This is a genomic window from Nocardia yamanashiensis (genome assembly GCF_021183565.1).
In the GTDB taxonomy this organism is placed as follows: domain Bacteria; phylum Actinomycetota; class Actinomycetes; order Mycobacteriales; family Mycobacteriaceae; genus Nocardia; species Nocardia yamanashiensis.
Window position 1 is genome coordinate 1255703 of record NZ_CP089226.1, and the last position, 55294, is coordinate 1310996.

Genomic DNA, 55294 nt, shown 5'->3' on the forward strand with positions numbered 1-55294 from the left:
TACGACCAGGATCCGACCGGGCAGCTCGACCTGATCTTCGGGCTGGCCGAGAAGTACGGGGCGCGGATCGACATCCATCTGCACGATCGGGGTGCGCTCGGGGCCTGGCAGTACGGGCTCATCATCGAGCGCACGCGGGCCACCGGATTGGCGGGGCGGGTGACCATCAGTCACGCGTACGCCATGGGGGAGCTGGCGCCGGACGAGCAGCGGCGGATCGCGGAAAGCCTTGCCGAAGCCGGGGTTTCGATGGTCACCTGCGCGGTCGGGGACGCGCCCGTGGTGCCGGTGCGCACCATGCACGAGGCGGGCGCGACGCTGGCGCTGGGCAATGACGGGATCCGCGATCTGTGGACGCCGTACGGGGACGGGGACATGCTGCGGCGGATCATGACCGTGGCGTTCCGGGATCGCCTGGTAGCCGATCCGGAGATCGAACTCGCGCTGACCGCCGGAACCTACGGCGGGGCACAGGTTCTCGGGCTCGCGGATTACGGGCTCGAGGTCGGGTCGGCGGCCGATCTGTTCACAGTCGACGCCGAAGCGCCGGCCGCGGCGGTGGTGTCCGTGCCGCCGCGTGGCCTGGTGATCAAGCGCGGGCGGATCGTGGCGCGCGGCGGAATCCTCACTGCCGCTTGATCGTATACGAAACAGGGGTGTAATCGTGTGGACCGCGATCGGCAATGATCCGCCGATAGAACTGTGAGGTATGAGCACCAGCGCTTCAGAACACCGCACCGGCCGGGGCCGGGCCGGAGATACGGATGCCGCCGACGGCAATGTATACACCGGCCCGGCCCTGGCGTTTCAGCAGTTGTCGCTGACCTTCGACAACGGCACGCAGGCCCTGGACGGGATCGATATCGCCATCGGGGCAGGGGAATTCGTTTCGCTGGTCGGGCCGTCGGGGTGCGGGAAGTCGACGCTGCTGCGTCTGGCGGCCGGATTCGAGCAGCCGACGGCGGGGAGCGTGTTGGTCGCGAGCGGGAAGCTCGGGTACGTGTTCCAGGAGGCGACCTTGCTGCCGTGGCGGACGCTGCTGCGCAATGTCGAACTGCCAGCGGAACTCGCGGGGGTGGACAAGAGTGCCCGGCGGGCCGCAGCGCGGGAGGCTCTCGAACGGGTGGGGCTGGCCGGGTTCGAAAACCACAAGCCCGCACAGCTTTCCGGGGGGATGCGGATGCGGGCCTCGATCGCGCGGGCGCTCACCGGCGCGCCGGAGCTGTTCCTGTTCGATGAGCCGTTCGGTGCGCTGGACGAGATCACGCGGCAGCGGCTCAACGAGGAAGTGAGCGGGTTGTATCGGCGCTCCGGGTTCACCGGGGTGTTCGTCACCCATTCGGTGGCCGAAGCGGTGTTCATGTCCACGCGGGTGGTGGTGCTGACCGGGCGGCCGGGGCGGGTGGCGGCGGATATCGCTGTGCCGCTGGACTTTCCGCGCACGCCCGAAGTGCGGTACACGCCGGAGTTCGGGGCGATCGCGGCCGAGGTGTCGGCGGCTCTGCACGAGGCCGAACGCGGTGCCGTCGCGGTGGAAGGACGGGCGGCATGACCTTCGTGGCGATCGGGGCGGCTCGGCGTGGACGCGACCGGAAAGCGGCGAGCGACTCGGCGGGCGGGGGAGCGCCGCGCACCGCCGCGGCGGCCGATGCCCCCGGCGGCGCGGCGACCGGGGGACTGGCCGAGGGGAGCGCGGTGTCCGGGGGCGCGGCCTCGGGAAGCGGCCGGCGAATTCCGTCGTGGCCCTTCGCCATCAGCCCGGTTCGGATCCTCGCGCCGATCGCGGTGTTCGTGCTCGTACTGGCGGCGTGGAGCATCGCCAGCCACTACGTCATCCCGGCCGAATCCCGGTTCCTGCTGCCGCCACCGGAATCGGTGATCTCCAAGGGCCTCCTGGACGCCGCCACCCGCGCCGAGATCTTCACCGCGCTCGGGTCCACCGTGCAGATCGCGCTCACCGGCCTGGCCATCGCCATCGTGCTGGGCGTCGGGTTCGCGGTGATCATGAGTCAGGCGCGCTGGGCGGAGTATTCGCTCTACCCGTACGCCGTTGTGCTGCAGACGATCCCGGTGCTGGCGGTGGTGCCGCTGTTCGGTTTCTGGTTCGGCTACGAATTCGGCAGCCGGGTCATCGTCTGCGTCATGGTGTCGCTGTTTCCCGTCATCACCAACACTTTGTTCGGCCTGAAATCGGTGCAGGCGGCCGAACACGACCTGTTCACCCTGCACAAGGCCAGCCGGTGGCAGCGCCTGCTGAAACTGCAACTGCCCGCGGCGCTTCCGGCCATGATCTCCGGTTTCAAGATCTCCGGAGGGATGGCCATCATCGGCTCGATCGTGGCCGACTTCTTCTTCCGCCAGGGCGAACCCGGTATCGGCCGCATGATCGACGTCTACCGGCAGCGGCTGGCCACCGAGGAACTGCTCACCGCCCTGCTGCTGTCCTCGCTGGTCGGCCTGATCCTGTTCTGGCTCTTCGACTTCCTCGCCGCCCGCGTCGACCGTGCCCACGGCAAACGCGCCTGACCACCCCGGTTTCACCCTCGCAAGAACCCAAGGAATGCCCGTGAAGAAACGCGTCCTCGCCGCCGTCGCCCTGGCCGGCAGCACCCTGCTCACCGCCTGCGGAGGCGGCGCCACCGCCCCGAAACCCACCGGCCAAGGCGTGCTCGCCGGTGTCTGCCCCGCCACCGTGGTCATCCAAACCGACTGGTACGCCACCCCGGAGCGCGCCGCGGCCTACCAGCTCGTCGGCCCCAACGGCACCGTGGACGTGAAGAAGGGCGCCTACACCGGCCCGCTCGGTGACACCGGCGTGAATGTCGAAGTGCGCCTGGGCGGCCCGTTCCTCGGCGGCCAGCCCGTCCCCGCCCAGATGTACCAGGACACCTCCATCACCCTCGGCATGGTCCCCACCGACGAACAGGTCCGCGCCAAGGCCAAATTCCCCCTCACCGGCGTCTTCGCCTCCCTGGACATCAACCCGCAGATCGTCATGTGGGACCCCGCCACCTACCCCAATATCAAGACCTGGCAAGACGTCGCCGCCTCCGGAGCCCCTATCCTCTACTCCGAAGGCAAGGTCTACATGGACTACCTCATCGCCTCCGGCGCGGTGAAGAAGGAACAGGCCGACGCCTCCTACGACGGCACCCCCTCCCGCTTCGTAGCCGAAAAAGGCCGAGTAATGCAGCAGGGCTACGTCTCCAACGAGCCCTACCGCTGGGAACACGACGTCAAGGGCTGGCAGAAACCCACCGCCCACCTCCTGGTCCACCAAGCGGGTTACGAGATCTACCCCCACGCCTGGTCCGTCCGCACCGCCGACCTCCCCACCCTCCGCCCCTGCCTGCAGAAACTCGTCCCCCTCCTCCAGCAAGCCGAAATCGACTACGCCACCAACCCCGACCCCACCAACCAGGCCCTCCTGAAAATCTCCCAGACCATCCCCGACGGCCCGCCCATCACCGCCGCCGGCAACACCGACTCCGTCCGAGTCCAACTCGCCGAAAAAATCATCGGCAACGGCCCCGACTCCACCCTCGGCAACTTCGACCCCGCCCGCGTAGACCGCGTAATCGCCGCCGTAACCCCCATCCTCCGAGCCAAAGGCCAACAGGTCCCCGACAACCTCACCGCGGCCGACATCATCACCAACGAATTCATCGACCCCGCCAAGGGCCTGAAACCCCAGGGCTGACTCTCAGCGCACCCAATCCTTCAGCGGTTCGGTATCCAACTCGACGCCCACCGGGTCGGGCAGGTGTATCCGAACCCCGAAGGGCACAGTGAGAACGCGCTCGTAACGGCCGTCCTTCGGCTCGCTGTGCACGGTCACCTCGCAGGAGTCCCGATCGATCAACAGGTAGATCGGGATTCCTGTGTCTGCGTAGGCACGCGGCTTCTCCTTGCGATCTCGCCGCTCGGTGTCCTGATCGTCCGAAGTCACCTCGACGGCGAGCAACACCGGGTCAGGATCTGCCCATTCGCCCTGCCCGACAAAGGCGTCGGCGAGAGCGAGGGAACCATCCGGTCTGGCGCGTCCTTTCCGATAGCGATCGATCTTCAGGCCACGTTCGGGCGTGAGGAACAGCTCGGGCCGCGCCAGTAGGAAGATCCGGATAAGCCATTGGATTTATCCGGTCGTGATCCCCGTCTGGCATAGCCTTGGCCCCCAGCTGTCCGTCGATGAACTCGAGTCGTACACCTTCCGTGATCCGATCGGCCGCGCGCGCGAGTGCCTCGAACTCGTCGGTTGTCATGAGTGACTCGTGCACAGCGGTCATGTCCTAACGGTAGGGCTCTTCCCTTGTGATGGAGCAAGATAAGGCCAGGATATCGTGGGTGCGGCGCGTCGATTCGGTGCGTCGGCTTGTGTCTCCACCTGGGGGAGACAGCAGGGTAGGGGTATGGACGACGACGCGCTCTACACGATCGGGGCATTGGCCGAGCGGACCGGGTTGACGGTCAAGGCTATTCGGTTTTATGCGGATCGGGGGATCGTGCCGCCGACCAGTTACAGCCCTGGTGGGTATCGGCTTTATGACACGGAGGCGCTGGCTCGGCTGGAGTTGGTGCGGACGTTGCGGGAGCTGGACTTGGATTTGGGAACGGTGCGGCAGGTTTTGGGGCGGGAGCGGGCTTTGGGGGAAGTCGCTGCCGCGCATGCCGATGCGCTGGATGTGCAGATTCGGGTTTTGCGATTGCGGCGGGCGGTGTTGCGGGCGGTTGCGCGCCGGGGTTCCGACCCTGAGGAGATGGATTACATGCACAAGCTGGTTCGGATGACGGATGCGGAGCGGGCTCGGCTCGTTCAGGATTTCGTGGATGAGACGTTCGGGGCGGTGGAGGGAAATCCCGCTGTGCTGGAACTGATTCGGAGCACCATGCCGGAATTGCCGGAGGATCCGGGACCGGAACAGGTGGAGGCCTGGCTGGAATTGTCGGAACTGGTGGGGGACACCGGCTTCCGGGCCGCGGTGCGGCGGATGGCGGAGTATCAGGCCAAGGAGCGGGCAGCCGGAGACCACACGGGGCTGCATCACGAACTGACCGATGTGGTGCGGGAGATGACCGGTCGTGCGCTGGCCGAGGGTGTTTCGCCGGATTCGGCGCTGGCGGCCGGGATCGTCGATACGTTGACCGCGCGGTACGCCGAGACGTTCGGCAAGGAGGACGGTCCCGAGCTGCGGGCCTGGATTCTGGAGCGGCTCGAAGTGGCCGATGATCCGCGGGTGGAACGGTATTGGCGGCTGGTGGGCGCCATCAACGGGTGGCCGCCGATGCCGGAGCTGGGGCCGGCGTTCGGGTGGTTCGCGGCGGCGCTGCGCACTCGCTAGGCGAAATGGCCGTTCCGGGCCGATTCCAATTGCTTCGCGACGAGGTCGAGGAAGGCGTCGACCTCGTCGCGATGGTAGGCGGGCAGGCCGGGCGAGGCGAGATGGAAAGTGGTGTGGCGGACGTCTTCCGCGGTGAGACCGTTCGGGCCGTGGTGCGCGAGCGTGGCGGCCAGGCGGTCGAGGAAAGCGCCCACTTCCTCGGTCAGGTACCCGCGTAGGCCGAAAGGGGGCGCGGAGAACTGGATACGCAGGACGTCGTCGGGGGTGAGCGGATCGGATTCGCGGCCCAGCGGCAGCCGGGACCGGCCGCGGCGCAGGAACTCGAGATCCACGCAGATCTGATCGAGGAAATCGTCGACCTGCTCGCTGTCGTAACCCATCTGACCGCGCGGCGGAGCGTCGAACTCCACCAGGCGGATATCGGCCGCGGTCAGGTGATCATGCCCGGTGAGCGTATCGGCGATCCGCGCGCAGAACGCGTTGACCTGCACCGAGTTATAGGAGTGGCGCCCGATCGGCGCGGTGCCGAATCGCTTGCGGCGAACGTCTTCGGGGGTCACGCCGGTCAGTGTGCCACTGCGCGCATGTCCGAATCGCTACCGGCCCTTGCGGATACGAACGTTTCGGATCAATCTTTGCGAACACCGTCGATGAGCAGGCGGCGAATGGCCTGCGTGAGGGCCGCGACCGCGTCCTGACTGGAATCTCGCAACCCATGCAAGATGGCGGCCAGCAGCATCCCCGTCACCGCCTTGGCGGTGGAAACGGTATCCAGATCCTCGCGCAGATACCCGTGCTCCACGCCGTGCTCGAGATAACCGGCGGTCAGCGCGTCGGCGGTATCGAGCAGTCCGTACAACCGCATGGTCAATTCCGTGTCGATGCCGGTGGCCTGGAACAACAGCAGCTGCGCCACCCGGCGATCCTCGAGGAAGATCCGGTTCAGCGCATCGCCGATGCGATCGAGCTGCGCGCGATACTCCGGCAGGCTCGCCGCCGCGTCCGGCGCGTTCTCTGTGCCCAGCGCCTCGATGATCCGGGCCGCCAGATCGTCGATCACATGGTCGATGATGTCGCGCTTATTGGTGAAGTACCGGTAGAACGTCCCGTGCCCGATACCCAGCTCGGTGGCGATATCGGCGATGCCGGTGGCGTGATAGCCCTTCTCGGCGAAACAGGCGAACGCGGTATCGATGATCTCCTGGCGGAGCTCGGCCTTACGGCGTTCGATTCTCGAGGATGGCTTCGTCACAGGTGCGATGATACGGTGTTCACAAACGGAATGAGATGTCATTCCGTGACAGATGAATCACTCGCAGGGAGGTTCGGCGTGGCACCTCAGTTCGACGCCATCGTGGTCGGGGCCGGTTTCGGCGGTATGGGAGCGGGCATCGAGTTGGATCGGCTCGGCCTGAGCAATTTCGTGATCCTGGAGCGCGAGAACGATCTCGGCGGCACCTGGCACGTCAACCACTACCCGGGCCTGGCCGTGGACATCGCCTCGGTCACCTACTCCTACTCCTTCGAGCCCAACCCGCACTGGACGCGGCTGTTCGCGCCGGGCGCGGAGCTGAAGAAGTACGCCGAGCACGTGGCCGACAAATACGATCTGCGCCGGCGCATGCGCTTCGACACCACGGTCGGCGGCGCCCGCTGGGATGAGGAACAGCAGCTGTGGGTGGTGGCGATCGAGGGCGGTGAATCGCTCACGGCGCGTTATCTGATGGCGGCCACGGGCTTCCTGTCCCAGCCCTACACCCCGCCGTTCCCGGGTATCGACACGTTCGAAGGCAAGATCATCCACACCACCGCGTGGGAGGACGACTTCGATCTCACCGGGCGCAAGGCCGCCATCATCGGCACCGGCGCGACCGCCGTGCAGTTGATTCCGGAGGTGGCGAAGCAGGCGCAGGCGCTCACCGTCTTCCAGCGCACCCCGATCTGGGTGGTGCCTAAGGTCGATATGCCGATCGCGCCGTCGGTGCAGAAGCTGTTCGAGCGGGTTCCGGTGACGCAGAAGGCGGCCCGGCTGGCGAACACCGCCATGCTGGAGGCGCTCATGGTGGTCGGCGTGCTGCACTTCAAGCAGGCCAAGCCGTTGAACAAGGCGGCCGGCATCCTGGCCAAGGCGCACCTGCGGAATCAGGTGAAGGACAAGCAGACCCGCAAGCAGCTGACCCCGGATTACGACTTCGGGTGCAAGCGGCCCACTTTCTCCAACACCTATTTCAAGACGTTCAACGAGCCGCACGTGCGGCTGGAGACCAACTCGATCGATCACATCGAAGCGGACGGCATCGTCACCGCCGACGGGCACAAGACCGAGATCGACACGCTGATCCTGGCGACCGGGTTCAACCTGTGGGATGTGAACTTCCCGGCCATCGAGATCATCGGGCGCGAGGGGCGCAATCTCGGAAAGTTCTGGCGGGACAATCGCTTCCAGGCGTACGAGGGCGTGACGGTGCCGAAGTTCCCGAACTTCGTGTGCCTCAACAGCCCGTACTCCTACAGCGGCCTGTCGTACTTCACCACCATCGAAGCCCAGATGAAGCATATGGGCCGGCTGTTCGGTGAGATGTTCCGCCGCGGCGAGCAGGTCTTCGAGGTCACCGAAAAGGCGAACACCGAATTCCTCGACCGCGTCACCGAGAAGCTCGACTCCTCGGTCTTCTACGGCGGCCAGTGCTCGACGGCCCGCAGCTACTACTTCAACCAGCACGGTGAAGCGGCGCTGCTGCGGCCGACGAGCACCCTCAACGCCCACCGCGAAGCATCCAACTTCCCGCTGGACGACTACAGCTACGGTGCGAAGTCGGCTTGAGAACGAAGCGGACCGGGGCCGGTGCGCCCGGCCCCGGTAGCGCGTGCGGGAGGAGAGATCAGCCGCGCACGATCGCGTAACGGGCGCAGGCCAATTCACCGTTCATGGCGAGCTCGAGCGGTTTCAGCTCGAGCCGCCGCGGCAGCACCGGTGCACCGCCACCCAGGGTGACGGGCGCGTAGCAGACCACGATCTCGTCGAGCAGTCCGTGGTCGGCGAACTGCCCGGCGAGATCCCCGCCGCCGACCACCCACAGGTCCTTGCCCCCGGCCGCCGCCGCCATCTCCGCGTGCAGTTCGGGAACGGGCATGCTGGTGAACCGGATGTCCTTGCCGTCCCAGGCCGGGAACTCCCGATGCGTGACCACCCACGCGGGCATGTCGTACGGCCAGTTCCCAGGGTCGTGGTCCAGCAGCCACTGATAGGTGTTGGACCCCATCACGATCGCGCCCACGCCTGCGATGAAGGTGTCGTAACCCATGGGCCCGGCGCCGTCGTTGTCCCGGGTCAGCAGCCAGTCCAGCGAATGCTTCTCATCGGCGATGTAGCCGTCGATGCTGCTCGCGGCGTAGTAGACGGTGTGTGTCATCTCATCCTCTCTTCCGAAGCCAGGCGATCGGATCGCCGTGGCCGAGTTCTGCTGCACTGCCCGGTGATTCGGCGGCGAGCCACTGCAACGCGAGCAGCCGCCGATGTGCGGCATAGGTCAGGACGTGCGCGATCACGCTGCCGAGCACGAAGCTCTCCGGCGGTTCGCACAGCGCGTCGATGAGGGTGTCGTTCCAGCCGCCGCGCCGATCGATCTCACGCACCACCGCCAGCCAGCGCGCCGCGACCAGCTCGAGTCGCTCGAGCAGTTCGTGCGCGTCGTCCCCGCCGCGCGCCGGCGTATCGGTGCCCTCGATGGCGGCCAGCCAGATCTCCTTGGACCGGACCGAGTTCGACAGCACCCCGGCGATCGACTCCTCGACTCCGTCCCACTCGAGCACCGTCAACCCCGGTGACCGCACCCGCCGATACGCCTCCGGGCTCAGCCCGGCCGCGCGTTCCAGCAGCTCCCGCGTCTCCTCGAGATCGTGATGCAGCATGATCGCCGTCGGATCCATCTCCGCTCGTCCTTTCGGTTCGCTCTCCACCCACAGCGACATCGGCGGATGAAAGTGGATGCCATTGGCCGAACTCAGCCACCGCGATCCCGCTTCGCTTCCGGTGCCGCTGGGCGGATGCCCGTAGGCCCGCGAATACGCCCGGCTGAACCCTTCGACCGATTCGTAGCCCGCCGCGAACGCCACCTCGGTGACGCTCTCCCCGCGACTCAGCTCCCACGCCGCGCGTTCCAGCAGCACCCGGCGCTTCAACGCGACCGGAGATTCCCCGGTCCCGCGGCGCAATTGCCGGGAGAAGTGAAACGGCGATACGTAGGCGTCCGACGCCATCTCGCCGAGCGTCGAATTGTCCTCCGCCAGTACCGCGTCCAGCAGCTCTCGCAGTCGATCCCGTCCCATCCGCACTCGACAAGTCTGGCCTGCGCCGACTCCGAATTGCTTGACCGAACTTGCTCAGTCCCCCTCGACGCGCCGGATCTCAGGTCGAGCTGGCAGACTGTCAGGGACACGACCTGACCGACCACTGATTAGGGGTTGACTTCGACGATGGACCTTCTGCTGCCGCTGCTGCTGGTTGCTCTGCTCATCCCGATGTTCCTCGGCGTTCGCCGACAGAAGCGGGAGATGGCGAAGGTGACCGAGATGCGCGACAACCTGAAGGTCGGCGACCGGGTCGTCACCACCTCGGGCATGCTCGGCACGGTCACCGAACTCGACGATTCGACCGTCGATCTGGAGATCGCCGAGGACGTCATCACCACGTGGGAGCGTCGCGCGATCCTCGAGGTCCGCAACGAGGAGACCGCGGAGACCGAGGACGCGGCGGACGACACCGCCGACGCGGCTCCGGCCGACACGGTCACCGAGACCGTCGAGGACGCCCCGAAGCTGACCAAGGACTGACACCTCCCCGCGCCGTCGGGCCACCGCGATCCGGTGACCGGCGGCGCGTTGGTGTGTGCCCGCTGCAACCACATTCCGCCTAGGAGATACGAAACAGTGCCACCTTCCCAGGGATCGGCGCATCCATTGCGCCTGCTCGGTGTTTTCGCCGTGCTGGTGGCCGCGATCTACGCGCTGGTGTTCTTCACCGGTGATCGATCGGCGACCCCGAAACTCGGCATCGACCTGCAGGGCGGCACCCGCGTCACCCTGACGCCGCGCACGCCCGACGGCGGCAAGCCCAGCCAGGACAGCCTGCGCAAGGCCCAGGACATCATCGAGCAGCGCGTCAACGGGCTCGGCGTCTCCGGCTCCGAGGTCGCCATCGACGGCGACAATCTGGTGATCACCGTGCCGGGCGACGACGGCGGACAGGCCCGCACGCTGGCCACCACCGCCAAGCTCTACGTGCGCCCGGTGCTGCAGACCATCCCGGCGCAGAAGCAGGGCGCCCAGCAGCAGCCGCAGCAGCAGCCGAGCGCCGCGCCGAGCACCGCCCCGGCCGTGCCGACCGACGGCGCCGAGCCGAGCACCTCGGCCGCGCCGACCACCACGGCCGCGCCCACCGGCGAGGCTCCGGCCGCGCAGAACCGCGTGTTCCCGGCGCAGAACCCGACGCCCACCCCGGGCGCGGACACCCCGGAACAGCAGGCGCAGAAGGAGATCGCGGCCGCCAAGGCGCTGCGGCAGAGCACCGATCAGACCGTGCAGCAGACCGCCATGCTCACCATGGACTGCTCCAAGGTCGATCCGCTCGCGGGCAACGACGACCCGAACCTGCCGCTGGTCACCTGCTCGCAGGACCACACCACCGTCTACCTGCTCGACAAGAGCCGGCTCGACGGCCAGGAGATCAAGGACGCCTCGGCCAGCTTCGACTCCAAGGGTTCGCGCTGGGTGGTCAATGTGTCCTTCAAGTCCGGCGGCGCCGACACCTGGGGCAAGCTGACCACCGAATACCTGCAGAAGCAGCTGGCCTTCGTGCTCGACTCGCAGGTCTTCAGCGCCCCGCAGGTGCAGTCCGGCGGCCAGTACGGCGGCAGCACCGAGATCTCGGGCTCGTTCAACAAGAACACCGCCACCGAGCTGGCCAACACCCTGAAGTACGGCGCGCTGCCGCTGTCGTTCACCACCTCCGAGGCCGAGACGGTCTCGGCGACCCTGGGTCTGTCCTCGCTGAAAGCGGGCCTGATCGCGGGCGCGGTGGCGCTGGTCATCGTGTTGCTGTACTGCCTGCTGTACTACCGCATGCTCGGTCTCATCACCGGTTTCTCCCTGGTCGCATCGGGTATTGCGGTCTATGGATTGATGGTGCTGCTCGGGCGCTGGGTGAACTTCACCCTCGACCTGGCGGGTATCGCCGGTTTGATCATCGGTATCGGCACCACCGCGGACTCGTTCGTGGTGTTCTTCGAACGCATCAAGGACGAGATGCGCGAAGGCCGCAGCTTCCGCTCGGCGGTGCCGCGCGGCTGGACACGCGCGCGTAAGACGATCCTGTCCGGCAACGCGGTCAGCTTCATCGCCGCCGCCATCCTGTACGGCCTCGCGGTCGGCCAGGTGAAGGGCTTCGCCTTCACCCTCGGCCTGACCACCGTGCTCGATGTGGTAGTGGTGTTCCTGGTGACCTATCCGCTGGTGCTGCTGGCATCGCGGACGAACTTCTGGCAGAAGCCGTCCGTCAACGGCCTGGGCGCGATCCAGCAGGCGGCGCGCGAACGCAAGGCGGCGGCCGGGGTCCTGGCGGGGAAGGCGTGAACGACATGACCGAACGTATCGACGAAGAGCCACAGGAGCTTTCGCTCGAAGCCGAGCGGAACCTGCCGAAGCACAGCTTCTTCTACCGGCTCTACACCGGCACCGGCGCGCTGGACGTGGTCGGCAATCGCAAGCGCTGGTACGCCATCACCGGCGTGATCGTGGCCATCGCCATCGTCAGCATGGTGGTGCGCGGCTTCACCTTCGGCATCGACTTCGAGGGCGGCTCGCGCATCCAGTTCCCGGCGGACGGGGCCACCACCAGCAAGACCGAAGAGGTCTACCGCTCGGCCATCGGCGTCGACCCGGTCTCGGTGCAAACCGTTGGCGTGGGCGGCAATTCGACCATTCTGATCCGCTCCGAAGCGCTCGACCAGTCGCAGGTCGGCAAGCTGCAGTCGGCGCTGTTCGAGGCCTTCCACCCGAAGGACAAGAACGGCAATCCGTCCGCGGCGGCGATCAGCTTCTCCGATGTGAGCGAGACCTGGGGCAGCCAGATCACCGAGAAGGCGCTGTGGGCGCTGCTGGCGTTCCTGGTCGTGGTCGCGCTCTACATCACCATTCGCTACGAACGCGATATGGCCATCGCCGCGCTGGCGGCGCTCGGCTTCGACCTCGCGGTCACCGCCGGCGTCTATTCGCTGGTCGGCTTCGAGGTCACCCCCGCGACCGTGATCGGCATGCTGACCATTCTGGGCTTCTCGCTCTACGACTCGGTCATCGTGTTCGACAAGGTCGAGGAGAACACCCACGGCATCCTGCACGTCACCCGGCGCACCTACGCCGAGCAGGCCAACCTGGCGTTGAACCAGACCTTCATGCGATCCATCAACACCTCGCTGATCGGCATGCTGCCGGTGATCGGGCTGCTGGTCATCGCGGTCTGGATGCTGGGCGTGGGCACGCTCAAGGACCTGGCGCTGGTGCAGCTGGTGGGTCTGGCGGTCGGCACCTACTCCTCGATCTTCTTCGCGACGCCGCTGCTGGTGTCGATCAAGGAACGCTGGGGACCGGTGGCCGCGCACACCCGCAAGGTGCTGGCCAAGCGCGCCAATGCCGGCACCGCCCGGGTCGGGGTGGCGGCGGCGCAGCGCGCGGGCGCGGCCGGCCGTCCGATGGCCGCCGCGGCGCCGGGCCGGGCTCGCGGTGGCGAAGCGCCGCGCGCCGGTGCACGACCGACCGGAAAACGAACCAAGAGACGGCACTGAGAAAGTAAGCAGGGGGCTCGTCAATGAACCGAACAGTGGATGCGCCGGAGAGCAGGGACACCGAAGTGCGCCGAGAAACGGAAGAGACTGCCGCGGAAACCACCGCGCCGCAGGAGGATTCGGCCGCCCGCCCGGAATCGGCGCGCGAACGGCTGGACTCGATGATCGACCGGATGGACGCGGTCATCGACGAGTACGACGCGGAACGGAGCGAGAACGCCGAGGCGCGTGCCGATTCCGGGCACGGCCGCGGCGGGCGCGGTCCCGGCCGTGAGGTCGGCACCCGCGAAGCGGCCACCCGGCCGGGCAGACGACGATCGTGGGACGGCGGATTCACCTTGCGGCGCGGCGGTGTGGTCACCGCCGGCCGCGGGGCGATGGGATGGTGACGGCGCGGCGCGGGGCCGCCGCGCTGCTGGCCGGTGTGCTCACGGTGGGTGCGCTCACCTCCTGCGCCGGCAAGAACCAGGTGCCGTCCATCGGCTACGGCGTGGACGCGGTGATCGCCAGCTACAACGGGGGCAGCGCGCTCGGCGCGAACGGCGGTGCGGCCGCGGTGTTCTCGCGGGTGCTGACCGGGTTCTTCTACACCGGACCCGACGGGCAGCCGGTCGCCGACACCGATACCGGCACCGCCAAGGAGGTGCCGGGCGAGGCGCAGACCATCCAGTACCGGTTGAATCCGGACGGGGTGTACTCCGACGGCGCGCCCACCGCGTGCGACGACCTGGTGCTGACCTGGGCCGCGCGCAGCGGCCGGTTCACCAAGGCCGGTCCGGGCGGGCCGGTGCCCATGTTCGAGGCCGCCAGTACCTCCGGGTACAGCGATATCGAGCGGGTGGACTGCCAGCCCGGGTCCAAGGACGCCACCGTGGTGTTCCGGCCGGGCCGCAAGTACGTGAACTGGAAGACGCTGTTCACCGCCGCCGAACTGATGCCCGCGCACGTGATCGCGACCGCGGTGAAGGCGCCGAACGTGGTGGCGCCCTTGCAATCCGGTGATCAGGCCACGGTGGAGAAGATCGCCGATTTCTGGAACAACGGCTGGAAGCTCACCCCGGGCAAGATCGATCCGTCGGTGCTGCCGTCCTCGGGTCCGTACCGCGTCGAATCGTTCTCCGACAAGGACGGCCTGGTGCTGGTGAAGAACGAGCGCTGGTGGGGCAACGCCGCCAAGACGCCGCGCATCGTGGTGTGGCCCAAGAACTTCGATCTGAAGTCCAAGATCGAGTCCAAGTCGGTGGGCGTGGTCGACATCGGCGCGGGCTCCTTCGGCGATATCGGGCTGGGCGGGTTCTCGAAGGAGAATCAGCCCGGGCGGGGCGCGGAACAGCTGGTGCTCGCCACCGGCGGGGTGTTCGGATCCGTCGATGCCCGCCGCGCGTTCGCGCTGTGCGTGCCGCGGCAGGCGCTGTTCGACAAGCTCGGGCATCCGGGATACACGGTCAAATCCGGGCTCGGCTCGGGACCGCTGAACTCGCGCGTCCAGCAGCAGGATTCGATCTACTACCCGGCCACCACCGGCGCGGCCGACCGCTACAAGGGCGGCGACGCGGGGGCGGCGAGCCAGGCGGCGCAGTCCTCCGGGCTCAAGGGGCAGACCGTGCGCATCGGCTATGTGAAGCCCGATGAGCGCCGGGCCGCGACCGTGGCGATGATCACCGAATCGTGCCAGGCCGCGGGCATCACCGTGGTCGACGCGGGCGCGCCCGATTTCACCGCGGCGCAGCTCACCGAGGGCAAGGTGGACGCGGTACTGGCCGGAACGGCGTCCATGCCGGGTCCGTCGGGTTCGCTGACCGGTAGCGAGGCCACCGCCGCGCTGCGCACCGGACAGGGACTGAATTTCGGTCGTTTCGGTAACGGCCGCTACGATGCCATCGCGGATCAGCTTGCGGCCGAGCAGGACTCGGGCACGACGCTGAACCTTTTGACCGAGCAGGAGAACCTGCTGTGGAGCGAGATGCCGTCCGTCCCGCTGTTCGCCGAACCGCGCACCGTCGCGTTCGGTGACGGCTTGAAGAACGGTGTCACGAGCCCCACCCGGGCGGGTGCGGGCTGGAATATGGATCGCTGGGTACTCGAGCGGTGATCGGCCGCGGCGGCGTGGTGACGAGGAGTGGGTGGAGATGAGCAAGCACGAATTGGTGGACTCGGCCGAGGCCGCCGGTGAGCGGACCGCGAAGGCGGCACAGGCGGTCGAACGCCTGACCCGCTGGCACGACGACTTCCCGACCCCGGGAGTGCGTTTCGCCGATCTCACGCCCGTGTTCGCCGACGCGGAGGGCTTCCGCGCGGTGCTGGACTGCTTCGCGGCCTGCGCCCCCGACGCCGACCTGGTAGCGGGCGTGGACGCGCGCGGCTTCCTGCTCGGCGCGGGCGTCGCCGCCATCCTCGGCACCGGCGTCATCGCCGTCCGCAAGGCCGGCAAGCTGCCGCCGCCGGTCATCTCCCGCGAGTACACCCTCGAATACGGTTCCGCCGCACTCGAAATCCCGGCCGACGGCATCGACCTGAAGGGCCGCCGCGTGCTGCTCCTCGACGATGTCCTGGCCACCGGCGGCACCCTCGCCGCCGCGGCTGAGCTCTTCAAGGCCGCCGGCGCGGAGGTCGTAGCCGCCGCCGTCGTCCTCGAACTCGGCTTCCTGGGCGGCCGTGACCGCCAGGGCGACTACCCCCTCACCTCGGTCGTCAAGCTCTGACGCTCGCGCACCCGCGCATCTCGTTCTGCGTCGTCGTCATCCAGGCAGGCGTTGCCGGGATCCCGCCTGGCATGGTGAGATTCCGGCCGGCGGCACGCCGGAATGACACGGCACGGGTGCGGCCGGAGCGGCGGGGGAGCAGCGCCCGCTGACCGTCCGATTTGGCCGGATGACAGGTCGCGGCCAGGATCACACCGAACGGTCCTGCTGTGAAGGCTTGCCGTGCGGGCTGATTCGTTCGCGGCCACAATATGTGGGGTGAGTACCGCAGCAGGAGGTCCGGCCGCACCGTTCGTCGCGTTCCTCGGTGCGCACGTGAACGAGGTGGCGCGCGAGATGGTCGCCGCCATCCTCCAGGTCGCCCCGGAGTATCAGCAATTGCCGTACGGCGGCGTCGAACAGGACGTGGTGCGGCGGGCCGAGGACAACCTGCGCCTGTTCCTGCGGCTGCTGGCCGAGGGGCGCGAACCCCGGCCCGCGGATCTCGAAGCCATGATCGAGGTCGCGGTTCGCCGTGCGCGCGAAGGCATTTCGCTCGAAACCGTGCTGGCGGTGTATCACCGCGGCGCGCTGGCCGCCTGGAACTATCTCGTCGCGGCCGCCCGCACCGACACCGACCGGGAAGAACTGCTGGCGGCGGTGCCGCAGCTGCTGGGTTATCTCGGCGCGGTGGTGCCGGGCGTGGCCGCCTCGTACCTGCGCGAGCGCCAGGACCTGCACTGGGAACAGCGCGAGGTGAAACGCGCGCTGGCACTGGCCCTGCTACAGGGCAAACCCGCCGAACTACTGGCCGAGCGATTCGGCCTCGCACTGCACGGATTTCACGTCCTCGCACTGCGCGCCGGCCCGGAAGGACCCGAAGGCGTCCGCCCCGCGCTGCGCGTCATCCACGGCGAGCTCGAAGCGCTGTCCCCGCAGGCGCTGTCGGTGCTCGACCGCAATGGCGGCTGGGTGCTGCTGCCGCACAGCGAACCGGTCGCTCGCCTTGATACCGCGGTCGCCCGCATCGCCGCCGCCACGAGCCTGCGCCTGGTCGCCGGAAGCGCCACCGCGGCAACCGTTGCGGAGATCCCGGCCCGCGCCGAGGAAGCCATCGAGATCGCCCGGCTGGCCTGGAACCTGAACCGCCCCACCGGCGTCTACCGGATGGCCGATCTCGCCCTGCAATACCAGTTCGCCCGCCCCGGCCCCGCCCGCGCCTGGCTGCTGGGCCTGCTGGAACCGCTGTCCGGCCAACCGCATCTGATGGACGCGCTGCGGGCCTACCTGGCGCACGACCACAATCGCGTGGCCGCCGCGGAGTCCCTGGTGGTGCACCGCAATACGCTGAATTACCGCCTGGGCCGCATCGCCACGCTGACCGGCTACGACCCGGGCCGTTCCGAGCACACTCCTCTGTTCGCCGCGGCGCTCACCGCGCTGGACCTGTCGGCCGGTGACCTCTAGCGGGTTACCACCCGGGCGATGAATCCGGTGACCAGTAACCAGAAAATCGCCGCCAGACCATAATTGACGACTATGTCCAAATCGCCGTTGCCGGTGTGAAACATGTTCGGGAAGAACACCGCCAGCGGCTCGGCGAACGATTTGATGAACGTGAACGCGCGATTGGTCTGATCGACGTCGAGCACGAGCATCACGATGTACAGGCCCTCGGTCAGGGCGAACACTGCACCGACCGCGCCGATGATGCGCGCGGCGTGTGTCTCGTTCTGGGTGTGCGGAGACATAGGGGATATATGCCCCCTGGGTGCCCCCGGGAAACTGCGTCAGTAGCGCCCCACGATCCGTGCGATGAATCCGGTGACCACCAGCCAGAAAACGGCTGCCAGGCCGTAATTGATGACGATGTCCAAGTCGCCGTTGCCGGTGTGGAACAGACCTGGGAAGAAGAGGGCCAGGGGTTCGGCGAGGCCCTTGATGAAGGTGAAGAACCGGTTGGTCTGGTCGGCGTCGAACACCAGCATCAGGATGTAGATGCCCTCGATGAGGGCGAACAGGCCACCCACGGCGGTGATGATGCGCGCCGCGGTGCCCTCGTGGGTGCGGTAGAGATAAGGCATACCGTCCGGATGCCCGCTGTGCGCTGGTTGAAACGGTCCGCGCGGTCCGTGAAAGTGGATGTCGGACATGGCATGATGTCCCGGTGATCACCGCGGCGGCCGTGAGCGTCCGGGCGTGAAGCCCAAGGTCCTGATCGGGGCCGCCCTCGGCATCCCCTTGGCGCTGGTCGCCCTGCTGCTGGTGATCATTCTGCCCGCCACCGAGACCAGCTGCGGGCCGGGTACGCCGGCGGTGCCGAGCGCCACCACGGCCCGGACCGAACCCAATTGTGCCGCTACCGGACTCGCCGCCGAGAACGGGTTGCAGGACGGTGCGCTGCGGGCGCTGCGATGCGTGGTGGCGCGGTTCGGGACCATGGACGTGCGCGGGGTCGTCGCCGACGACGCCTACCCCGATCACCGGGAAGGGCGCGCGGTCGAGTTCATCGTGGGCGACGATGCGGCCAAGGGCGATTCCATCGTGGCGTTCCTGCAGGAGAACGCGGCCGCCTTCCGGGTCGACTACGTGATCTGGAAGCAGCGCAGCTGGACGCCCGGCGCGGCCAGCGGGGCGCAGTGGAAGCCCCTGGCCGATCGCGGCGACGCGGCGCGCAATCACCTGGACCGGGTGCAGGTCACCATCCAGACCGCGGCCGCGGCCACCTCGGTGCCCGCGCAGATCGACGTGTCGCTGGCCGCCATGCCGGGCACGGTGAACGAGGCCGGATCGCTCAGCGGTGCGGGCCGTCGCCAGTATCCTTTGGCCGCAGGCACTTTCACCATCTCCGATGTGTTCGGCGCGCGCGGCGGCACCCACCTGGGCGTGGATATGGCCGCCCCGAACGGCACCCCCATCTACGCCGCCTCCGACGGCCTGGTGGTGGCGGCCGGTTCCGCGTCCGGATTCGGCGACTGGATCGTCATCGACTCCCTGGACCAGACCGGCAAACGGTATTCGACGGTGTACGGGCACATGTACGACAACGGGCTGTTCGTGAAGACCGGCGATATCGTCACCATGGGCCAGCACATCGCCGACGTCGGCTCCAACGGCGAATCCTCCGGCCCGCACCTGCATTTCGAACTGGTGCCCGGCGGGCGGCTCACCGGCGGCCATCAGGTCGATCCCATTGCCTGGCTGGCGGGTGCGAGCCTGCCCACCGCCACCACCCCCAACTGCGAGAACGGATTCGGCACCGCGGGCGGCAATCTGGCCTCCGGGAAGGTGCCCGCCGAACTCGAGATCTGGTACCGGCGCGCCGGGTCGCTGTGCCCGCAGATCAGCGCGTCGCTGCTGGCCGCGCAGGGACAGGCCGAATCCGGTTTCCAGCGCGGGCTCACCTCGGCGGCGGGCGCGCAGGGCCTGGCGCAGTTCCTGCCCGGTACAGCGGCCGCGCTGGCCCCCGACGGGCAGCCCTATGTCATCGACGCCGACGGCAACGGCAATGCCAGCGTGTGGGACGACGGGGACGCCATCATCGGCCAGGGCCGGTACATGTGCGCCATCGCCCAGACCGTGCAGGGCTGGATGCAGCAGGGCAAGGTTTCCGGCGATCTGACCGAGCTCACCATCGCCGCCTACAACGCGGGCGAGGGCGCGGTGCTGGCCTCGGGCGGTATGCCCAGTCAGTACTCGGCGCACTACACCGAGACCCGGCCCTACGTCGCCAAGATCATGGCGGCCGAGGCGAACTTCCGCAGCATGGGCAGCACCGGCCGCTTCACCGCCGACCCGAATGCCGCGCTCGGCCCGCAGATCGCCGAGGCCGGACGCGAATGGGTCGGCACCGCATACGTTTTCGGCGGCGGCGGCACCGCCGGGCCCAGCAACGGCGGTTTCGACCAGCCCGGCCTGACCGCCGCCGCGGTCTTCGCGGGCAGCGGCGGCACGATCAGCCTGCCGCCGACGGCCGAACAGCAGTGGGAACAGGGCGTCGAGGTGGCCCTGCTCAAGGCGCAGGCCGGTGACCTGGTCTTCGGCGATTTCGGCACCCGCGGCCCGGCGACCGTCGGCATCTATCTGGGCAGCGGCCGCATGCTGTACGCCGAGCCCGGCGGCAAGGTGAAGGAATCGCCGTTGCAGAACGGCATGAAGGCGCGCCGTCTCACCCGGTGAGCCGGGTTACCGAAATTTTCCCTTGCCCCGCCGCGTTGACTCCGGATAACTTGGGACCGTTCCCATTCCCGTCCGATCGGAGTCCAGACGTTGATTTTCTGAGGTAGTCGCAGCCGTGGCCCGCATCTCGCGCGCCGCATTCTTGCCACTCACCTTCAGGAGGACTTATGTCTACGTCTGCTGTTTCCCTTTCCGACCTCACCTTCGCGTGGGCGGACGGCACCCCCGTTTTCGACGGTCTCGACGCCATGCTCGGACCCGGCCACATCGGCCTGGTCGGCAGCAACGGCGCGGGCAAATCCACCCTGTTGCGGCTGGTCACCGGCGAATTGATGCCGCAGCGCGGCTCGGTGACGGCGACCGGGCGATTGGGCTATCTGCGCCAGGACCTCGGCTTGGCCGCCGGGCAGCGGGTGGACCAGGTGCTCGGCATCGACGGGGTGCGGAAAGCGCTGCACCGCATCGAATCCGGTACCGGCGAGGAGACCGACTTCGAGATGATCGGCACCCGCTGGGATGTCGAAGAACACGCCGTCGCTCTGCTCGGCCGCCTCGGATTGCACTATGTCGCAAGCGATGTGGGGCAACTCGATCGCCGCCTGGACACCCTGTCCGGTGGTGAGACGGTGCTGCTGGGCCTGGTGGCGCAGCTGCTCACCGAACCCGATGTGCTGCTGCTGGACGAACCGACCAATAATCTCGACGTCGTGGCGCGCGAGCGTCTCTACGAGGTGATCGGTCAGTTCACCGGCACCGTGCTGACGGTCAGTCACGATCGCGAACTCCTCGATCGCGTCACCACCGTCGCCGAATTGCGCGGCGGTGAGATCCGCTTGTTCGGCGGCAATTTCTCCGAGTACGAACGGATCGTCGACGCCGAGCAGGAGGCCGCGCGGGCCGCCGTCCGCGATGCTCGCGCCGATGTGCGCAAGCAGGCCCGGGAGCTGGTCGAGACCCGTATCAAACTCGATCGGCGGCTGCGGTACGGGCAGAAGATGTGGGATCAGAAGCGCGAGCCGAAGATCATCATGTCCGAGCGCAAGCGGCAGGCCCAGGTGTCGGCGGGCAAGCTGCGCAACAATCACATCGGCAAACTGGAGGACGCCAAGGAACACCTGACCGACGCCCAGGACCGGCTGCGCGACGACCGGGAGATCCGCGTCGACCTGCCGGACACCCGGGTGTATCCGGGTCAGGACGTGATCGACCTGGAGGCGGTGCGGCTGGCCTGCGGGCCGACGGTGACGCTGAAAGTCACCGGGCCCGAACGCATCGCGCTCACCGGGCGCAACGGGATCGGGAAAACGACCCTGCTGCACCGGATCCGGGAAGAGCATCCCAAGGTGCCGTGGCGAATGCTGCCGCAGCGCCTGGACATCTTCGACGAAACCAGCACGGTATTCGAGAATGTCGCGGCCATCGCGCCGCACGCCTCGCCCGAACGGATTCGATCGCAGCTGGCCAGGTTCTTGTTCCGGGGGAGCGACGCCGATGTGCTCGCCGGCGCGCTGTCGGGCGGCGAACGCCTGCGGGCGGCGCTGGCCATGCTGCTGCTGGCCGAACCGTCGCCGCGGCTGCTGCTGCTGGACGAACCCACCAACAATCTCGATCTGCCCAGCCTGCGGCACCTCACCGAGGCGCTGGCCGCCTTCCAAGGGGCATTGATCGTGGTCAGCCACGATCCGCGCTTCCTGGACGAGATCGGGGTGACCCGCCGCCTGGAACTCACCGCGAACGGGCTCACGGGATGACGGGATTGCGGGGACCGCGGGTGCGCGGTTCCCGCAAACCATTCTGAAGATCCGGAACGGTCGCCCGGCGGCCCGGGAACGATCCGGCCGCGATGCGGCCTCGAAAACGGTGCGGGACCGGGTATTGTTCATCGCTCCGGACCAGTTCGGACGGGCGACGATCACCGTCACGGTAGTTGTCCGATTCCAGGACTAAAGTGGGTGATCTGGGTGGTTGAACGGTCCGATAAGGTAGCTCCGATCGAGGCCGGGAGAGGTGGTGGCATGACACAGAATCTGGAGAAGGCGAACCCCGGGCAATCCGGGTCCGACGCGCCTTCGACGCCGCCTGCCCAGAATCAGGCGAACGGGGCGGGCCGCAACGCCCCCGCCGCCGTCCCGACTTCCGCCTCCCGTCGCGTGCGCGCCCGCCTCGCGCGCCGCATGACCGGACAGCGCGGCATCGCCGCCGTCAAGCCGGTGCTCGAACCCCTGGCCACCGTGCACCGCGAGCTGTACCCGAAGGCGAATCTCGCTCTGCTGCAACGGGCTTTCGACGTCGCCGACGAGAAGCACCAGCACCAGTTCCGCAAGTCCGGCGACCCGTACATCACCCACCCGCTCGCGGTGGCGAACATTCTCGCCGAACTCGGTATGGACACCACGACTTTGGTGGCGGCGCTGCTGCACGACACCGTCGAGGACACCGGGTACGCGCTCGAGGATCTGACCAACGAATTCGGTACCGAGGTCGCGCATCTCGTCGACGGCGTGACCAAGCTGGACAAGGTCAATCTGGGTGCGGCCGCCGAGGCCGAGACCATTCGCAAGATGATCATCGCCATGGCCCGCGACCCGCGCGTGCTGGTGATCAAGGTCGCCGACCGGCTGCACAATATGCGCACCATGCGCTTCCTGCCGCCGGAGAAGCAGGCCAAGAAGGCGCGCGAAACCCTCGAGGTCATCGCCCCGCTGGCGCATCGCCTGGGTATGGCGACCGTGAAATGGGAGCTCGAGGACCTCGCGTTCGCGATCCTGCATCCCAAGAAATACGACGAGATCGTGCGCCTGGTCGCCGACCGCGCGCCGTCCCGCGACACCTACCTGGCCAAGGTGCGGGCCGAGATCGTCAATACGCTCGCCGCCAGCCGCATCAACGCGGTGGTGGAAGGCCGCCCCAAGCACTACTGGTCGATCTACCAGAAGATGATCGTCAAGGGTAAGGACTTCGACGACATCCACGACCTGGTCGGCATCCGCATCCTGTGCGACGAGGTGCGGGACTGCTACGCGGCGGTCGGCGTGGTGCACTCGCTGTGGCAGCCGATGGCCGGGCGGTTCAAGGACTACATCGCCCAGCCCCGCTACGGCGTGTACCAGTCGCTGCACACCACGGTCGTGGGCCCGGACGGCAAGCCCCTGGAAGTGCAGATCCGCACCCAGGACATGCACCGCACCGCCGAATTCGGCATCGCCGCGCACTGGCGATACAAGGAGACCAAGGGCAAGCACTCCCAGGACTCCACCGAAGTCGACGATATGGCGTGGATGCGGCAGCTGCTGGACTGGCAGCGGGAAGCCGCGGACCCGGCCGAGTTCCTGGAGTCGCTGCGCTTCGACCTGAAGTCGCCGGAGATCTTCGTGTTCACGCCCAAGGGCGATGTGATCACGCTGCCGCAGAAGTCGACCCCGGTCGATTTCGCGTACGCCGTGCACACCGAGGTCGGGCATCGCTGCATCGGCGCGCGCGTCAACGGGCGGCTGGTGGCGCTGGAACGGCAGCTGGAGAACGGTGAGGTCGTCGAGATCTTCACCTCCAAGGCGCAGAACGCGGGACCGTCGCGGGACTGGTCCAACTTCGTGGTGTCGCCGCGCGCCAAGGCCAAGATCCGGCAGTGGTTCGCCAAGGAGCGCCGCGAGGAAGCCCTGGAAGCGGGCAAGGACGCCATCTCCAAGGAAGTGCGGCGTTCGGGTCTGCCGTTGCAGCGGCTGATGAGCGTGGACGCCATGAGCGCCCTCGCCCACGAACTGCACTACACCGACATCTCCGCGCTGTACGCGGCCGTCGGCGAGAACCAGGTCTCGGCGCACCATGTCGTGCAGCGTCTGATGGCGCAGCTCGGCGGCGTCGGCGATGTGGAAAACGAACTGGCCGAACGCAGTACGCCGTCCACCGTGCCCTCGCGTCAGCGCGGCACCGGGGACGCCGGCGTCGAGATCCCCGGTGCGCCGGGCACGGTCGCCAAGCTCGCCAAATGCTGCACCCCGGTGCCGGGCGACGAGATCATGGGTTTCGTCACCCGCGGCGGCGCGGTCAGCGTGCACCGCACCGACTGCACCAATGCCGATTCGCTGCGCAGCGAACCGGAGCGCATCATCGAGGTGAAATGGGCGCCGTCGCCGTCGTCGGTGTTCCTGGTCGCCATCCAGATCGAGGCGCTGGACCGCACCTGCCTGCTGTCGGACGTGACCAAGGTGCTCGCGGACGAGAAGGTGAACATCCTGTCCGCCTCGGTCATGACTTCCGGTGACCGCGTGGCGATTTCGAAGTTCACCTTCGAGATGGGCGACCCCAAGCACCTGGGCCACCTGCTCAATGTGGTCCGCAATGTGGAAGGGGTCTACGACGTCTACCGGGTGACCTCGGCGGCCTGACCCCTACCCGGTCAGGACACGAGGCAGGCGGGACCGACCTTGGTGGCGGTCCCGGCCGTCACCGTGGTGGTGAACACGACGTCGGAGCCGAATTCCTGAGCTTTGAAGGTGTGCAGGCCCTTCCAGCTCGGGTACCAGGTGGTGGTGCCCTTGCCGGTGGCGTCGGTGACGACGCCGATGGGGTTGAACGACAGCCAGTAGCCGGTGCGCTCGTTGTTGTCGGTGTTCTCGTCCATGAGCGAGACCGAGGTGTTCGGCTTGGCGGTGACCGTCACTTTGTATTCGCAGCCGACGCCGTAGGAGCTGGAGCTGCCGAAACTGAGGCCGGGGGACGGGTCCACGCCGCTGATGGTGGCGCCGGCCTGCGGGGCGGCCAGGGTGACGGCGGTGGCGACGACGCCGAGCGCGGCCGCCGGGCCGAGGGTCTTGCTGAGGACTGACATGTCGGGCGATCCCTTCTCACACTGTGATTCCTGCGTGGATGATCTACCCTCGAAGCCGGGACGTTACTCCTGCTAAACATGTCGGATTTATTTGGGCCGCTGCCGATTACGTCGCGCGGGCGGACGGCGGTGAGATGTTCCTTACGCGGTGCTAACCTTCGGTGACGTCGCGGAAACCGCCTCCTCCTAGCGTATACACGCATGTCGACAACTCTGGCTTCGCGAGCCGGCGGTTCGGGGGGCAGCCTGCGGGACGGGGTGTACACCGCGCTACGCGCCGAACTTATGAACGGGGAGATCAAGTTCGGGCAGCGGCTCACCGAGCCGAAACTCTGTGCGCGCTTCGGGATCTCGCGCACGCCCATCCGGGAAGCCCTGGCCATGCTCGCCACGGACGGGCTGCTGCGGCGTGAGGAATACGGGTTCAGTCCGGTGCGGCCGAGCATTCCGCTGATCCGGAATCTGTACGAGCTGCGTATCACCCTGGAGCTGAGCGGGATTCAGCGCGCCATCGACAATCCGGCGGTGGTGCACGACCAGTCGGTGCTGCGGGCGGAGCGGGACCGGTGGCTGCGGCTGCGCGCCGACCCGCCGCCGCAGGAACCGGGATTCGTGGTGGTGGACGAGGAATTCCATGTCGCACTGCTGGATTCCTCCGGCAACTCCGAGCTGACCCGGGCGCTCACGGCGGTCAATGCCCGGATCCGCCACGTGCGCATGTACGACTTCATGGTCAACAATCGCGTCGAGGTGACCATCGCCGAACATCTGGCGATTCTGGACGCGGTGCTGAACGGGGAACTGCCGCTCGCGTACGAACTGCTGCGGCGGCACATCGGCGAATCCCTGGACGTGGTGCTGGAGCGGGTGACCAGTGCGATCGTGGCGATGACGCTGGCGACCGAGCAGGAGTAGGGCGGGGCACGGCTTTTCGCGACGGTTGCCCCAATGATCTCTTAAGCCTTCGAGAAGGGCCGCCGGGCAATCTCCCTGGTAGCGACCGGTTGCTTTCACCGGTCCGGTTTCCCGGGGAGGGGGCTCGAATGTCGGTTCTGTTCGGATCGCTGTGCGCGATCCCGATGGTGTTGATCGTGATCCTGCTGGCGGTGGTCGTGCCCCTGCAGATCAAGGCCGAACAGGATCGGCTGGAACGGTTCTCGCGGTGGGCGGCGGCGCAGGGGTGGACCATGCGCAAGGCGCCCCACGCTCCGTGGACGGCTCGCCTGCCCGGGCGCAGCCGGCGCGGGCTCGGGGTGACGTTCACCGCGCGCATCGACGGGCACTGGGTGACCGTCGCCGAATACTCCTACGAGACAACCGATTCCAGTGGGGAGAACACTACGACCAGCAGGCATTGGTTCGTGGTCGTGCTGATCCAGCTCGATCGCGGCTACCCGGCCATCGCGGTCGGGCCGCGCGGGGTGTTCTCGCAGTGGGGGCGCAGCCTGTTCGGGGACAAGCCGACCGCGACCGGCAACGAGCTCTTCGATGCGCGGTTCAAGATCACTGCCGCGGATCCGGTGGCGGCGAAGGCGGTGGTGACGCCGGCGGTGGTGCGGGCGTACCTCGGCGGTCCGCTGCCCGCGTGGAGTCTGGTGGGCAATGAGCTCCTCACCTATCGCAAAGTATCCGGGAAGCTCACCGACCCGAACCAGGTTCCGGCGCACGCCGCGCCGCTGCTGCACATCGCGAATCTGCTGGGTCGCTGGTAATCGCTCCGCGCGGCGGTTCCGGCCGGTAGCCTGGGGTTAGCGCGGGGGCGAATCGTGGACATGCAGTGCCAACCGGCGGACCCCGTGTGCCGCATGTGGCCGCTCCGGTCCCATTCCGGGCTTCGGGCGGCGACACTCGTTGGGACCGGGAAAGATTCACGAGCATTCCGTGATTCGATGCCGGTTTGCTCCAAGCGTCGTGGGGCGGCTCGCCGGATTGCATCCGTCGGGGAAATGCACCCCCGTCGTGGCTCCGCAGACTCCGGTCGTGACAGCACGCATCACCCGATGATGCAAGGTGTGGGCCGTTGGATACGTGCACGGCGCTCGGAGTACGAGACGGCCCGGAGGCTCGCGCTTCCGGGCCGTTGCCCATTTCCGGGCGTCAGCGCTCGAGCCAGTAGCGGTGCAGGCGGTCGGCCAGTTCGGCCGGGCGGCTGAGCATTACGCAATGGCTGCCGTCGATCTCGTCCGGTTCGATGCCGAGGCGGGCGCGCACCAGCGGGCGCATGAAGTCCGCGGGCAGGAAGCGGTCGTCGCGGCACAGCAGGAAGCGGGTCGGGACGTCGGGCCAGGCGTCCAGGGGGATCGGCTGATCGCCGGCGTTCTCGTGTTGTTCGCGGCCGCGGGCGAGGGCTTCGGCGGCCAGGGCAGCGGGCACATCGTGCATGAACACGTCGATCACCTGCTCCTCGGTGTCCATCCGGATACCGAGCGCTTGGTGCCCGCTGGCCGCCCACCATTTGTCCGGCGCTTCGCCCGGGACCGGGATCATGGCCGTCAGCAGCACCAGCAGGTCCGTGTCGCGGCGGGCGCTCACCACCGGTGCGACCAGGCCGCCGAACGAATGTCCCACCACGACCACCTCGGTCCGGTCCCCGATCTCGGCGAGCACCGCGTCCGCGTACTCCGAGACGCCGGTCTCCGGGTCCTCGATGGGCAGATCGACCGCGATGACCTCGTGTCCGCGCGCCCGTAGTTCCGGCGCCACCAGATGCCAATCCCAGGAACTGCTGCCGCCCCCGTGGATCAGCACGAAGGTGGCCGGTTTGTTCTCACCCTGCTGTTCGCTCACGGTGAGCCTCCTCTCATCCGATTGCTCCCCAAGCGCTTTCGCCCCCGGAAACGCGCTGCCTGAACCCGATTGTGCCCGCACCCACCGACAGACGGGCCCGCAAACCTGAGAGAACTGCAAGGAAACCCTCAGGCTCCCGCAAGTTTCCCGAGCCACCCTGGAGTGGACATCCCCGAGTTGCGTGAGGTGCGAAATGGTCGAGCTGGAGGTCACCGGGAGCACGGTGACGGTGCATGTGGAAGGTATCCATCGAGTCCTGGCCCTCCACGAACACGTCACCTTCGACCTCGCCGACGTCACCCGGGTATCGCTCGCTTCCGTCGACCTCCGCCCGCCGTGGGTCCGCGCACCCGGCACCTTCTTCCCCGGCGTGATCGCCGCCGGGATCTTCCGCGGCAAGGGCCGCAAGGAATTCTGGGACACCCGATTCGACGGCCACGCCATCCAGATCGACCTGGCCGGCGCCTCCGTCACCCGCCTGGTCGTCGACGTCCCCGACCCCCACACCGCACTGCGCACCCTCACGGCCGCCGCGGCGGCCTGAGGCCGGGGCTCAGCCGATTTCCTCGGCCAGTCCGACGATGATGCCCTCGGGGCCGCGCACGTAGCAGAGCCGGAAGATCTGTTCGTACTGCTCGATCGTCCCGACCAGTTCGGCTCCGCGGGAACGCAATCGAGCCACTACCTCGTCGATATCGTCCACCGCGAACATGATTCGGCGTATGCCCAGGGTGTTCGCCGGCGCGTTCTTCGGCTCGGGCCGCACCGCCCGCGGCGCCCGGAACATCGCCAGCTCAACCTTCCCGTGCCCATCCGGTGTCCGCAACATCGCCACCTCCTGCCGAACATCGTCGACCCCGATAATGCGCTCCACCCACCGCCCCTCGACCGGGCCCCGATTCTCCAACTCCATCCCGAGCTCGACGAAGAACCCGATCACGGCGTCGAGGTCCTCGACCACGATGAGCACGTTGTCCATCCGCTGAATCGCCATGTTCGCATGTTAGGTGTGGTGCGGCGGTAGGCTCGGTGCATGGGCGGCGGTGCGAGGTCGGGCTCATGAGTGCGGGTGGCAGCGGTGACGCCGCGTTCACCGGGTCGATCGCCGAGATCTACGAGACCGTGCTGGTCCCGATGATCTTCGCGGAACCGGCCCGCGCGCTCGCGGAAGTGGTGGCGGCGGCATCCGGGGCCGACCTGTTGGAGACCGCTGCGGGCACCGGCGCCCTGACCCGGGAGCTGGCTCGAATCGAGCGTTTCGACATTGTCGCAACGGATTTGAACGGGCCGATGGTGAAAGCGGCAGGCGGTCGTCCCGGGGTGGAGCGGGTGCGCTGGCAGGTCGCGGACGCACTGGAACTGCCCTTTCCCGATCGTTGTTTCGACGTGGTCGCCTGCCAGTTCGGGGCAATGTTCTTTCCGGACAAAGTGCGTGGCTTCCACGAATCGCTGCGAGTCCTGCGCCCCGGCGGCATGTTCGCGTTCAACGTGTGGGACCGGATCGAGACCAACCCGGTAGCCATGGTCGTCACCGAGGCGCTCTGCGCGGCCACCCCCGCCGAGCCACTGCATTTCATGCGCCGCACCCCACATGGATACTTCGACGCCGACCGGATTCGCGGCGAGCTGACGGAAGCCGGATTCGACCGGATCACCGCCGAATACCTGGAAGGCGTCAGCCGCACCACCGCCGAACTCGCCGCCCTCGCCTTCTGCCAGGGCACTCCGCTGCGCGGCGAGATCGAACGCCATTCGACCCTCGACCTGGACTCCGCGACCACGATCGCGCATCGGGAATTGGCCGAACGCTACGGGCCGGGAGAGTTCGAAGCACCGACGCGCTGGCTACAGGTGACGGCCCGGCGGCCCGCCTGAACCGCCCGGCCGCACGAGCGCCGGGGATCATGCCGGTTCGCGTTGTGCGGCAATGCGTTCCAGGAGCCGAGTGTGGGTATCCGGGTCGGCCGCGGCCAGCAATCCGTGTGCTGCGGATTCGACGGCTCGGCCCGACAACCCGCTCACCGCGCATCCCGCCGCCCGGCACAGGGCGATGCCGGCGCTGAAGTGGACATTGTCCGTCATATCGCCGTCGGTGAGGTAGGCGGTGCGGCGGCCGGCGGCGACCCAGGCCAGGGCCAGGGAGGTGGACAGGACGCGGGGGTGGAATTCGGTGGTGAAGAGGTCGTCGTCGAGTAGTCGGGCCGGGCGGAACCAGTCTCGATTCGGGCTCGGTGGATCCAGGTCGAGGTCGACCAGACGGGTGCCGGACTTCGGGGAGAGCGGTCTGTCGGTTCCGCCGTGGCGGACGAATGCGCCCTGGCCCGAGGTCCAGAAGACCTCGGCCGCAAAGGGATCCGCGACGGCGGCGACGGTGATCCGGCCGGCTGTGCGGAGGGCGATGTTCACGGCCACGTGGGGTACTTCGGCCGCGAAATTTCTGGTTCCGCACAGGGGGTCGATCAGCCAGGTTCGTTCGCTGCCGCTCGCGCCGGTGCTGCCGGACTCCTCGGCCAGGAAACGGTCGGCGGGGCGGGCGGAGCCGATCATGGCGAGGATGGTCTGCTCGGCCGTCAGGTCGGCCTGGGTGGCGAAATCGTCGGCGTCCTTGGCGTAGTGGGTGAGGGGGCCGCCGAAGGCGGAGCGGATCACCTCGGAGGCGGCTTCGGCTGCGCGGATGGCGATTTCGGCATCGGTCTCGGGCACGGGGCGCACGTTACGGGACGCGGGTGAAAGGTGGGGTTCGTTGCCGACCCCTGGGCGCGGGCGGGGAGGTGGGAGGCGGTTAGGCTTGCCTGTCCCCATTACCCCAGGAGAGTTCATGACGACGTTCGAGAATGTCACCGTCACCAAGAAGGCCAATGTCTACTTCGATGGGAAGTGCGTGTCGCACAACATCGAGCTGGCGGATGGGACGAGCAAGTCGGTCGGGGTCATCCTGCCGGCTACGTTGACGTTCAACACGGGGGCGCCGGAGATCATGGAGATCCTCGAGGGTGAGTGCAATGTGACCCTCGCGGGGGCGGACGCGGCAGTCACCTACAAGGGTGGCGAGTCGTTCTCCGTGCCGGGGAACAGCAGCTTCCAGATCGAGGTCGTCGCGCCGGTGCACTACGTGTGCCACTTCGGCTGAGCCGAACGAGCCTGTCGCGCCCGGTTCCTGCTGGTCAGGGGTCGGGCGTTTTGCTTTTCGCGGGACGGGGGCGGGGGTGCGGTCTTACCGTGGAGACAGCGGAAGGGGACTGCTATGGGTACCGCGGAGAAAGTACTGATCGTCGGTGGTGTCGCCATGCTGGGATATGCGGTGCTGCTGGGGTTCGTGATGACGTTCCGGCGGATGCGGGAGGGGGCGCCGGCCACGCCGCGGTATTTGAATGTGGCGCATGTGGGGTCGGTATTTCAGGGGGTGATACTGCTCGGGCTGGTGTGGGCGGTGCGCCTGTCGGAGCTGTCGAGCGGGTGGAATGCGGCGGCGGCCTGGTTGATCGCGGCGTCGGGGGTGTTCATCGCCGCGAAGGACACCGTCAACTGGCTGACGGGCGTGCAGGACGAGTTCGCGGAAAAGGCCAAGACCGCCCCGCTGGGATTCGTGGGGGCGGTGACCATGGCGGCGGGGCTGGTGATCCTCGGCGTAGGAGTGGTCGCGGCGCTGTTCTAGCTGGCCAGGGCGGTGCGGGTGGCGGAACGGATTGCGGTGGTGACTGTTTCGGGGGATTCGAGCATGACCAGGTGACCGCAGGTGGGGAGGGTGATGGCGGAGGCGGGGCGCAGGGCCTTGTTGAGGCGGGCGCCGGCCTTGGCGGACAGGATGCGGTTCTTCGCGCCCCAGATGGTGGTGATGGGCGGGAAACCGGGCGCGGGGTGGAAATAGTCGAGTGTCGCCAGGTTCGGCAGGTCGCGGGCGATGGCTGCCGGGGGCAGCAGGCGGCGCGGTTCGGCCCAGCGGCTGCGCAGGGCGGCGAAGGTGGCCGGGTGCATATCGCGGCCCTGGGGGCCGAGCTGTTCGCGGACCACCAGGCGGGCGGCGACAGCGGGCAGGCGAATGGCGGTGGCCAGCGCATCGACCTGCAGATGCGCGAAGGCGCGTGCGGTCCAGCCGGTTTGGGTGGGGCGCAGGGTGGCGGCCGTCAGCGGGCTGCACAGCACCAGGGCGCGGACATTGTCCGGATGCGCGCGGGTGTACAGGAGTGAGAGCGCACTGCCGAAACAATTGCCGACCAGCGTCACATCGCGCAGCCCGTGCGCGGTGATGAACTCCGACAGCATGCCGATGTAATTGTCGACGGTGTACCCGGCGGTGGGAGTGTCGGAATCGCCGTATCCGAACAGGTCGATGGCGTACACGGTATTGGTCGCCGCCAACGCCTCGAACTGATTGGCCCAGATGCGCCGGTCGCCGCCGATATTGTGCAGGAAGACGATCGGATCACCCGATCCCGCCTGGTCATAGGCCACAGCCACGCCGTGATAATCGAACACCGGCATCGGGCGCTCTCCTCGTTGAGTAGCGGTGCTGTACTGCGTCTTCCGACGAGGGCCGTCAGCACCGACATACCCCTCGCGCGGTTATCCAACCATGCTAGCTGGTACCGCACGTAACACAAGGTTTCGTTTCGAGCGCCCGAGCGCTGGTCAGTGGGCTGTTTCGATACTTTCCTCCCCGTCCCGGAGCCACGTTTTGAGAGCTTCCATACCCGAATCGCGATCTACGACCGGTCGGTATCCGAAGTCGCGGGTGGCGGCCGAAGTGTCGTAGGTGCCGGTGCGGGTCATCACCGCAACCGAGTAGCGCGACAGCGGCGGCGTCCAGCGTTCGGCCAGAAACGGTGCGCGCCTGAGGGTTTCGATCACCTCGACCACGAAGTTCACCAAGCGCGGGTCGAGTTTGCGGCTCGGTGGCCGATACCCGAGATCGCCGGCGATCCGCGCCAGGAACCGCCACACGTTGGTCTCCTCGGCATCGGCGATGAAATACGCCTTCCCGCCCACCTTCTCACCGGCCGCCGCCAGCACGCAGGCCTCCACGATGTTCTCGACATGGCACAGCGACGCGTAAACCTCCCGCCCGAAGGACAGATCCGGCAGCGTCCCCGCGGCGGCGCGATCGAGTAGCCGCACGATCGGCCCGGACCGATCGCCGGCGCCCCAGATGGCCCGCGGCCGCAGCGCACAGGTGGTGAACTCGCCGTCGTCCGCCTTGAGCACGAGCCGTTCGGCCGCCGCCTTGGTCTCGCAATAGTGATTCAAATACCGCTCCGGATACGGAACGGTCTCGTCGACGCGCACCTGATCCCCGCCGTCGCGGTCCATCAGCGCGCTGGGACTGGACACGAATACGAACCTGCGCGCCCCGCCCGCCTTGGCCGCGCCGAGCAGCCGCGCGGTCGCCGCCACGTTCTCCGCCCAGAACTGCTCCCGGGTCCCGCGCTCGTCCACCCGCGCCGCACTGTGGAACACGATGTCCACGCCGGTGACCGCCCGGCCGAGTGATTCGGCGTCGGCGAGATCGCCGTGGATCACCTCGACCCGGTCCAGCACGGACGCCAGATCGCGCAGATTGCTGGTGCGCCGCACCAGAATCGCCACCTCGTAGGCGCCGTCGCGCACCAGCCGCCGCGTCAGCGCGCCCCCGAGGAATCCGGACGCACCGGTCACCAATGCCTTCACCGTGCCTCCTGTAGTTGTTTGCGCTCCGCGCCGGCCGGGAGTTCCCGCGCCCGGCTCGCCGCTTCGTCCACCGCCATGCGCACCGCGATCTGCACGACCGCGGCCAGCCCGCTCATCGCCACCAGCCAGCCGAATACCGGAACCGCCCGTGCCACCAGGACTTTCATGCCCTTCCCCCTAATCGCCGAGCTGCCGGGCCGCCCACACCGTGAGCTTCTCGCGCCCGATCTTGGCGTTGTGGCGGATATCGACCGGGAACTTCGGGTGGAACAGGAACCGCTCGACCGCCGCCGCGACCTCGAATTCGTCACGCCGCCTGGCCAATTGCGTCTCCACCCCCGCCCGGTCGGCCCCGGCTTCCAGCTCCACGCACAGCACCGGCCGCTGCGCCCCGCGCTCGCCCACCCCGACCAGCGCGGTCCGCGCCACCCCCGGCACGGTATTGAACACCTGCTCGACCTGCACCGTGAACATGGGCCCGGCGGCGGTCTCCACACGCTGACTCTTGCGCCCGCAGAACCGGATTCGGCCCTCCTCGTCGATCCACGCCAGATCCCCGGTGCGATGCCACACCCGCTCCCCGTCGAGGATCTTCCCGGCCGTATTGGCCGCCTCCGGCCAGAAGTACCGGGTGCTCACGTTCGGCCCCGCCACCACCAGTTCGCCGATCCCGCGCGAGACCGCCAGCTCCGCCTCGCGCGCCTCGACCTCGGCCCAGGTGGGCAGCTCCTCATCGGTGACGGCGATGACCCGCGCCCGAACGTGCAGCGCCGGCCGCCCCACGCACACCCCCTTGCCGCGATGCGCCTGCTCCACCAGATCGCCCAGCAGTTCCCGCGATTCGATGGTCGCCATCGGCAGCGCCTCGGTGGCCCCGTACCCGGAGTACACCTTCGCCTCCTCCGGCAGCACCTTGCGCAGCCCCGCGATGCACCAGTCCGGTACCGGCGCCCCACCGGAGTACACGCTCTCCAGGGTGGGCAGTCCGGCCCCGGTCTCCTCGAGATGCCGCAGCAGCGGAATCAGCACGGCGGGCGAGGCGAACATGGTCTTGACCTCGTACCGCGCGCAGGCGTCCACCACGTGCGCCGGATCGGTCGCCCCGACCTTGGACGGAATCAACGGCGGTATGACGCAACGGGATCCGAGCAGCAGCTCCAGGATCCCGGCCACCGGCGCGGTGATGAGCGAGGTCCCCGGCGGCACGTGCTCGCGTGCCGCGTCCACCTGATCGATCATGGCGCTGAGGTTGCCGTGGGTGAGCACGACGGCTTTGGCCGGTCCGGTGCTGCCGGTGGTGTAGGCGATGAGCAGCGGATCGTCGTCCGGCGCGGGCGCCCGATCCGGCAGGGCGGCAGTGGGTTCGCGCCCCCAGCTCTCCAAAGTCGGCCCCCGCCAGAAGCATCGGCCCACGGTCACCGAGACCCGCACCTTGCGGAAGTAGGACCGGAACACGATCCGCACCGCCTGCGCTTCCGAAACCCCCACGAACGCTTCGGCATCGGCGGCCTGCAGGCAGCGCAGCATCTTGAACAGCCCCATGCCCGGGTCGATCACCACCGGCACCGAACCGATCTTGAACAGCCCGTACAGCACCGCGTAGAGCTCGGGTCCGGGTTTGACCAGCACGATGGTCCGCATGCCCCGGGTCACCCCGGCCGCGGTGAAGTTCTCGGCGATGGCGTCCGACCAGGCGTCGAGTTCGGCATAGCTGATCTCGCTGTAGACCGGCAGGCCGGCGCCGTCGCGGCCGGTGGCGTGGATGACCGCCTCCCGATCCGGATGGTCGGCGACGACGGCGGCGAAGCGATCCAGGGCACGCCAATAGGTTGCGGTAACGGTCACGACATCACCTCGATGGAATTCGAGCGCACGGAAATTCGAACCACTTTCGTTATCGCGAGTCCGGATTTGGCAGAAGAATATTTCGACACACGTCCCCCTGGAAATGTGAGGAATGCGATGAGCGGTACCGGGAGGTTACCGCACCCTCCGCCCGGCCGCCACCGCTGATTGCGGATAACGCATTGCCGTGCAATGGTTTTGGTGTGAATCGGGGTACCGACACCGGTTTCGCCGCAGCCCCTAGCGCACCCCTATGTCAGTACCCCTGGACGCTGCCGGCGTTACCCGGTTTCACCAGGTAGTCGAGGCTCTCGCGGCGCGAAAAGGCGGTGTTGCCAATGGGATTGACGTGACTTCTGTGGCGATCGGTTACCCACCGGTACTGGTACCGTCCGATTCAGCATCGGGGCTACTGGATAACGACGGCACCGGCATCGCTGTAACCCCTCGAGAATGCGAATGCCGCACGCCGCACCAGAATTCGACCGAACATCAATTCTTTCCTGAGAGTAGGGGGCCATGCGTACTCGCTTCGAATCGATCGGTGCGTACACACCCAGCACCGTCCGCTCCACGGAAGACGTGATCAGCAGCCTGTCCGTGCCCAGGGCACTGGATCTGGAGCGCATCACCGGAATCAAGAACCGGCACGTCTACAATTCCGACCCGGACAACTACGAATCCTCGTTCGAACTGGCCCGGCAGGCGATCGGCGACTGCCTGAGCCATTCCGATTACACCGCCGAGGATCTGGACGTGATCATCTGCGTCTCCATCACCCGCTTCCGCGACGCCGAACACTTCTGCTACGCACCGGCTTTCGCGCTCATGCTGCGCAATGCCATCGGCGCCACCAACGCCCTGCACTTCGATCTGTCCAATGCCTGCGCCGGCATGATCACCGGGGTCGAACTGCTGGACCGCATGATCAAGACCGGCGTGGTGCGGCGCGGGCTGGTGGTCAGCGGTGAGCAGATCACGCCCATCGCCGAGACCGCGACCCGCGAGATCAGCCAGCCCTACGACCCCCAGTTCGCGGCGCTGACCGTGGGCGACGCGGCGGTGGCGGTGATCGTCGACGACAAGGGCGACGATCACGACGAGATCCACTACATCGAGCTGATGACCACCTCCGCGGGCGCGGAGCACTGCATCGGCATGCCGAGCGAGAAGACCACCGGCATCGCCATGTACACCGACAACCGGGCGCTCGCCAGCGAATCGCGGTACCTGCAGGGCATCAGCCGGATGGCGGATTTCCTGAAGGAGACCGGAAGAGCCTGGGAGAGCGAGAAATACGACTACTGGGTGCATCACCAGTTCAGCGGGCCGGCCATCGACTACATCAGCCAGCTCACCGAACGGCATTTCGACACCCCGATGCCGCAGCAGCTCAATGTGTACGAGGAGTACGGCAATACCGCCTCCACCTCGCACTTCCTGGTGCTGCACGAGCATCTGGCGCAGCAGAAGATCCCGAAGGGGTCCAAGGTGCTGCTGATTCCCGAGGCGTCCGGCGTGGTGTCCGGGCATCTCGCCGCGACCATCACCCGGCTGGAGGCGTGAATCTATGACTACCACTATCGTTTCCGCGGCCGTCTGTACCGACGCGGACACCGCCAGCTATTTCGAACTCGCCGCGCGCGCCGGGCGGGCCGCCCTCGAACAGGCCGGGGTGTCGCCCGATCGCATCGGCCTGATCATCAATGCCGGGGTGTTCCGGGACAGCAATATCTCCGAACCCGCCGTGGCCGCCCTCATCCAGAAGCGCCTCGAGGTCGGTCTGGAGTACCGCACCGGCAAGGTGCCGGCCTTCTCCTTCGACCTGCTCAACGGTGGCAACGGCGTGGTGCACAGCCTGATGGCGGCGCAATCCTTCATCGCCGCGGGCGATCTGGAGTACGCGCTGGTCGTCGCCGGGGATACCCATCCGTCGCTGGAACGCGAGGTGGAGGGGTTCCCGTACACCCCGACCGGTGCGGCGCTGCTGCTGCGCCGCTCCGGTGACGCGGGCGGTTTCGGGCGCATCTACACCGCGCAGGATTCCGGCGCGATCGCCCCGACCGGCTGGGCGAACCTGCTCGCCGCGGGCACCGAGGGCCGGGCCGCCATGACCATCGGCGCCGGTGGCAGCGACCCCCTCGAGGCAGCCACCACCGCCGTGCGGGAACTGCTGGTCGGTGAGGGCCTGACCCTCGACGATTTCGCCACCGGGGTGGCCGTATTGCTCACGCCCGCACCGATTCCCGGCTTCCGGGAACGGCTCGCCTACCGCCTCGGCATTCCGTCCGCCGCGGTCGCGGGCGTCGATCCCACGGTCGGCGACCCGTACTCTGCCGCCCCGGTGCACGCCTATCTGAGCGCCGCCGATTCCGGCCTGCTCGACACCCCGCGCGCGGTGGTGTTCCTGGGTGTGGACGAGAGTTCGGCGGCCGCCCTGGTCTATCGGCCGCACGCGCTGGCGGCCGCTGGGGCCGCATCGAAGGGCTGAACGAAATATACTGTCTGGCAATTCGTTTCAACGGCATCCCGCCGGCGGCTCCGGGCGCGCCGGCCGGCGGGCGCCGGAAACGTCGTGCCCCGGCTGATACCGGTCGCCAGCAGGCGTCCGCCGCTGCAATGATGCCGCTCCAGCACACCCGAGCTCGCCGTGCCATCCCTTCAGTCGGGCGCATCCGATCGATGAAGGGACACCAGATGCGGCGGTCGGTCGCGATGGACCGAGCACAGGCGGCAGGCGGCACCCGTCCGCGCCCGCGCCGGGTGGACGGCGCGGAGCAGGCGGTGCGGAGCGCGCTGCACGAGGCGGATCCCGGCGTGCTGCGGGTCATGCGGGCGCTGGCGGTGCTGGGCGGGGCCGGCACCGCGCGGCTGGCGGCCGCGCTGACCGGCGGCGACATCACCGAAACTCGCGGCGTGGTAGCGGAATTGGCGAACCGCGGGCTGGTGGCGGGGGAGCGGTGGGATCGTCCCGAACACGCCGAACGACTATTGGGACAGCTGCCGGGGGACGAACTGCGCGAGCTGCACGCGCGGACCGCGGAACTGCTGTACGAGAACGGATTTCCCGCCGCCTACGTCGCCCGGCACCTGGTCGCGGCGGGTGACGTGCGCGGCACCTGGGCGGCGCGGGTGCTGGTCGCGGCGGCCGACGAAGCCTTGCGCGAATACGAATTGGACCGGGCCGGACAGTGTCTGGAGCTGGCCTACCGCGCCAGCCGCCGGGCCCGGGAGCGGGCCGCCATCGCCGCCCGGCTGGTCTCGGTCGAATGGTGTACCAATCCCTCCAGCCGGACCCGTAATTTCGGCCGGTTGAAGGCCGCGCTGCGCACCGGCCGGGTCCCGCACCCGGAACTGCCCGCGACCGTGCTGCACATGCTCTGGCACGGGTACGCCCTGCACGCCGACCATGCCCTCACCCGCCTGGAGCGCGCCGCCGACGGGGTGCTGCCCGGCGGCCCGCGCTTCGAATTCCTGTGCGCCTGGCTGCGTTACACGCATCCGGTGCAGGTGCAGCGCTATCAGCGGCTGTTCGGCGGGCCGGGACCGGACACCGGATATCCGGCCGATCGCGACGCCCCGCACGGCCCCGCCGCCGAATTGCTGGCGGCGCTGTGGACCCAGCATCCGCCGGCCGGACTGGCCACCGCGGCACAGCGCATCCTGGCCGGGCACCGGCTCACCCTCACCACCGTGGAAGTGCTGGTCGCGGCCGTCGACTGCCTCATCCACACCGATCGCCTGGACACCGCTGACGCCTGGTGCGTCTCGCTGCTGGCCGAATCGGCGGCCCGCGGCGCGCCCACCTGGCAGTCCGTTTTCGCCGCCGCGCGCGCGGAAACCCTGCTGCGCAAAGGGAATCTGACCGGCGCGGCCGAGCACGCCGTGCTGGCGTTGAACCTGCTGCCCGCCGACCACCTCGGGGTGTGGGTGGGGCGGCCGCTCGCGGTGCTGGTGCGGGCGCTGACCGCCCTCGGTAAGCATGCCGAGGCGGCCGCGCAATTGCGCCGCCCGGTGCCGCGCGCCATGTTCGATTCCCGTTTCGCCCTGGCGTATCTCAGCGCGCACGGCGATCACTGCCTGGCCACCGGGCGGCCCGAGGAGGCGCTGCGGCACTATCGCCGCTGCGGCAACCTCATGCAGGAATGGCAGATGGACTTCGCCTGGCTCGCGCCCTGGCGCAATGACATGGCCGCCGCCAGCCTGGCCGCCGGACAGCATTGGCAGGCACAGGCTTTCGCCTCGCTGCACCTGGATCTGATCGGCGGCGCCGACGGGCATCGCACCGGCGGCGTCTCGCTGCGCCTGCTGGCCGCCACCAATGACGAGCACCGGCGGGTGCCGCTGCTGCGCCGCTCGGTGGCCATCGCCCGCGCGGGGGCGGACGAGCGCGAACTGGCCACCGCCCTGGTCGATCTGGGACACGCCTATCGCGCCATGGGCGATGCCGACCGGGCCCGGCCGCTGCTGCGCGAAGCGTCCCGGCTGAACGCGGCGTGCGGGGCGGCCGAACCCGCCGAACGCCTGGGCGGCAACCTGCCCGAACCCGTGATCACACAGCCGATTCCGCTGGTCAGCGGGGCGCAGGAGGCCTTGAGCCCGGCCGAGCTCCGGGTGGCGGAACTCGCGGCGGCCGGTCAGCGCAATCGCGAGATCGCCGCTGCGCTCGAGATCACCACCAGCACCGTGGAACAGCATCTCACCAAGGTCTACCGCAAGCTGTCGGTCGCGCGGCGCAGTGAACTGCGCTTCGCGCTGGTAGCGGAATCGGCGTCACACACCGCTGTCGGATAGCACTTGTTCGGAAGGGGTCAGCCATGCACGCACAACCGATCGGTGACCTGCCGGTCCTGGCGACTGCCGCGCCGCCGGAACCGCTAGTGCCCGAGCAGGATCCGTTCTACCGGCCACCGCGCGGACTGGGGAAGCACGCGCCCGGCACGGTATTGCGTTCGCGGCCGGTGGAACTCGGCCTGCTCGGGGTGGTGCCGCAGCGAATCAGCGCCTGGCAGTTGCTGTTCCGCAGTACGAATCTGCGCGGGCGGCCGGAAGCGGCGGTCACGACGGTGCTGCTGCCGTGGGGCGCTGATCCGGCGGCGGCGCGGCCGGTGGTGTCGTTCCAGTGCGCCATCGATGCCGTGGCCTCGAAATGCCTGCCCTCCTACGCTTTCCGGCGCGGAGCGCGGGCCCTGGGCGCGGTTCCGCAGTACGAGCTGCTCATCATCGCGCATGCCCTGACGCGCGGCTGGGCGGTGTCGGTGCCCGATCATGTCGGGATCGCGGGTCATTTCGGCGCGCCCCGCGAGCCCGGGTACCGCACCCTCGACGGCCTGCGCGCCGCCCTCGCGTTCCTGGATCTGCCGCGGGAGACTCCCGTGGGGCTGTGGGGTTACTCCGGCGGCGGGCTGGCGACGGTCTGGGCGGCCGAATCCGCCGCGGCCTACGCACCCGAGCTCGCTTTCGTCGGCGCGGCCGTGGGTTCCCCGGTCGGCGATCTGGAATCGACCTTCTACCGCCTCAACGGTTCCTGGTTCGGCGGGCTGGCGACCCTGTGCGTGGCGGGTCTGCGCCGCGCCTATCCCGATCTGGCCGCCAGCCTGAACGAGCACCTGGACCAGTCGTCGCTGGCCTTGCTCGAGCGCGCGGAGCGCAGCACCACGGTCGCGATCCTGCTGGGCGGCAGGCGATCTCGGATGGTGTCCCGCGCCGGCACCGACCTGTCGGAACTGCGGACGCTGCCCCGGGTACGGGCGGTGCTGGCCGATCTGCCGCCCGGGGATCACCCGCCCGCCTTCCCGGTGCTGGTGGTCCAGGGTGTGCACGATCTCGTCATCGCCGTGGGCAATGTGGACCGCCTGGTCGATCGCTACCGCGCAGTCGGTACTCCGGTGCGCTATGTCCGGGACCTGCTCGGCGGCCACATCACCCTCGGTGTGCTGGCCGCGCCGCTGCTGGAGAACTGGCTGGCCGACCGCTTCGCCGCGCGCCCGGTCCCGCCGGCATCCACCGAAACGGTCCTATCCCTCGCGCTGTCCAAGCCGGCGGCGCGCGGCTACCTCGGCCTGCTCGGAGTCACCCTGGCGGCCCTGATCGGCCGGCCGATCGCCGCGAAACGGACACCGGCCGGCTCGTCCGCCGCCGCGACCGCCATCTCGTCCTGATCAGCCGCCGCAGCTCATCCGACCGTCCCGCGCCGTCTCGTTCCGATCAGCCGTCGGTGCCGGTCGGCAAGCCCAGGAATATCTGCACCTGATTCGGATGCGGACCGTAGTTGACCCGGAACAACTGCACCGCCACCGCGCGCACCTCCCCGGTGTCGAGGTCGCGCAGGCGCATGAGCGAGCGCTCGCGCCCGTACGCCACCGCGCCCTCGTCCCACAGCTCCCGGAACTGTTCGTACTGCCCCAGTTCCGCGAGCAGATCGGTGGACCACGCGGTATCGCCGACCGTGGCGATGAGGCTGCGCAGCCATTGCACGGTCAGGCGCAGCTCCTCGTCCCATTCGACCATGACCTGCCGGGAGCGCTCGTTGGCCAGGAACCAGCGCAGGATATTGACGTCCTCGCGCAGTCCGGGGAAGGCGCGCGCGTAACTTTCGTTGCACGCCAGCACATTCCAGCGGGTGTCGAGGTAGGCGGCCAGGTGCGGTTCGTGCAGGGCGAGGGCATCGCGCATATCGGGGGTGATGCCCGCGCGCAGTTCCTCCACCGACGGCACCTCGGGGTTGGCCAGTCCGGCCAGATCGAACAGATGCCGCCGCTCCACCGGGGCGAGGGCGTCCACCCGGTCCAGATAGCGCACCAGCGCGTCCACCACTTCGTGGGTGGGATGCCCGCGGTCGCCCTTCTCCAGGTGCGTCACATAACTCGCGCTGACCCCGGCATTGAAGGCGAGCCGCTCGCGCGACACCCCCCGATCCTCGCGCAGCCGGCGCAGGAGCTTCCCGAACGACGGCGGGCGCAGTTGCCCGGAGTCGCGATTGGAGTCCCCATTCAGGCCCACGCCAACATCCTTCTCCAACGAGGTACCACGAACGCGACGAGGGTTCGCCGGGGATCGCGCTTCCGATAGTTCAGTTCTTGACCTATTTCAATACCGTTTCACCCCGCGAAAGACAAGATCGAAACGCGCTTAGCGAACTACTGGAAAACCTTGTTACGGAGAACATGCTGACATGGGCCACTCTGTTTCCGCTGTACGGGATGAATGTGCTTCGCGGGTAACAATATATCGCCTGTGTCTGGTGAGTCGTGTGTGACTTTCGGGCAAACCGTGCTAACGATGGGGTCCTCCGCTCGGTCCCGCAGCACCGCAATGGAATACGGCAGGGTCGTAATGCGTAAACTGTCGCCACCGGGCCGGGGCGGCCCGTGCTGGACGGGACTGGAGGAGCGGTGACGGCGCGACACGAGCAGATCCTCGACGCGGCACGGGATCTCATCGTCCGCGACGGATATGCCGGCGCCAGCATGCACGCCATCGCGCGCGCCGCCGGGATCACCCGGCCCGCCCTCTACGCCGAATTCGGCGATCGCGACGAACTGCTCACCGCGCTGCTGGATCGCGAGGAGAAACTGGTCCTGGAGCTGGCGCAGGCCGCCATGCCGGAATTGCCGCCGGGCGCGGACCCCGCCGAGTTCGGGGTCGAGCTGGTGGATGTGTTCCTGGACCTGGTGCTGTCCGCGCCCCGGAGCTGGCAGTTCGTGCTCATGCCCGCCGAGGGCGCGCCCCCGGGCGCGTACGAGCGGGTGGAACGCGGCAAGGCGGAACTGCGGGAGCGCGCACGGCTGCTGATCGCCGTCGCCGCGGCGGCGCAGGGCCGGGAAGTGGACGCCGAGGTGCTCAGCCACGGGGCGCTGGCCGTCTGCGAGACCGCGGCCCGGCTGGTGCTCGCCGGGGATCCGGCGCTGCCCCGGGAGGAAGTTGCGAAGACCCTGCGCTGGCTGTCGCGGCGGCTCACCGGCTCGGCGGCGGATCGTCCGCTCGCGGTCGGGACGAGGGACTGAGGCCATGCCGAACACGAAGGCCGCACCGGCCAAACGCCGCTATGCCAAACGGCTTTCGCCCGCCGATCGCCGCGAGCAGCTGCTGGATGTGGCGCGCCGGATCGTCGCCGAGGACGGGTTCACCGCGGTGAGCATCGCCGCGGTCGCCGAGCGCGGCGGGGTGACGCGGCCGGTGGTGTACGACTCTTTCGGCAGCCGTGAGGAATTGCTCGACGAGCTCATCGCCCGCGAGACCGAGCGCATGGGCGCGGCGGTGCGCCGGGCCATGGCCGATGTGGCGCCGGGCGGCCCCGATGCCGACCGGCTGGCGGTCCTGCGGGCGGCGCTGGTGCGTTTCCTCGGCGAGGTGCGCGGTATGCCCGACACCTGGCGGCTGGTGTACTTCCCCATCGACGGGGTGCCGCCCGTGCTGCGCGAGCGGGTCGGGCGGGCGCGGGACGAATTGCGAATCCCATTGCGGCAGGCCCTGTCCGACTGGCTCGCCGACGGTCACGCCGCCGGGGCGGTGAATCTCGAGGTGCTGGTGCGGATGGTGCAGAGCCTCATCCAGACCGGCGCGAAGCTGGTGCTCGACGATCCGGCGCGATTCGACGCCGACCGCATCGTCGGCATGATGGACCTGGTCTTCTACGACACCGTGTGACCCCGCGGCCCGGTCGGTCCAGGATGATCGCCGCTCAGTTCCCGCCGCAGTCGCCGGCGCACTCGCATCGCCTCGGCGACGAGCGCGTCATCGGGCGCGCCCGCCCGGATGGCCCGCGCCAGCGCGGCGGCTTCCCCGGGATCCTCCGGCGCGACGGCGATATCGCGTTCGGCGAGTTCGAGCGCGTGCACCACCACGTGCAGCCGTTTGCGCACGCTCCCCTCGGTACGCTCGGCCAGCGCCCGCACCTCGCCGGCGGCCGCGCGCACCAACTCGATGACAGCGTCGTCGCCCATGCCGCGTCCTCCGATCCGTGCGCCGGCGGTCCGCCGGGAGTATCTGTGCGACAGCCTTTCTCGATACGTTAGGGCGCGGCGCGCGGTCGGCCCATGGCAGCGGACGCCACAGGATTGACCGCCGCGGCCACCACGGTCAGAGCGAATCGGCCTTGCTGATCCAGCCGACGACGAGGCGGTTGAGCCAGGTGGGGGAGAGCTGGGTGGCGGCGGCGAGGAGTTTGGTCTGCGCGCCCACCAGCACGTGCGGGCTGGGGAGCAGTTCGCGGCCGGTCGCGGTGCGCCACACGGCTTCCGCCACATCGGCGGGGGTGAGGTGGACGCCGAGGGTGCCGGAGGATTTCGAGCCGCGCGCGACCTCGTCCATCATGCCGGTGGCGACGAAGAGCGGGAGCAGGTCGTGGACCTTGATGCCGTAGTGCCGCCATTCCAAATCCAATGCCTCGGTGAGGGATCGGACGGCGGCCTTGGTCGCGCCGTAGACGGCCAGGCCGGGCTGGCCGTAGAGCGCGGAGGCCGAGGCCAGGTTGATCACCTGGCTGTTCCGGGTGGCGCGCAGGTGGGGGAGCGCGGCGTGGCAGCCGTTGAGGACGCCCTTGACGTTCACGTCGACCAAACGGTGCAGGCGCTCGAGCGGGGTGTCGCCGAACGGGCCCGAGTACAGGATGCCCGCATTGTTGACCAGCAGGTCGAGTCGTCCGGTGGCGGTGGTGAATTCGGTGAGCGCGCGTTCCCAGCCGGCCGGGTCGGTCACGTCGAGCGCCCCGGCGACGGCCGATCCGCCGACCTCTTTCGCGGTGCGCGCCACCGCTTCCGCGTCGATGTCGTAGAGGCCGACGGTCCAGCCGGCGGCGGCGAACCGGCTCGCGACGGCGCGCCCGATTCCGGCCGCCGCGCCGGTGACGAAGACGGCGGGACTGGCTGCGTTGACGGACATGCGAGCCTCTCTGCTCGAAAACCGGCCGGCCGGGCGGTTCAGGCGACGCTGCGCCCGCCCTGCCCGGCCTCGATCATCGCACGATGGAACTCGGCGGCGTCGCGGGCGGCGTCCCGGCCGTCGGCGAGCACGTCCGCGCCGAGATGGAGGAGGGTGTGCGGGGCGCTGGGGCGGATCTGCAGGCGCAGCGGCACCCGGGCCGCCTCGCAGCGGTCCGCGATCTCGAAGGCGTCCGCGAGCAGCATTTCCCGCGAGCCGATCTGCAGCAGGATCGGCGGCAGCCCGGTGAAGTCGTGGTTCACCACCGACCACGCCGGATCCAGCACGCCGTCCAGCGCGATGCCGCGGCGCACCACCATATCGGGACCGGAGGCCGGGAGCACGGCGTCGGCGTTCGAATTCGGGTGCGCGTCACGGGCGGTCGAGTCGAAGTTCGCCCACGGCGAGGTGACCGAGAGCCCGGCGGGCAGCGGCAGGCCGAGATCGCGCAGCGTGAGGGCCAGCCGCAGCGCCAGTCCGCCGCCCGCCGAATCGCCGGCCACGATCAGCTGGTCGGGCGCGAAACCCTCGGCCAGCAGATGCCGGTAGGCGGTGAGCGCGTCGTCGAGGCTCTCGTTCGGGTGGGCGTCGGGCAGCTGACGGTAGTCGACGCTCAGCACCGGCAGCGCGCTCTCGCGGCCCAGCCGCGCGGTGTGGCGGCGGTAGCTGTTCAGCCCGCCCGCGATGAACGCCCCGCCGTGGAAATACAGGATCGCGGCCTCGCGCCGTACCTGCGGATCGGGAACCGGTGCGGTCCACAGCCATTCGGCGTCGAAATGCTCGAACACCACCGGTTCGCGGCGCAGCTCGCGCGGCGCGCCCAGCACCCGCGCGGGCGCTTCGGACAGGCGGGTCACCCGGAACACCAGGTACGCGGACCCGTCCCCGCGATCGGCCACCCACGCGCCCGCCCGCAGGAACGATTGCAGGGTGGTGCGCAGTACCGGGTGCGCGATCCGCGTCGCGATGCGGGCGTGGCCGATCTCCTCGACGAACACACAACTGCCGGATTCCGGAAGCGGCGACATTGCCACGGGGCGCTCCTGTCCGCGTCCGGCGGGGCCGGGGCGCTACGGGTCGAAACAACAACGATGTTCGGTCGAGACCGAAGATCATCTTGACCGGCGCGGCGCGGATTGTCATGCCCCAGAGCGAAATTCCCCCGCGCGGACCATGAACGGGTGCGCCGTCGACAGGGTATCGCCGCCGGGCACGGCCGTGTTTCGGTCAGTGCGGGCGGGTATGTGCGGGGGCGGCCCAGGCCACCGGGTCCACCGCCAGCCAGGGTGCGTGCGCCAACGCCGCGGGCGTCAATCCCGTGAACGCCAGGGTTTCGCGATTGAGGTGCGATTGGTCGGCGTAACCGCCGTCGGCCCAGACGGTTCCCACGCGATGCCCGGCGGCCAGCCGGTGCGCCGCATGATCGAACCGGACCAGCCGCGCCGCCTGTTTGGGCGTCAACCCCACCTGCGCGCGGAACCGCGCCCACAGGCGTTTGCGGCTCCACCCGGTCTCCTCGGCCAGTCGCTCGATGCGAATCCGGCCCCGGCTCCGGGTGATTCGCCGCCACGCGAACTCCACCTCCGGATCGACCGGCCGCCCCGCCGCCGCGGACCGGTTCACCGCATCCGCCGCGATGGCGAACCGTTCGTCCCAGGACCGGGCCGCCCGCAATCGCTCCCGCAGCCTCGGCAGATCGCGTCCCCAGCAGTCCTCGAGGGCCAGCACCGGCTCGGCGCCCGCTGCCGCGCCGCCCAGCATCGCGTACGCCGGCACCGGTGACAGCCGCACCTGCAGCAGATCGATATCCCGTCCGGACCCGCGCACCCCCGTGGCACCGAGTCCGACGAGGCCCGACCCGTTCACCTGCCGGCCGCTCGCGTCGTCGACGAACAGCCCGTCACCGAAATCCAGGAACAGCGTCACCGCCGGGTACGGCACCACCGGCAGTTCGACGGGATCGGCCGTCCACCCGCGGAATCCGGCCATATCCACCCCTGGCATGCCCGCGGGCCAGGCGGGAACGGCCACCTGCACCAGATCCCCGGCTAGGCGAAACGGCGCGACCGGCATACCGCCATGTTACGAGCCATGCCGCCGGTCCTGAACTACCGTGGCAGCGTGATACCCACCGACTTCGGGCCCGGCGACGTCATCTACTTTCCGGCGGGACCCTTCAGCGGCATCTGCGGTGTCGTGCTCAGCGTCGATACCCGTAATGCCCAGCTGCACATCGACTTCGGTGAGGGCGTCGCGCACCGCGAGGGCAATGTGCTGCGGGAGCGCAGGCATCGCATGACGGTGGAATTCGACGAGGTCGAACTGTTGTAGCGGCGGCTATTTGGCGTCGCCGTAGCACTCCACGACGGCGGTGGTGAACGGGAAGCGGACCGGGGTGCGGCCGAAGGCGATATGGCCCGCGGTCTCGGCCGCGCTCGCGATGGCCGCGGCTACGGCCTCGGCTTCCTCGGCGGGGCAGTGCACGATCACCTCGTCGTGCTGGAAGAAGACGAGCTCGGCCCGCAATCGGTCGCGGGCGAGCGCGTGCCGCAGCCCGGCGAGCACCAGCAGCGTCCAATCGGCGGCGCTGCCCTGCACCACGAAATTGCGGGTGAACCGGCCGCGGGCCCGCGCGCGGGGCGAACTGCCGTAGCCGGCGGGCGCATCGTGATCGACCTGGTCGAAGGCCGCGCCCGCGGGTGTGCAGGTGCGGCCGAACCAGGTTCGGACCAGGCGGCCCTCCTCACCCGCGGCGGCCGCGTCGTCCACATAGGCGACGGCGGCGGGGTAGCGGCGGCGGAGTTCGGCCATATGGGTGAGGGCGTCGCCGGAGGTCTGGCCGTAGATCGCGCCCAGCAGCGCGAGCTTGGCCTGGGCGCGATCGCCGCCGAAACCGCGCGCGGCCAGATCCGCGTACAGGTCCTCGCCACGGCCGGCCACCTCCATCAGGCCGGGGTCGCGGGAGATGGCGGCCAGCACCCGGGGTTCCATCTGCCCGGCGTCGGCCACCACCAGCAGCCAGCCCGGATCGGCGCGGATGGCCTTGCGCACGATCTTCGGAATCTGCAGCGCCCCACCGCCATTGGTGGTCCAGCGGCCGGTGACGGTGCCGCCGGGCAGGTATTCGGGACGGAAGCGGCCCTCGTGCACCCACTGGTCGAGCCAGGACCAGCCGTGCGCGGTGTAGAGACGGTACAGCGATTTGTAGGCCAGCAGCGGCGCGACCGCGGGATGGTCGATTTCCTGGAGTTCCCATTTCCTGGTGGAGGACAGGGTGATTCCGGCGCGCGCGAACGCCTTGATGATGTCCTGGGGCAGATCGGGCCGCACCCGCACGCCGGGGCCGAAGGCGCGCGAGACCTCCTCGGCCAGTTCCGCCATGCGCCGGGGTTCGGTATCGCCGGAAATGCGTTCGCCCAGCATGTCTTCCAGGAGTTCGCGGTGCACGTCGGCGCGCCAGGGGATGCCGGCGCGCGACATCTCGGCCGCGACCAGCATGCCCGCCGATTCCGAGGCCAGCAGCAGCCGCATGCGGTCCGGGTGTTCGGTGCGGGCGGTGCGAGCGACCTGTCCGGCGTAAACCTCCAGCAGTGCGGTGAATTCGTCGGTGCCGGGAGGTAGCGGCACCGGGCCGGACTCGAACAGCGACGGCTGGGCGTCGGCGGCGCGCAGCGGAGCGTCGGGCGGGACCGGTAGATGATGCAGCCGGGCCCAGGCGGCGGCGAGCGAACGCGCCTGTCCCGATTGGCCTTCCGCATGTCCGATCAGCAGCGATTCGGCGGCTTCGACGTCATAGCAGCGCTCGACCCGCACTCCGGCGGACAGGAGCCGGCGATAGATATCGGAGGTGGACCGCCACACCCAGCGCTCCACCTCCGGCCGCGACCGCACCGCCTCGGCGAGCGACGGCTCGCGCAGTATCGGCCCCGCCGGACGGCCGTCGGGGCCGAGCGGGCACAGTCGTGCGCCCCCGTCCTCCGTTTCGGCCACCGCCCATCGCATGCCCAGAGTCTGGCAGTGCGCACAGACAAGTTCGGTGAGGTGCGGCGGCGGCCGGGCCGGAAGGGGCTGTCACCAGTACTGATGCCGTTTGCCGTCGGTGTCGGCGAGGAAGACGACGGCGTCGCAGCCCGCCAGTTCCTCCGGCTGGAGGGGGATGTGGCCTTGCAGGAACGGTTTGCTCGTGTCGAGTGAACGGGGGAGTGCGGCGCGCAGATCCGCGGCGGTGAACAGGGCGCGGCGGTTCGTTGCCGCGGCCAGGTAGCTCTGGAGGGTGTTCGGCTCGGCGACGGGAGCGGCGTCGGTGGCCACGGCCAGGTACCGCTCGCCCAGCGCGTGACCGACGAGAGCGCCCGCGCCGCACCAGTTCACGTCCGCCTCGCCCATCGGCATGCGGGAGTCGCCGCGCAGCAGATGCACATTGTGCGCGAACGCCAGGCTCGGTCCGCGCCGCTGTTCCCGGGCCAGGACGGCGAGGATGTTCTCGGTCATCATCTCGGCGCGCACGCTCAGCAGCTGCGCCATCCGATCGGGTCCGGGGACGGCCATGGCCGCGTGATAGCGCAGCAGGCCCAGGGCGGTGCGGGCGTGCGCGACCGCCAGGTCGTAACCCTTCGGATCGGCGGCGGACAAGGCCGGGGCGGCGCGACGCAGGGCGCTGGCCAGGTCGTCGGCGATGACGCGCAGGGCGCGGGCGCGCTCGGATCCGCCGATGGACGCGGTCGCGTCGTACATGGCGTCCGGGTTGGACCAGTCGCCGTCCGCGCCGAGCAGGGCATCCATATCGCCGATCGATGCGGGCCGGAGCGCGGCGGGCAACAGGTCGAGGACCGCCGTCAGGGCGCGCCGTGGGCTCGGCGCGGCGGCGTACTCGACCGGAGCTTCGAAGCCGTAGAAGCGAATCCGGTCGGCGGGTGCGCGTTCGGCATTGTGGGCGCGCAGCCATTCGACCAGTTCGCGGTTGCCCGGCACGGCCCCGAACCGGTGGCTGAATCCGGTCTCCAGGACTTCGTCGATATCGCCCGGCGCGCCGTTCACGTAGTCGTCGACGATGGCGGCGGCGAAGAAATCGGTCTCCAGCAGGATGGACCGGTACCCGCGCTCGGCGAGCAGCGCGAGGATCTCGTTGCGCAGCAAGGGAAAAGCCACGATCCCGTGGGTCGGTTCGCCCAGCCCGAGCAGTGCGGGCGGTTCGGTGCGTGCGGTGAGCAGGGCATCGAGGGCCCGGCTCAGGCTCGCCGTGTCGTCCAGTTGTCGTGCGATATCGCGCAGTGCGGTGGTCACAGGCATGAATAACCCCTTCTCGAAGAAACCACCTTCGAGGCTATCGTTGAAGAATCGAGTGAAACTTCGCCGACAGTGACCCGATACTTCCTGCTGAAACCCTCAAACGGAGGCATAACCTGCGCCCCATCGACCTGGCCCGGGAACACGGATTGTCCGCCCAGGCGATCCGCAATTACGACGACGCCGGAGTGCTGCCGCCGACCGCGCGCAGCGACTCCGGCTACCGGCTCTACACGCCCGTGCACGCGCACGCGCTGCGCGCCTTCCTCGCCTTGCGCGGCGGGCACGGGCATCAGCGTGCCGTCGACATCATGCGGGCGGTCAATCGCGGCGATATCGCATCCGCCTATCGCCTCATCGATTCCACCCATGTGGAACTGCTCGCCGAACGCGGGACCCGTACCGAGGTCGCGGCCGCACTGGGCGCGCTGTCGGCTTCCGCGCCCACACCCGTGCCGGGCCCGCCGCTGACCGTGGGCGAACTCGCCCGCCGTCTCGGATTGCATCCGGCGACGCTGCGCACCTGGGAAACCGAGGGCATCCTGCACCCGGACCGCGACCGGGCCACCGGATACCGCCGATACGGCCCGGACTGTGTGCGCGATGCCGAGATCGCCCGGCAACTCCGGCGCGGCGGCTACCCGCTGTCGCATGTCGCGCGGTTCCTCGATTCGCTGCGCGCCGCGGGCGGGACCGCGGACCTGAGCGTCTTCCTCGACGCCTGGCAGGATCGGCTGAACGCGCGCGGCCGCAACCTGATCGCCGGTGCCGCCCGGCTCGACGCCTACCTCACCGCCCTCGAAGCGGAGCGGTCACCGTGACGGTTCGTCGTCCTCGGGATGCAGCAACCGCTGCGGTCCCGCCCCGCGCGCGGCCAGCGCGTCGGCCGGATTGAGCACATAGCAGCGGCGCAGCGACAGGCATCCGCAGCCGATGCAATCGGTCAATTCCCTTTGCAGCTGCTCGATTTCGCGCCGGCGCGCCTCGAGATGGTCGCGCCAGCGCCGCGAGATGCGATCCCAGTCGCGTTTGCCCGGCATGTGATCCTCCGGCAGCGTCGCGAACACCTCGGCCACCTCCGCGAGCGGGATGCCGAGCCGTTTGGCGAACAGCACCAGCGACAACCGGCGCAGCACATGCCGTGGATAGCGGCGTTGATTGCCCGAGGTGCGCACCGCGGTGATCAGCCCCTGATCCTCGTAGAACCGGACCGCCGAGGTGGCCACCCCCGCCCGCCGCGCGAGTTCGCCGATGGTCAGCAGATCGGTGGGCGTCTGTGCCAAAATCGCTCCCTTGACTTCAAGTGAACTTGAAGTTCTAGCGTATCGAATCGTGACCGAGATCCAGACGAACAGCGGTGTGACAGTGGACAACGCACGAGCGGGCGCGGCTGCGGGCACCTGGGGCGAACTGTTCGCCGGGCGGTACCTGGCCTCGGTGTCGATCCTGGCGGGCGGGGTGGCGCTGTACGCCATGAACCTGTACTTCACCGCCGCGCTCATGCCCTCGATCGTCGAAGACATCGGCGGCGCACGGTATTACGCGTGGGTGGCGACCGGGTTCCTGATGGCCGCCGTCATCGCCTCCATGCTGGTCAGCCGGATTCTCGGGGCATCGGGCGCGATGACCGCCTACGTGGTGGGCTACCTGGTGTTCGCGGCGGGCGCGGCGATCAACGCGTCGAGCCCGTCGATGGAACTGCTGATCGCGGGCCGCATCGTGCAGGGCTTCGGCGGCGGCCTCCTGGCCGGACTGGGCTACGCGGTCATCAGAACAGCTCTGCCCGAACAGCTTTGGGGCCGGGCGGCGGGCTTGATCTCGGCCATGTGGGGCGTAGGAACCTTGATCGGCCCCGCGCTGGGCGGCCTGTTCGCCGAACTGGGCCTGTGGCGATGGGCCTACGCGCTGCTCGCGGTCGTGGCGGTGATCCTGACCGCGCTCACCCGGAAAGCCCTGCCGCGCAAGACCGATACCACCGCCGACCGTACGCCGATCCCGGTGCTGTCGCTCTCCCTGCTCACCCTCGGTGCGGGTGCGTTCAGCCTGAGTTCCGCCGTATCACCGGGTCTGCCGACCGTGATCGCACTGGCGGCAGGCGGACTCCTGGTGGCCGCCTTCCTCCTCGCCGAGGCCAACCGCCCGATCCGGGTACTGCCCCGCCTCACCTACACCCGCGGAAACCCGCTCAAATGGGTGTATCTCACCGTCGCCGCCCTGTGCGCCGGCGTCATGGTCGAGAACTTCGTCCCCCTGTTCGGCCAGGAACTCGGCGGCCTCACCCCACTCATCGCCGGCTTGCTCGGCGCGGCCCTGTCCGTCGGCTGGGTGGTCGCCCAGCTCTTCAGCGTCAGCCTCGGCCCCACGGCGGCACGCCGCGCCATCCGCCTCGCCCCGCTCATGCTCACCGGCGGCCTCCTCACCTACGCCCTGCTCCAAACCGCCCACGCCGACACGCCCTCGATAACCGGCTGGGCAGCAGCCCTTTTCATCGCCGGCGTGGGCATCGGCCTGGCCTTCCCGCACCTGAGCATCGCCGCCATGAGCAGCACCACCGACCCCGCCGAAGGCGCCAAGGCCGCAGCCGCCCTCAACACCACCCAGCTCATCGCCTACACGGTCACCTCCGCCCTCGCCGGCACCCTCATCCGCCTGGGCGACAGCTCCCCGGTCCACTCGGTACGGCTGATGGCCGTGGGAATCGCCGCCCTCACCGCCCTGGGCGTCCTCAGTGCCGTTCTGGCCACCCACCGCCACCCGCGGAAGGCACTGTGAGCCAGCCGGATTCAACAGTTCTCTCAATCGGCTTGTCGCCGGGGGAGGTTGGTCGCCGGGAGTCGTAGCTCCCTGAGGCCGGTCGCTCGACAAGATGATCGGTCGCTCGTGCAGGTGTGCCGCTACCCGGCTCCGGCTCTCGCCCAGTCCGGCAGCGGTTCTCGCGCCGCCACCCATTCGGTGGGTATTCCGCGCGTACCGTTCCGGTCGCCGATTCCGGTGCGCGCGGCCACGATTCCGCCGACGATCGCCGCTGTCGTGTCCGCGTCGCCGCCCGCCTCGACGCAGGCGGTGACGGCGGCCGGATAGTCGTCGAGGAAGGTCGCCGCCGCCCAGAGCGTGAAGGGGACAGTGTCCTGCGCGCTGACCTGTGCGCCGTTTCCCAGTTCGTAGGCGGCCTCGGCGACCGAACGGCCGAGCAGTGCGCGGGCTCGGCGGATACCCCGGGCGGTCCTGCCCTCGACCAGGTACGGCTCGACAGCGTCCAGCAATGCGCCCGGTGCGCAAGGGTTTCCGCGGCCGTCGGCGGCGTGGCTCGCTGCGACGGCAACCGCCATCGCGCCCACGATCGCCTCCGGATGCCGGTGTGTCACCTCCGCCGACAGTGCGGCCTGTGCCGCCGCGCGATCCGGATCGCCGGCGTGGAAGGCTCCCAGCGGGGCGACTCGCATGGCCGCGCCGTTGCCCCAGGAACCGTGTCCGTCGAACAGGGCGCCTGCCGCCTCGGACCAGGGCAGGCCGTCGCGGATGCGGTGCAGCACAACGACTGTTCCACCGCTGTAGCCGCGGTAGGGTTCGCAGCGGTCGGCGAAGGTGGCGGCCAGCGCGGTGCGGTCGATATGGCCGCGGGTGCGGAGTTCGGTGTAGACCGAGCAGGCCATCTCGGTGTCGTCGGTCCACTCCCAGGGCGGGGCGGGTGGGCGGCCGGCGGCCAGATCGGGGAAAGAACGTCCGGGGACGAAGAATTGCGCTCCGAGCGCATCACCTACGGACAGACCTTCGAGGCTGTCCCGTGCGAAATCGATTTCCAGGGGCATACGGGTGCCCATGGTGCCAACCGGATTCGCTGCTGGCAAATGCGTCAGCCCGCGGTGGTGTCGGCTGACCTCAGGAAACGATCGAGTGTTTCGGCGAAACCCGGTGCGGCGGCGACGAAATGGCCAGCGCCCGGCGCGACCACTCGCCGCGCGCCCAACGCCGTCGCGAGCCCATCGCAGATGCTCTCCAACGCGGGGGTGTGCCCGCCGGAAGCGACCAGCGCGGGTACCCCGGCCGACCGCAGGGCGGCGAGGTCCGGCCGGGCCTCACCGGGCAGCCGTCCCCCGAGTGCCCGCCGCACCGAGGCTGCGGCCTTCACCGGCAGTTCGCCACTGCCGATTCCGGGCGCTCCCGAGAGAACGAGGAACTCCCGCAACACCTTCGGATCGGCGTCCAGACCGTCGGTCAGCACCATGTCACCCACCTCTTGCAGCCGCGCCACCGCTGGATCCGCCGCGGCCAGGTAGTAGAGCGGCGGTTCGATCAGCGTCAGCGACCGCACGCTGTCCGGCGCGCGCCCGGCTGCCAGCAGCGTGCCGAGTGTTCCGTACGAGTGCGCCACCACGTGCGGCCGCCGGGCCTCGAAGATCGCCGCGAGATCCTCCGCGTCGACCAGGAAATCCTGCCGCCCGTCCACCGCCGCCGGACTCGGCTCGAACCCACGCCGATAGACCCGCACCAGCTTCCACCGCGCGGCCAGCGATTCCGTTCCGGCCCACGTGGTTCCGGGTCCGGCCCCGCCGTGCACCAGCACCACGTCCGGCCCTTGTCCGCGCTCGGCCATCGCGAGAGTGTTCATGAATCCCAGTGTCGGCCTGACGCTCCGGTGCCGGAACACCCCCGGCCGATGAATTTCGCCACGCTACCGATGCCCCCGAATCCGGGGCTTCCCCGGGCAGGTCGGGGGCGCGTACAAGTTCCCCATGAAGGTAAAACGCATCATTTTCACTACCGTCGCGCTGAGCGCCGGTCTCTGCGCCGCCCTGGCTCCCGCCTCCGCCGCCCCGGCGCAACCGGCCGCCTCGGACGTCGAGTGCTACCCCGTCTCGTTCTTCGCGAGCCTGAGCGGCGGCCCCGCCAAATGCTCCACGCGAGATGAATACTGGCAGAACACGA

At 68.8% G+C, this 55294-nt stretch carries 57 protein-coding genes (2 of these 57 cut by a window edge); 32 read left to right on the forward strand and 25 right to left on the reverse strand.

The annotated features are described in order from the left end of the window. From LTV02_RS05970 to LTV02_RS05985, 4 genes are all read left to right on the forward strand, one after another. A protein-coding gene (locus tag LTV02_RS05970; protein ID WP_233038889.1) for an amidohydrolase crosses the window boundary here: on the forward strand, positions 1-639 show its 3' portion. The gene continues 561 nt to the left of window position 1, outside the view; the window shows 639 of its 1200 coding nt (coding positions 562-1200); its start codon lies off the left edge, out of view; the stop codon is at positions 637-639. A gap of 70 nt (positions 640-709) precedes the next feature. Next, entirely contained in the window at positions 710-1552 is an 843-nt protein-coding gene (locus LTV02_RS05975) for an ABC transporter ATP-binding protein (protein WP_233038890.1), read from the forward strand. Continuing rightward, positions 1549-2526, forward strand: coding sequence for an ABC transporter permease (locus LTV02_RS05980; RefSeq protein WP_233038891.1), 978 nt, complete (start codon positions 1549-1551; stop codon positions 2524-2526). Before LTV02_RS05975 ends, LTV02_RS05980 begins: the two co-directional genes overlap by 4 nt. 40 nt (positions 2527-2566) lie before the next feature. After that, positions 2567-3700, forward strand: coding sequence for an ABC transporter substrate-binding protein (locus tag LTV02_RS05985; protein WP_233038892.1), 1134 nt, complete (start codon positions 2567-2569; stop codon positions 3698-3700). A 3-nt stretch (positions 3701-3703) separates the two neighbouring features. Here LTV02_RS05985 and LTV02_RS05990 read toward each other — a convergent pair whose 3' ends face one another. After that, positions 3704-4135 carry a Uma2 family endonuclease gene (locus tag LTV02_RS05990; RefSeq protein WP_332909593.1) on the reverse strand — a complete coding sequence of 144 codons (432 nt, stop codon included), beginning with the start codon at positions 4133-4135 and terminating at the stop codon, positions 3704-3706. Positions 4136-4409: 274 nt separating this feature from the next. On the opposite strand from LTV02_RS05990, the gene LTV02_RS05995 reads away from it, so the two are divergent. Continuing rightward, the gene (locus LTV02_RS05995) at positions 4410-5339 is read left to right on the forward strand and encodes a MerR family transcriptional regulator (protein WP_233038893.1); all 930 of its coding nucleotides are present in this window, start codon (positions 4410-4412) and stop codon (positions 5337-5339) included. Here LTV02_RS05995 and LTV02_RS39200 read toward each other — a convergent pair. Both LTV02_RS39200 and LTV02_RS06015 read right to left on the reverse strand, forming a co-directional pair. Next, on the reverse strand, positions 5336-5899 hold the full coding sequence (locus LTV02_RS39200; RefSeq protein ID WP_269821609.1) for a DivIVA domain-containing protein: 564 nt from the start codon (positions 5897-5899) through the stop codon (positions 5336-5338). The genes LTV02_RS05995 and LTV02_RS39200 overlap by 4 nt on opposite strands. Positions 5900-5967: 68 nt before the next feature. Then, positions 5968-6633, reverse strand: coding sequence for a TetR/AcrR family transcriptional regulator (locus LTV02_RS06015; RefSeq protein ID WP_233038894.1), 666 nt, complete (start codon positions 6631-6633; stop codon positions 5968-5970). 36 nt (positions 6634-6669) lie between these two features. On the opposite strand from LTV02_RS06015, the gene LTV02_RS06020 reads away from it, so the two are divergent. Then, positions 6670-8163 carry a flavin-containing monooxygenase gene (locus LTV02_RS06020; RefSeq protein WP_233038895.1) on the forward strand — a complete coding sequence of 498 codons (1494 nt, stop codon included), beginning with the start codon at positions 6670-6672 and terminating at the stop codon, positions 8161-8163. 58 nt (positions 8164-8221) lie between these two features. Here LTV02_RS06020 and LTV02_RS06025 read toward each other — a convergent pair whose 3' ends face one another. Together LTV02_RS06025 and LTV02_RS06030 are read right to left on the reverse strand one after the other, a co-directional pair. Further along, on the reverse strand, positions 8222-8752 hold the full coding sequence (locus LTV02_RS06025; protein ID WP_233038896.1) for a dihydrofolate reductase family protein: 531 nt from the start codon (positions 8750-8752) through the stop codon (positions 8222-8224). Position 8753: 1 nt separating this feature from the next. Then, positions 8754-9668 carry a helix-turn-helix domain-containing protein gene (locus LTV02_RS06030; RefSeq protein ID WP_233041501.1) on the reverse strand — a complete coding sequence of 305 codons (915 nt, stop codon included), beginning with the start codon at positions 9666-9668 and terminating at the stop codon, positions 8754-8756. Positions 9669-9815: 147 nt separating this feature from the next. Here LTV02_RS06030 and yajC point away from each other — a divergent pair, with 147 nt between their 5' ends. From yajC to LTV02_RS06065, 7 genes are all read left to right on the forward strand, one after another. After that, positions 9816-10172 (forward strand): preprotein translocase subunit YajC, encoded by a 357-nt coding sequence (gene yajC / locus LTV02_RS06035; protein WP_067722210.1) that lies wholly within the window; start codon positions 9816-9818, stop codon positions 10170-10172. A 96-nt stretch (positions 10173-10268) separates the two neighbouring features. After that, positions 10269-11969 carry a protein translocase subunit SecD gene (gene secD / locus LTV02_RS06040; protein WP_233038897.1) on the forward strand — a complete coding sequence of 567 codons (1701 nt, stop codon included), beginning with the start codon at positions 10269-10271 and terminating at the stop codon, positions 11967-11969. A 5-nt stretch (positions 11970-11974) separates the two neighbouring features. Continuing rightward, complete coding sequence (gene secF / locus LTV02_RS06045) at positions 11975-13177, forward strand: protein translocase subunit SecF (protein ID WP_233038898.1); 1203 nt, start codon at positions 11975-11977, stop codon at positions 13175-13177. Positions 13178-13242: 65 nt separating this feature from the next. Beyond that, positions 13243-13566 carry a hypothetical protein gene (locus tag LTV02_RS06050; protein WP_157762774.1) on the forward strand — a complete coding sequence of 108 codons (324 nt, stop codon included), beginning with the start codon at positions 13243-13245 and terminating at the stop codon, positions 13564-13566. Then, entirely contained in the window at positions 13560-15269 is a 1710-nt protein-coding gene (locus LTV02_RS06055) for an ABC transporter substrate-binding protein (RefSeq protein ID WP_233038899.1), read from the forward strand. The genes LTV02_RS06050 and LTV02_RS06055 overlap by 7 nt, the downstream gene beginning before the upstream one ends. A 37-nt stretch (positions 15270-15306) precedes the next feature. Further along, positions 15307-15879, forward strand: a complete 573-nt coding sequence (locus tag LTV02_RS06060) for an adenine phosphoribosyltransferase (protein ID WP_084536215.1) — start codon at positions 15307-15309, stop codon at positions 15877-15879. A gap of 258 nt (positions 15880-16137) precedes the next feature. Further along, positions 16138-17325, forward strand: coding sequence for a PucR family transcriptional regulator (locus LTV02_RS06065; RefSeq protein ID WP_233038900.1), 1188 nt, complete (start codon positions 16138-16140; stop codon positions 17323-17325). Here LTV02_RS06065 and LTV02_RS06070 read toward each other — a convergent pair. After that, positions 17322-17609: a hypothetical protein gene (locus LTV02_RS06070; RefSeq protein WP_233038901.1), complete on the reverse strand. Its 288-nt coding sequence runs from the start codon at positions 17607-17609 to the stop codon at positions 17322-17324. The two genes, LTV02_RS06065 and LTV02_RS06070, sit on opposite strands and share 4 nt — an antisense overlap. A 39-nt stretch (positions 17610-17648) precedes the next feature. Then, a complete protein-coding gene (locus LTV02_RS06075; protein WP_067722687.1) occupies positions 17649-17942 on the reverse strand; it encodes a hypothetical protein in 294 nt (97 codons plus the stop codon). Positions 17943-18057: 115 nt separating this feature from the next. Between LTV02_RS06075 and LTV02_RS06080 the strand changes: the two genes are divergently transcribed. From LTV02_RS06080 to LTV02_RS06090, 3 genes are all read left to right on the forward strand, one after another. Then, entirely contained in the window at positions 18058-20037 is a 1980-nt protein-coding gene (locus LTV02_RS06080; protein ID WP_233038902.1) for a peptidoglycan DD-metalloendopeptidase family protein, read from the forward strand. A gap of 167 nt (positions 20038-20204) precedes the next feature. Next, positions 20205-21788: an ABC-F family ATP-binding cassette domain-containing protein gene (locus LTV02_RS06085; RefSeq protein ID WP_233038903.1), complete on the forward strand. Its 1584-nt coding sequence runs from the start codon at positions 20205-20207 to the stop codon at positions 21786-21788. A gap of 264 nt (positions 21789-22052) precedes the next feature. Further along, positions 22053-24422: a RelA/SpoT family protein gene (locus LTV02_RS06090; RefSeq protein WP_233038904.1), complete on the forward strand. Its 2370-nt coding sequence runs from the start codon at positions 22053-22055 to the stop codon at positions 24420-24422. Positions 24423-24433: 11 nt separating this feature from the next. Here the strand turns inward: LTV02_RS06090 and LTV02_RS06095 are convergent, their stop codons facing one another. Next, the gene (locus tag LTV02_RS06095) at positions 24434-24865 is read right to left on the reverse strand and encodes a hypothetical protein (protein ID WP_233038905.1); all 432 of its coding nucleotides are present in this window, start codon (positions 24863-24865) and stop codon (positions 24434-24436) included. 201 nt (positions 24866-25066) lie between these two features. On the opposite strand from LTV02_RS06095, the gene LTV02_RS06100 reads away from it, so the two are divergent. Then, positions 25067-25780 (forward strand): GntR family transcriptional regulator, encoded by a 714-nt coding sequence (locus tag LTV02_RS06100; protein ID WP_233038906.1) that lies wholly within the window; start codon positions 25067-25069, stop codon positions 25778-25780. A gap of 128 nt (positions 25781-25908) precedes the next feature. Further along, on the forward strand, positions 25909-26577 hold the full coding sequence (locus tag LTV02_RS06105) for a hypothetical protein (RefSeq protein WP_233038907.1): 669 nt from the start codon (positions 25909-25911) through the stop codon (positions 26575-26577). Between the two features lie 385 nt (positions 26578-26962). On the opposite strand, the gene LTV02_RS06110 is transcribed toward LTV02_RS06105, so the two are convergent. Then, entirely contained in the window at positions 26963-27652 is a 690-nt protein-coding gene (locus tag LTV02_RS06110) for an alpha/beta fold hydrolase (protein WP_233038908.1), read from the reverse strand. A gap of 193 nt (positions 27653-27845) precedes the next feature. Here LTV02_RS06110 and LTV02_RS06115 point away from each other — a divergent pair, with 193 nt between their 5' ends. Continuing rightward, complete coding sequence (locus LTV02_RS06115) at positions 27846-28196, forward strand: hypothetical protein (RefSeq protein WP_233038909.1); 351 nt, start codon at positions 27846-27848, stop codon at positions 28194-28196. Positions 28197-28205: 9 nt separating this feature from the next. On the opposite strand, the gene LTV02_RS06120 is transcribed toward LTV02_RS06115, so the two are convergent. Next, on the reverse strand, positions 28206-28646 hold the full coding sequence (locus tag LTV02_RS06120) for a VOC family protein (protein WP_233038910.1): 441 nt from the start codon (positions 28644-28646) through the stop codon (positions 28206-28208). A 65-nt stretch (positions 28647-28711) separates the two neighbouring features. Here LTV02_RS06120 and LTV02_RS06125 point away from each other — a divergent pair, with 65 nt between their 5' ends. Continuing rightward, positions 28712-29527: a class I SAM-dependent methyltransferase gene (locus LTV02_RS06125; protein WP_233038911.1), complete on the forward strand. Its 816-nt coding sequence runs from the start codon at positions 28712-28714 to the stop codon at positions 29525-29527. A 27-nt stretch (positions 29528-29554) separates the two neighbouring features. On the opposite strand, the gene LTV02_RS06130 is transcribed toward LTV02_RS06125, so the two are convergent. Beyond that, positions 29555-30355: an inositol monophosphatase family protein gene (locus LTV02_RS06130; RefSeq protein ID WP_233038912.1), complete on the reverse strand. Its 801-nt coding sequence runs from the start codon at positions 30353-30355 to the stop codon at positions 29555-29557. A gap of 115 nt (positions 30356-30470) precedes the next feature. Between LTV02_RS06130 and ppnP the strand changes: the two genes are divergently transcribed. Beyond that, a complete protein-coding gene (ppnP, locus tag LTV02_RS06135; protein WP_233038913.1) occupies positions 30471-30782 on the forward strand; it encodes a pyrimidine/purine nucleoside phosphorylase in 312 nt (103 codons plus the stop codon). A gap of 114 nt (positions 30783-30896) precedes the next feature. After that, positions 30897-31307 (forward strand): hypothetical protein, encoded by a 411-nt coding sequence (locus LTV02_RS06140; RefSeq protein ID WP_233038914.1) that lies wholly within the window; start codon positions 30897-30899, stop codon positions 31305-31307. Here LTV02_RS06140 and LTV02_RS06145 read toward each other — a convergent pair. From LTV02_RS06145 to LTV02_RS06160, 4 genes are all read right to left on the reverse strand, one after another. Then, positions 31304-32134 carry an alpha/beta fold hydrolase gene (locus LTV02_RS06145; RefSeq protein WP_269821610.1) on the reverse strand — a complete coding sequence of 277 codons (831 nt, stop codon included), beginning with the start codon at positions 32132-32134 and terminating at the stop codon, positions 31304-31306. The two genes, LTV02_RS06140 and LTV02_RS06145, sit on opposite strands and share 4 nt — an antisense overlap. A gap of 147 nt (positions 32135-32281) precedes the next feature. Continuing rightward, the gene (locus LTV02_RS06150) at positions 32282-33316 is read right to left on the reverse strand and encodes an NAD-dependent epimerase/dehydratase family protein (protein WP_233038915.1); all 1035 of its coding nucleotides are present in this window, start codon (positions 33314-33316) and stop codon (positions 32282-32284) included. Then, positions 33313-33483 (reverse strand): hypothetical protein, encoded by a 171-nt coding sequence (locus LTV02_RS06155; protein ID WP_233038916.1) that lies wholly within the window; start codon positions 33481-33483, stop codon positions 33313-33315. The genes LTV02_RS06150 and LTV02_RS06155 overlap by 4 nt, the downstream gene beginning before the upstream one ends. Positions 33484-33493: 10 nt before the next feature. After that, positions 33494-35161, reverse strand: a complete 1668-nt coding sequence (locus LTV02_RS06160) for a fatty acid CoA ligase family protein (RefSeq protein ID WP_233038917.1) — start codon at positions 35159-35161, stop codon at positions 33494-33496. Positions 35162-35680: 519 nt separating this feature from the next. Between LTV02_RS06160 and LTV02_RS06165 the strand changes: the two genes are divergently transcribed. The 4 genes from LTV02_RS06165 to LTV02_RS06180 all read left to right on the forward strand — a co-directional run bounded on the left by LTV02_RS06165 (position 35681) and on the right by LTV02_RS06180 (position 41322). Continuing rightward, positions 35681-36727: a 3-oxoacyl-ACP synthase III family protein gene (locus LTV02_RS06165; protein ID WP_233038918.1), complete on the forward strand. Its 1047-nt coding sequence runs from the start codon at positions 35681-35683 to the stop codon at positions 36725-36727. Between the two features lie 4 nt (positions 36728-36731). Beyond that, complete coding sequence (locus LTV02_RS06170; RefSeq protein WP_233038919.1) at positions 36732-37652, forward strand: beta-ketoacyl-[acyl-carrier-protein] synthase family protein; 921 nt, start codon at positions 36732-36734, stop codon at positions 37650-37652. A 224-nt stretch (positions 37653-37876) separates the two neighbouring features. Further along, positions 37877-39955 (forward strand): helix-turn-helix transcriptional regulator, encoded by a 2079-nt coding sequence (locus LTV02_RS06175; RefSeq protein WP_233038920.1) that lies wholly within the window; start codon positions 37877-37879, stop codon positions 39953-39955. Positions 39956-39978: 23 nt separating this feature from the next. Continuing rightward, complete coding sequence (locus tag LTV02_RS06180; RefSeq protein WP_233038921.1) at positions 39979-41322, forward strand: lipase family protein; 1344 nt, start codon at positions 39979-39981, stop codon at positions 41320-41322. Positions 41323-41368: 46 nt separating this feature from the next. Here LTV02_RS06180 and LTV02_RS06185 read toward each other — a convergent pair whose 3' ends face one another. Next, on the reverse strand, positions 41369-42163 hold the full coding sequence (locus LTV02_RS06185; protein ID WP_233038922.1) for a helix-turn-helix transcriptional regulator: 795 nt from the start codon (positions 42161-42163) through the stop codon (positions 41369-41371). Between the two features lie 392 nt (positions 42164-42555). Between LTV02_RS06185 and LTV02_RS06190 the strand changes: the two genes are divergently transcribed. Together LTV02_RS06190 and LTV02_RS06195 are read left to right on the forward strand one after the other, a co-directional pair. After that, positions 42556-43167 (forward strand): TetR/AcrR family transcriptional regulator, encoded by a 612-nt coding sequence (locus LTV02_RS06190; protein ID WP_233038923.1) that lies wholly within the window; start codon positions 42556-42558, stop codon positions 43165-43167. Positions 43168-43171: 4 nt separating this feature from the next. Further along, positions 43172-43810 (forward strand): TetR/AcrR family transcriptional regulator, encoded by a 639-nt coding sequence (locus tag LTV02_RS06195; protein WP_233038924.1) that lies wholly within the window; start codon positions 43172-43174, stop codon positions 43808-43810. On the opposite strand, the gene LTV02_RS06200 is transcribed toward LTV02_RS06195, so the two are convergent. The 4 genes from LTV02_RS06200 to LTV02_RS06215 form a co-directional block, all read right to left on the reverse strand. Then, a complete protein-coding gene (locus LTV02_RS06200; RefSeq protein WP_233038925.1) occupies positions 43795-44106 on the reverse strand; it encodes a hypothetical protein in 312 nt (103 codons plus the stop codon). The two genes, LTV02_RS06195 and LTV02_RS06200, sit on opposite strands and share 16 nt — an antisense overlap. Before the next feature lie 136 nt (positions 44107-44242). Next, complete coding sequence (locus LTV02_RS06205) at positions 44243-45043, reverse strand: SDR family oxidoreductase (protein WP_233038926.1); 801 nt, start codon at positions 45041-45043, stop codon at positions 44243-44245. Positions 45044-45081: 38 nt separating this feature from the next. Then, positions 45082-46110, reverse strand: coding sequence for an alpha/beta hydrolase (locus LTV02_RS06210; protein ID WP_233041503.1), 1029 nt, complete (start codon positions 46108-46110; stop codon positions 45082-45084). A 199-nt stretch (positions 46111-46309) separates the two neighbouring features. Continuing rightward, complete coding sequence (locus tag LTV02_RS06215) at positions 46310-47155, reverse strand: AraC family transcriptional regulator (RefSeq protein ID WP_233038927.1); 846 nt, start codon at positions 47153-47155, stop codon at positions 46310-46312. Between the two features lie 48 nt (positions 47156-47203). Between LTV02_RS06215 and LTV02_RS06220 the strand changes: the two genes are divergently transcribed. After that, on the forward strand, positions 47204-47413 hold the full coding sequence (locus LTV02_RS06220; RefSeq protein ID WP_157762769.1) for a hypothetical protein: 210 nt from the start codon (positions 47204-47206) through the stop codon (positions 47411-47413). Positions 47414-47419: 6 nt separating this feature from the next. On the opposite strand, the gene LTV02_RS06225 is transcribed toward LTV02_RS06220, so the two are convergent. Both LTV02_RS06225 and LTV02_RS06230 read right to left on the reverse strand, forming a co-directional pair. Then, the gene (locus LTV02_RS06225) at positions 47420-49084 is read right to left on the reverse strand and encodes a bifunctional 3'-5' exonuclease/DNA polymerase (protein ID WP_233038928.1); all 1665 of its coding nucleotides are present in this window, start codon (positions 49082-49084) and stop codon (positions 47420-47422) included. Between the two features lie 69 nt (positions 49085-49153). After that, a complete protein-coding gene (locus tag LTV02_RS06230; RefSeq protein ID WP_233038929.1) occupies positions 49154-50371 on the reverse strand; it encodes an erythromycin esterase family protein in 1218 nt (405 codons plus the stop codon). Positions 50372-50484: 113 nt separating this feature from the next. Between LTV02_RS06230 and LTV02_RS06235 the strand changes: the two genes are divergently transcribed. Then, a complete protein-coding gene (locus tag LTV02_RS06235) occupies positions 50485-51189 on the forward strand; it encodes a TioE family transcriptional regulator (RefSeq protein ID WP_233041505.1) in 705 nt (234 codons plus the stop codon). On the opposite strand, the gene soxR is transcribed toward LTV02_RS06235, so the two are convergent. After that, positions 51181-51651 carry a redox-sensitive transcriptional activator SoxR gene (gene soxR / locus LTV02_RS06240; protein WP_233038930.1) on the reverse strand — a complete coding sequence of 157 codons (471 nt, stop codon included), beginning with the start codon at positions 51649-51651 and terminating at the stop codon, positions 51181-51183. The two genes, LTV02_RS06235 and soxR, sit on opposite strands and share 9 nt — an antisense overlap. Before the next feature lie 49 nt (positions 51652-51700). Here soxR and LTV02_RS06245 point away from each other — a divergent pair, with 49 nt between their 5' ends. Continuing rightward, a complete protein-coding gene (locus LTV02_RS06245; RefSeq protein ID WP_233038931.1) occupies positions 51701-53140 on the forward strand; it encodes an MFS transporter in 1440 nt (479 codons plus the stop codon). A gap of 122 nt (positions 53141-53262) precedes the next feature. Here LTV02_RS06245 and LTV02_RS06250 read toward each other — a convergent pair whose 3' ends face one another. Both LTV02_RS06250 and LTV02_RS06255 read right to left on the reverse strand, forming a co-directional pair. After that, the gene (locus tag LTV02_RS06250; protein ID WP_233038932.1) at positions 53263-54189 is read right to left on the reverse strand and encodes an ADP-ribosylglycohydrolase family protein; all 927 of its coding nucleotides are present in this window, start codon (positions 54187-54189) and stop codon (positions 53263-53265) included. A gap of 32 nt (positions 54190-54221) precedes the next feature. Then, positions 54222-54977 (reverse strand): alpha/beta fold hydrolase, encoded by a 756-nt coding sequence (locus LTV02_RS06255; RefSeq protein WP_233038933.1) that lies wholly within the window; start codon positions 54975-54977, stop codon positions 54222-54224. A 124-nt stretch (positions 54978-55101) separates the two neighbouring features. On the opposite strand from LTV02_RS06255, the gene LTV02_RS06260 reads away from it, so the two are divergent. Then, positions 55102-55294, forward strand: the 5' portion of a protein-coding gene (locus tag LTV02_RS06260) for a hypothetical protein (protein ID WP_233038934.1). It continues 53 nt past the right edge of the window; only the first 193 of its 246 coding nucleotides appear in the window; its start codon is at positions 55102-55104; its stop codon lies beyond the right edge, outside the window.

Excerpts from the sequence above, each read along its gene's own strand:
- LTV02_RS05975 (WP_233038890.1), top strand. The coding sequence starts at position 710 with ATGAGCACCAGCGCTTCAGAACACCGCACCGGCCGGGGCCGGGCCGGA.
- LTV02_RS05980 (WP_233038891.1), top strand. The coding sequence starts at position 1,549 with ATGACCTTCGTGGCGATCGGGGCGGCTCGGCGTGGACGCGACCGGAAA.
- LTV02_RS05995 (WP_233038893.1), top strand. The coding sequence starts at position 4,410 with ATGGACGACGACGCGCTCTACACGATCGGGGCATTGGCCGAGCGGACC.
- LTV02_RS06015 (WP_233038894.1), bottom strand. The coding sequence starts at position 6,633 with ATGACATCTCATTCCGTTTGTGAACACCGTATCATCGCACCTGTGACG.
- LTV02_RS06025 (WP_233038896.1), bottom strand. The coding sequence starts at position 8,752 with ATGACACACACCGTCTACTACGCCGCGAGCAGCATCGACGGCTACATC.
- LTV02_RS06030 (WP_233041501.1), bottom strand. The coding sequence starts at position 9,668 with ATGGGACGGGATCGACTGCGAGAGCTGCTGGACGCGGTACTGGCGGAG.
- yajC (WP_067722210.1), top strand. The coding sequence starts at position 9,816 with ATGGACCTTCTGCTGCCGCTGCTGCTGGTTGCTCTGCTCATCCCGATG.
- secF (WP_233038898.1), top strand. The coding sequence starts at position 11,975 with ATGACCGAACGTATCGACGAAGAGCCACAGGAGCTTTCGCTCGAAGCC.
- LTV02_RS06055 (WP_233038899.1), top strand. The coding sequence starts at position 13,560 with ATGGTGACGGCGCGGCGCGGGGCCGCCGCGCTGCTGGCCGGTGTGCTC.
- LTV02_RS06060 (WP_084536215.1), top strand. The coding sequence starts at position 15,307 with ATGAGCAAGCACGAATTGGTGGACTCGGCCGAGGCCGCCGGTGAGCGG.
- LTV02_RS06070 (WP_233038901.1), bottom strand. The coding sequence starts at position 17,609 with ATGTCTCCGCACACCCAGAACGAGACACACGCCGCGCGCATCATCGGC.
- LTV02_RS06075 (WP_067722687.1), bottom strand. The coding sequence starts at position 17,942 with ATGCCTTATCTCTACCGCACCCACGAGGGCACCGCGGCGCGCATCATC.
- LTV02_RS06085 (WP_233038903.1), top strand. The coding sequence starts at position 20,205 with ATGTCTACGTCTGCTGTTTCCCTTTCCGACCTCACCTTCGCGTGGGCG.
- LTV02_RS06090 (WP_233038904.1), top strand. The coding sequence starts at position 22,053 with ATGACACAGAATCTGGAGAAGGCGAACCCCGGGCAATCCGGGTCCGAC.
- LTV02_RS06095 (WP_233038905.1), bottom strand. The coding sequence starts at position 24,865 with ATGTCAGTCCTCAGCAAGACCCTCGGCCCGGCGGCCGCGCTCGGCGTC.
- LTV02_RS06100 (WP_233038906.1), top strand. The coding sequence starts at position 25,067 with ATGTCGACAACTCTGGCTTCGCGAGCCGGCGGTTCGGGGGGCAGCCTG.
- LTV02_RS06105 (WP_233038907.1), top strand. The coding sequence starts at position 25,909 with ATGTCGGTTCTGTTCGGATCGCTGTGCGCGATCCCGATGGTGTTGATC.
- LTV02_RS06115 (WP_233038909.1), top strand. The coding sequence starts at position 27,846 with ATGGTCGAGCTGGAGGTCACCGGGAGCACGGTGACGGTGCATGTGGAA.
- LTV02_RS06120 (WP_233038910.1), bottom strand. The coding sequence starts at position 28,646 with ATGGCGATTCAGCGGATGGACAACGTGCTCATCGTGGTCGAGGACCTC.
- LTV02_RS06125 (WP_233038911.1), top strand. The coding sequence starts at position 28,712 with ATGAGTGCGGGTGGCAGCGGTGACGCCGCGTTCACCGGGTCGATCGCC.
- ppnP (WP_233038913.1), top strand. The coding sequence starts at position 30,471 with ATGACGACGTTCGAGAATGTCACCGTCACCAAGAAGGCCAATGTCTAC.
- LTV02_RS06140 (WP_233038914.1), top strand. The coding sequence starts at position 30,897 with ATGGGTACCGCGGAGAAAGTACTGATCGTCGGTGGTGTCGCCATGCTG.
- LTV02_RS06145 (WP_269821610.1), bottom strand. The coding sequence starts at position 32,134 with ATGCCGGTGTTCGATTATCACGGCGTGGCTGTGGCCTATGACCAGGCG.
- LTV02_RS06155 (WP_233038916.1), bottom strand. The coding sequence starts at position 33,483 with ATGAAAGTCCTGGTGGCACGGGCGGTTCCGGTATTCGGCTGGCTGGTG.
- LTV02_RS06165 (WP_233038918.1), top strand. The coding sequence starts at position 35,681 with ATGCGTACTCGCTTCGAATCGATCGGTGCGTACACACCCAGCACCGTC.
- LTV02_RS06170 (WP_233038919.1), top strand. The coding sequence starts at position 36,732 with ATGACTACCACTATCGTTTCCGCGGCCGTCTGTACCGACGCGGACACC.
- LTV02_RS06175 (WP_233038920.1), top strand. The coding sequence starts at position 37,877 with ATGGACCGAGCACAGGCGGCAGGCGGCACCCGTCCGCGCCCGCGCCGG.
- LTV02_RS06180 (WP_233038921.1), top strand. The coding sequence starts at position 39,979 with ATGCACGCACAACCGATCGGTGACCTGCCGGTCCTGGCGACTGCCGCG.
- LTV02_RS06195 (WP_233038924.1), top strand. The coding sequence starts at position 43,172 with ATGCCGAACACGAAGGCCGCACCGGCCAAACGCCGCTATGCCAAACGG.
- LTV02_RS06200 (WP_233038925.1), bottom strand. The coding sequence starts at position 44,106 with ATGGGCGACGACGCTGTCATCGAGTTGGTGCGCGCGGCCGCCGGCGAG.
- LTV02_RS06205 (WP_233038926.1), bottom strand. The coding sequence starts at position 45,043 with ATGTCCGTCAACGCAGCCAGTCCCGCCGTCTTCGTCACCGGCGCGGCG.
- LTV02_RS06210 (WP_233041503.1), bottom strand. The coding sequence starts at position 46,110 with ATGTCGCCGCTTCCGGAATCCGGCAGTTGTGTGTTCGTCGAGGAGATC.
- LTV02_RS06215 (WP_233038927.1), bottom strand. The coding sequence starts at position 47,155 with ATGCCGGTCGCGCCGTTTCGCCTAGCCGGGGATCTGGTGCAGGTGGCC.
- LTV02_RS06225 (WP_233038928.1), bottom strand. The coding sequence starts at position 49,084 with ATGCGATGGGCGGTGGCCGAAACGGAGGACGGGGGCGCACGACTGTGC.
- LTV02_RS06230 (WP_233038929.1), bottom strand. The coding sequence starts at position 50,371 with ATGCCTGTGACCACCGCACTGCGCGATATCGCACGACAACTGGACGAC.
- LTV02_RS06250 (WP_233038932.1), bottom strand. The coding sequence starts at position 54,189 with ATGGGCACCCGTATGCCCCTGGAAATCGATTTCGCACGGGACAGCCTC.
- LTV02_RS06255 (WP_233038933.1), bottom strand. The coding sequence starts at position 54,977 with ATGAACACTCTCGCGATGGCCGAGCGCGGACAAGGGCCGGACGTGGTG.